We start from the raw sequence: 57,671 nt of genomic DNA on the forward strand, positions 1-57,671 counted from the left end.
TTTATTCCAGAGGCTATTGCGACGCTTCTCCTCTTCGAGTTCGCGCGCTCTTGCTTCCTCTTCCTCACGCAGCTTTCGCTCTTCCTCTTCACGTTTGCGACGCTCAGCTTCGGCTTTCTTCTTCTCCTCAGGTGTTGGAACAATACCCTGTCCCTGTCTTGCAGTAGACGATGGGGTGTAAGGCTGTTCGATAGGTGTTGCTACTGCAACATCATCGTTGTTGAAAAGGTTGTTCTGTGCAGGGTTATATTCAGCACCAGCACAGTTCATATCGCCTTTGGCAAGCAGTCCAAGAATTGTGTTCATGTCACCATTCTTAGCTGTGATATCAGCATTACTTGAAGCGATGGTATGTGTTACGAAGTTTGCTTTGCGAATCTTGTCGATATGTGTGGTATTACGAATACAGCGTTCAATGTTCTTTAAGTTCATACCACCACCAGTGAGAATGATACCGCCAAGCAGTTTGTCGGCATAATCAGATGGTACCTGACACCATACATTCTCAACGATTTCGCCAATACGTGCCTCAACGATTTCAATGAATTTGCGGCTCTCTACCGAACGCTCTGAGTCGATAGAGTATTTCAATGTATTATCGATGTCATTATTTTCAGTGAAAGCAGAACCATACTTAAGCTTCATGGCCTCAGCATCCTTCTCTTCCATTTGTAGGCTGGCAATGTCCTTTGTAATATTGTTACCACCCAATGGAATGACTGCCAAGTGACGGAGAATGTTCTTGTAGTACACAGAAACTGTTGTTGTGTCAGCACCGAAGTCAACCAATACACAACCACCACGCTTTTCAGCTTCGCTCAATACAGCGTCAGCCAAAGCCAAAGGTGCAAGATACATCTCGGCAATAGAGATGCCAGACTTTTCAAAGCAGTTGTTGAGGTTCTCGTAGAAAGCCTTACGCCATAGGATGTTGAGGAAGTTACCCTCAAGACGAGTAGCTTTGATACCTACTGGGTCAAGAGAGAATTGGTTGTCAACCTTATACTCCTGTGTGGCAGCATCGAGAATCTCCTGGTCAGGATAAGTCATATTGCGGTTGGCATCCATTAACTCATTGATCATCTCTGAGGTAATGATGGTATCAGTAGGCAAATCCTTTACGATAACGTTGCGTACGCTTCGTATAGACTGTCCTCCCACGCCTACATAGACCTGAGATATCTCACGCTTCAATTGTTTTCTTAGTTTGTTGATGATGCCAGTGAGGCACTGACCGGTCTTGTCGATGTTATAGACGACACCCTTGCGAATACACTGTGTAGCGTCTTCCTTTACAACGGCAAGCACGGAGATACTGCCGTCAAGATTCTTTCTGCCAGCGATTCCCGTAATCTTTGATGAGCCTAATTCAATGGCTACTATGAACTCTGCCATATTCGTTAAGTATTATGTTCCTTATTTTATATTCTCTAAATTGATAGCTGTTTTTTATTCCGTAAGTCCTGCTGAGGCATCTTCTTGCCGTTTCACTTCCTTACGGGCTTTATCTCTTTCCTCCTCTTCTGTACGTTGTATGTCTTCTACCTGTTCGGACTTAGCCTTCTTAAGCAGTGTGTCTTCTTCTGCTTTTTCAGCCTTTTCATCACGTTTCTTACAGATGATTTGGTTATCGAATTCTATGTCGATGTAAGAGTATTTGTTCCAACCTGCTTGTGAAAGACCATATCGGTAGAACTTCTCTAAGCGTGATAACTTCTTTTTAACGAAGATGTTTATATCATGCTTGCGCTTCCATGGACCATTGTTTTTAGGCAAGTAGCCCATGAAGATGATATGATTACCGACACGTGGTACTAACTCGATGCCTCTGTCTGGTAGGACATTGATTTGCTCTATTTGGTTCAGCCATAGCGGTGATGAGCTAATAGCCTTGGCAAGAGGAGCAATGTAAAGGCGTGCGAAGTTGTTGTCTATATTGCCAGTTGCAATGATTAAGTCGCTCGTGTACTTAGAGTTTGGGAGTATTCCTCCGTTGTCATCAAGATAGTAATCAGCTCCATTGTTACTCTTGATGCGGATAATCGGCATACGTTGAGTAATATGGATGTTGACATGTCCATCTTTGGTTTTGTAACACTGGGCTGTATTGATGAAAGGTCCCACTTTCAATGCTTCCTCAATCTTGCGTGGATTGATATCAGATACCTTCTTATTGAGGGGATAGAGGTGGGCTTTCTCTAATATTTGTTTGATTTCAGTAGCAGTAAGAAAACCTGCATTATTAGAGTCAGATATGTTGATATTCACTTTAGTACATAGCTGTTTGCTCTCATCAGGTTTGTTCCATGAGGTAACAGCCATGATGAGATAAATAGCCAGTACAACGTCCAGCGCAGTGATAATTATCTTTTTCCACTTAATGTGCATATCTTCTCTCTTTTACTTTAAGAGTTTTTGTTTTCTTTCTTCTTACTTCTCGTTGAGTATCTTTGCAATCTCTGGGACATAATTGTCGAGATTACCAGCACCCAATACAACCAGAACATCAAAGTCTCTTGACTTTACAAAGTCGAGAACATCGTCCTTCTGAATCATCTGCTTCTCAATGTTAGGACTGAGATTATCATAGATGAGTTCGCTTGTTACACCTGAGATAGGCTCTTCGCGAGCAGGATAAATCTCTGTCAATACCACTTCATCAAAATGGCTAAGTGCTTCTGCAAACTCCTTATAGAAGTCACGTGTTCGTGTGTAGAGGTGTGGCTGGAAGATTGCAGTAACCTTCTTGTCAGCATAGAGTTCCTTAAGACTCTTTGCACTCTGCAGAATCTCCTTTGGATGATGCGCATAGTCAGAGAGGAACACATGGCGGTCGTTCTTTATCTTGAAGTCGAAACGACGATCAACGCCACCGTATGTCTTCATTCCATTGCGCAGTTCTTCTGCTGTACAACCATTGAGTTGAGCCATTGCCATTGCTGAGATACCATTTTCGATATTGATAGGAATTGGTTGTCCAAGTTCTACATCCTTAATGTTTTCGATAGGAGAAATGAAGTTGAAAGTGATAGTTCCGTTTTCAATTCGTATATTTTCAGCGTGGAAGTCGCCTTCATCACGGCTGTATTCATAGATTCTAACACCTTCTTGTACGTTTGGCTTCATCTCTAATCCTTTGCGGATAATGAGTGCACCTCCCTTTTGAATGAGTTCTGTATAGTGACGGAAACTCTCAAGGTAAGCCTCTTTTGTACCATAAATATCCAAGTGGTCAGGGTCTGTTGAGGTGATAACGCTCATCCAAGGACGCAACCAATGGAAAGAACGGTCGAACTCGTCTGCCTCAATCACAACAAAGTCGCTGTGGTCAGAGAGGATATAATTAGTGCCATAGTTCTTGGAAATACCACCAAGGAAGGCGTTACAGTCCAAATGACTTTGGTGCATAAGGTGTGCACACATACTGGAAGTCGTTGTTTTTCCATGTGTTCCAGCAAAGCAAAGACCCTTATGTGTGCGGGTGAGTGTGCCGAGAACCTGTGCACGTTTCTGAATCTCAAAGCCATTCTCGCGGAAGTAAACCAGCTCAGCATGGTTAGAAGGGATGGCAGGTGTGTAGATTACCAACGTTGATGCTGGTTCTTTGCACGCTGCAGGGATGAGTTGAACATCCTCCTCATAATGAATATCCATTCCTTCTTTCTCCAAAGTGTGGGTAAGTTCGGATGGAGTTTTGTCATAACCTGCTACTATCAATCCTTTATGAAGGAAATAGCGAGCAATAGCACTCATGCCGATGCCACCTGCACCTACGAAGTAAACTGATTTAATATCTTTGAGTTCCATGTGTTATATATTCTTTTTCTTTCTTTTATTTGGGAGTAGAACAGCGTTCTACGATAGTATCTTTCAATCCTATCTGTTGGAAGTTTGTTTTATCCCTTTATGAGTTTGATAACCTCGTCAGCAATAATCTCAGCAGAGTTCTTCAATCCCATCTTCTTTACATTCTCACTAAGACTTGCCAACTTCTCATCATTCGTGATGGTATCGAGCGCAAGTTTTATTAAAGTGTCAGGTGCTTCAACATCCTTTACGCAGAGTGCAGCATCTTTATTAACCAATGCCATCGCATTCTTTGTCTGATGATCTTCTGCCACGTTCGGACTTGGAACCAAGATAACAGGCTTTCCGATAAGCTGGAATTCACTGATAGAACTTGCACCAGCACGGCTGATAACAAGGTCTGCAACCTTATATGCAGCACCCATGTCACTGATAAAGTCCATTATCTTCAAGTTTGGAAGTTCTTTATCCTTCATCGAATCCAAAATCTGCTGATGATAGAACTTACCCGTTTGCCAGATGAATTGAACGTCTGATTGCTCAATGAGGTCAAGGTGTTCAATGACAGATCGATTGATAGTTCTTGCTCCAAGGCTACCACCCACGAGGAGGATTGTCTTCTTGTTAGGGTCAAGACCGAAGCTCTCACGTGACTCTTCAACAGAGAGTGGGGTAGAGAGTACGTTCTGACGAACAGGGTTACCAGTCATGATAATCTTATCAGCAGGGAAGAAACGCTCCATACCTTCGTAAGCAACACAAATCTTCTTCACACGCTTTGACAATAGTTTGTTGGTAACTCCTGCATAAGAATTCTGCTCTTGGATAAGACATGGGATTCCCATCTTTGCACACTCATAGAGCGTTGCACCACTGGCATAACCACCAACACCCACAGCAACCTGTGGTTTGAAGTCTTTAATAATCTGGCGAGCCATACGAAGACTCTTCCAAAGTTTGCAAAGTACTTCAAAGTTCTTTAGCTTATTAGCACGGTCAAAACCTTTGATAGGTAGGCCTTTTATCTCATAACCAGCAGCAGGAACACGTTGCATCTCCATACGTCCATCAGCACCCACAAAGAGAATCTTCGCCTCTGGGTGCTTCGCTTTGATAGCATTGGCAATTGAAACTGCAGGGAAGATATGTCCTCCTGTTCCGCCACCGCTGATGATAATTCTTAATTCCTCGTCCATTTGCATCTTCTTTATAACCTACAAAGGTAATCATTTTTTTTATCTTCTTTCAACTTTCAGCTTCCTTTTTAGGTATCTCTGTAAATTAGGCTGTTACGTGTGAAAGTTTCTCAGAAGGTATCTTATCTTCTTTCTTTTTCTTTGCTGAACGGCTCACACTAAGTATTACGCCAATATAGACGCAATTAATAATAGTAGAGGTACCACCCTTACTGATAAGAGGAAGTGGCTGACCAGTAACCGGAGCTAATCCAACAGCTACTAACATATTGAATAACGCCTGTGTAACCAAGAGGAAGGCGATACCCATAGCAAGAAGAGCTGGGAAAGAGTTTTCGCATCTGTTAGCTATAATACCCGTTCTGAAAAGAAGGATAATATAAAGGAATGCCACAAATATAGCTCCACCAATGCCCATCTCTTCAATGATAATGGCATAGATAAAGTCGGAGAAGGCTTGCGAAAGGAAATCTCGTTCGTTAGAGTTTCCCGGTCCTTTACCAACAACGTCGGATGAAGCGATGGCAATGTTAGCATGTGCCACCTGTGCATCTTTATCTAAGTCATAGTCTTTTGGAGCAACATATTCACTGTTAAAGAACTTCTTAATACGTGCCTTCCACGTGTCAGCACGGTGAAGCATTTTACCGAAGAACCCCGGTGATTCATCTTGCTGTACAGCAACAGTTTGTTCTGTAAGATTCTGCTTGGCAGAAACCTCTTCTTCAGCTTTCTTGTCATCACCTACCAGCATGACCATAGATAGCATGAAAATTCCAAATAAAGCAATGACCCCTATCAAGCGTCCTAATTGTTTGAGGGGGACTCTTCCCACAAACATCATCAGAATTACGGTCAAACCAATGAGCATTGCAGTAGAAAGGTTCTCACCAAGAATCAGTAATATAATACCACCAGATAGCCACATGATATATTTAAAGGCTTTTCGGTCCGCTCCATGTTCGGTCTGCATTGCGCTAAGTATCTGTGATATAGCTAACACCAACGCACCTTTAGCCAATTCGGAAGGTTGGAATTGTATACCTGCAAAGCTAATCCATCGGCTTGCTCCATTCGTACTTTGCCCTGCTGCAAGTACCCATATAAGCATTATTATGGACATGACCAATACGATGGGGGTGACGAGTTTGAAGTAGCGACATTTGATATTTAATACAACCACCATCAAAGCAACTCCTACAAGGAGGATGCTACAATGGTAAATGATAGGGCTCCAGTAGTTTCCTCCTTTGTACGACAGTGAACTTGAGGCTGAATATACCTCAATGATACTGATGATACATAGGAAGAAGAAGACCATCCAAATAACCTTGTCTCCTTTAAATATGTTACTGAGAGATTTATTCTTCATTGTTTTTTGTTCCTTATGGGATTATTAGCCCAATTAGCCTTATTAGCCCAATTAGTCTTATTAGCCTAAGTCCAATTAGCCTAATTAGTCTTATTAGCCCAATAAGCCTTTTCCTACAACGCTCTTACATAGCTCTTGAACTGTTCACCTCGGTCCTCCATATTCTTGAATAGGTCGAAGCTTGCACAGCATGGGCTTAGGAGAACTGTATCACCAGGCTTCGCTAACTCTGCACAAGCAGCAACACAATCCTTCATAGAGTGGGTGTCGCGAACAGGGATACCAAGGTCGTCGAAGTTATCATGAAGCTTTTTGTTGTCAGCACCGAGATAAACAATACCAGCACACTTCTGCTTTACTAAGTCCTTGATACTGCTGTAATCATTTCCTTTATCCTTTCCACCAATAATCAAGATAGTTGGTGTACGCATACTTTCAAGTGCATACCAGCAAGCGTCAACATTGGTAGCTTTTGAGTCGTTGATGTATTGTACACCAGCGACCTTGCATACCTTTTCCAATCTATGCTCAACACCTGGGAAGTCGCTGAGGCTCTTGCGAATATTTTCTTTCTTAATACCGCTGATATCAGAAGCAATACCTGCAGCTAAAGAGTTGTAAATGTTGTGACGTCCAGTAAGCGAAAGGTCTTCCTGCTCCATGTTGAATGGCTCAGGTTGTTCAATCGTATATTGTCCTTCTTCAATGTAACCAATACTGCCATTCTCCTTTAATTCAGAGAAGGGATAGCATACAGCGTGTACATCAAACTTCTCAAGCTCTTTCTTGATGACAGGATCATCGTTCCAGTAGATGAAACTATCCTCCTTTGTCTGGTTCTGAATGATACGCATCTTAGCGTCTGCGTAGTTCTCAAACTTGAAATCATAGCGATCTAAGTGGTCAGGAGTGATGTTGAGAAGGATGGCAATGTTGGCACGAAAGTCATACATATTATCCAACTGGAAGCTGCTCAACTCAATGATATAATATTCATGTGGATCTTCTGCCACCTGCAGAGCAAGACTGTTACCAATGTTACCTGCCAAACCAGCATCGTAACCAGCATCTTTGAAAATGTGATAGATGAGGCTTGTAGTGGTAGTCTTTCCGTTACTACCAGTGATACATATCATTTTAGAATTAGTATATCGACCAGCAAACTCAATTTCGCTGATGATATGTGTTCCTTGTGCAATGAGCTTCTGAACCATTGGTGCTTCGTTAGGAATGCCAGGGCTTTTGATGATTTCATCAGCATTGAGAATCTTCTCCTCTGTATGCTTACCCTCTTCCCATTCGATACCACGTTCATCGAGCATCTTCTTATACTTGTCCTTAATGGCTGACATGTCAGAAACAAAGACATCGAAGCCTTCTTTCTTTGCCAGTACTGCTGCACCGGCACCACTCTCGCCGGCACCAAGTATTACAATTCTTTTCATATATCTTTCCTTTCCTTACTCTTGCTTATGTAATGTTTTTGTTTGCTGGCTACTTACCTCTTTTCGAGTAAACGGTTACTCGCCTCTTGGGAAGTGGTCAGCTGTGTGGTGTTTTGTATGAGCACCAATTGTGCGAACGCCCCGCACATATCGTGCTAACGCCTCGCACGCCTCGTGCTTATCTTATCTTAAGTGTGATGATAGTCATTGCAGCGAGGATGATAGTCACGATGATGAATCGTAAAGTAATCTTACTCTCGTGTACTGCACCATGTGGCTTTTTTAAGAGGTACTTACACTCAGGGTCAAGCTGACTGTCTTGTGTGCGGAAGTTGTCATGAATTGGTGTACGCTTAAAGATACGCTGTTTAACACCTTTACGCTTTCCTAACTTGTAGTACCAAACTTGTACGATAACACTTAAGCTCTCAACAAAGAATACGCCACAGAGAATAGGGAGCATCAACTCTTTGTGAATGATTATTGCACCTACTGCTATGATACCTCCGATGGTAAGACTTCCCGTGTCACCCATGAACACCTGTGCAGGATAAGCGTTGTACCAAAGGAAGCCTATCAGTGCTCCAATGAATGCCATGAAGAATACAACTAACTCTTCCGAGCCAGGTATGTACATAATGTTTAGATAGGCTGCGTATTGTATATGACTACTTACGTAAGCTAATATACCTAAGACGACACCTATGACGGCGGAGTTTCCGGCACACATACCGTCCATTCCGTCATTTAGGTTTGCACCATTAGAGACGGCTGTCACAACGAAGATAGTCATAAGGACAAATAGAATCCAACCACCTGCATTCTTGTATTCGCCTAAAAAGCCCATAATCTCAGAATAATCCAGATTATGTAGCTTGACAAATGGAATGGTTGTTTTCAACGTCTTTTCGGCTTTTGCCTCATGTTTTATGACGATTTCTTTACCGTTCTGATTTGCTACCTCAAGGTTCATATTGGCTTTAACGTCAGGCGAAGCCCAAAGTACCAAACCAACGATAAGTCCGATGGTTATCTGTCCGATAATCTTATATTTACCCTTTAGTCCTTCTTTGTCGTGCTTGAATATCTTAATGAAATCATCCATTCCACCGAGGAAGCCCAACCAAATGGTTGTGACAATCATCAGCAGAAGATAAATGTTACGTAATCTACCTAACAAGACAACTGGAATCAAGAGGGCAACAATAATGATGATACCACCCATTGATGGTACACCAATCTTGTTGACACCAAATGGGTCAATCTCTGCGTCACGCTGAACCTCTGTAATCTGCTTCTTCTTGAGATACTTAATGAATCGTTCTCCGAACCATGCAGAGATAATCAAGGCTAATATCATTGCCAAGATCGAGCGGAAACTGATGTAGCCCCAGAGGTGGGAACCACTGATACCGAACTGGTCAAGCCAACGGAAGATATAGTATAACATGATATTTCGTTTTTATTATGTTTTTATTATGGGGCGATAGAACTTCTATGTATATAGAGTTACTTGATACCAAAGATTTCACGAATAACCTCATGGTCATCGAAATGATGCTTCACACCATTTATCTCTTGGTAGTTCTCATGTCCCTTACCAGCTACAAGGATTACGTCACCCTTCTGTGCCATCATGGCTGCGGTGCGAATTGCTTCCTTACGATCAGTAATCGTGAGTACCTTCTTGCGCTGTGTTGTGTCAAGTCCTGCAAGCATATCGTCGATAATAGCTTGTGGTTCTTCGTCACGTGGGTTGTCACTTGTAAGGATAACTGTGTCGCTTTGTTTAACAGCTTCTTGTGCCATTAAAGGTCGCTTACCCTTGTCACGATGCCCACCAGCTCCGCAGACAGTTATTACACGGCCGCCCTTGTTATCAAGTACGTCATGAATAGCACAGAGGACATTCTCTAAGGCGTCTGGTGTATGTGCGTAGTCAACAACAGCGGTAAAGCCTTCTGGTGACTGGATAGGCTCCAATCGTCCGTTTACACTCTTCAATGTGCTTAATGCAATCAGAATGTCTTCAGGCTTCTTGCCTAACATCATTGCCGTGCCATAGACAGCAAGTAGGTTGCTAATATTAAACTTACCAATGAATTGTACGCCAACTTCTTTGCCGTCAATCTCAAGATACATACCCTCGAAGTGACATTCCAGAATCTTTGCACGGAAGTCGGCCATTCGCTTGATAGAATAGGTCTTGACTGTCGCTTTGGTGTTCTGAACCATTACCATACCATTCTTATCATCGGCATTGGTAATAGCAAAGGCATTCTTTGGCAGTCCGTCGAAGAACATCTTCTTAGCATTGCGATAGTTCTCGAAAGTCTTATGGTAATCAAGGTGATCACGTGTAAGATTGGTAAAGATACCACCAACAAACTCTAAACCACCGATACGGTGCTGCTGGATGGCATGGCTTGAACATTCCATGAAAGCATATTCGCAGCCAGCTTCTACCATCTTAGCAAGAAGACGATTGAGTTCTATTGGGTCAGGAGTGGTATGACTTGCAGGTACTTCCTCATCGTTAATATAATTGCATACGGTAGAGAGTAAGCCTACCTTGTGTCCGAACTCACGGAACATTCTATATAATAAGGTGGCGATAGTTGTCTTACCGTTAGTTCCAGTTACACCAACCAATTTCTGTTTGCGTGATGGTTCTCCATAGAACATAGTGGCAACCTTGCCAGCCTCTTCCTCTGTTGAAGCTACCTGAACGTATGTTACCTTTTCATCTAATACTTCAGGCATATCTTCAAGTAGGATTGCTACGGCTCCTAACTCAATAGCTTTACTAATGAATTTATGACCGTCTACCTGTGTTCCTTTCATTGCGATGAACAGATGGCCATCCTGTATCTTACGACTATCGATGTTTACATCTTTAATCTCAACGTCTATATTGCCTTGGTTGGCAATTACTTTGACGTTTTTGAGTAATTCGCTTAACTTCATATCTTTGTTCTATTCTTGTTCTTTATTATTGAAATCGGATAGGGGTTGTTCTTGTAAGATGAATGCTTATCCCATTTTGAGTTCGCATTTCATACCCCTCTTGACCTTTTCGCCTGGTGCAACACTTTGTTGAATAACGCGACCTCTACCCGTAATGACTACCTTTATGCCGTGTTTCTCCATGAGATAGACGGCATCACGCGCTCCCATTCCATGAACGTTAGGGACGATGTCGGCTTTAGGTGCTTCTGCCTTTTGGAAGGTTAGAGCCTTTCCACTTGTTGTTGTGGTTCCCCAAACAGGACTACCGAATGGGTAGGCACCATTCCAACCGTTGGTAATATTGAACCCAAGAGCATTCAATACATAGTCTGTTGCAAGCAAGTTACCTGTCTTTGCGGTAGGAATTGCAAGGGATGAAGAATCACGTGCATCCGTTACGCTTAGCTTCAGACTCTGTGCCATGATGCCTTCTGCTATGTGATGGAACACAACTCCACTCATTCCTCCTCCCGATGCAGGGAGGCCTGTCTTCTGAATGCAAACAATACAGCTATAACGAGGCTTGTCGGCAGGGAAGAAGCCTGCAAAACTGAGGAGGTAATTGATACCTCCACTCTTATAACCTAAGGCTCCCTTTGACATTTGAGCCGTACCTGTCTTACCCGCAACAAGGAATTTGTCAGAGCCAGCCTTTTTACCCAAACCTTCTGAAACAACCTCTGTAAGAATACGTGTGATATCCTTTATGGTGCTTTCCTTTGCGATACGCTCTTTTAAAACCTTTGGTGGATTGTCATAGATGACCTCACCGTTCTTTACAATTTGCTTTACAAAGCGTGGTTGCATGAGCTTACCACCATTGGCAATCGCGTTATAGAAGGCAAGTGTTGATATCGGTGGAATCTGTGTTTCGTATCCAATACTCATCCATGGAAGAGCTGTTGCGCTCCAATTGTCATACTGTCCACGGCTGTTCTTGTGTGGCATACGGATTCTTGCAGGTGAATATCCAACGATTGGAATGTGGAAATCGGTTGCAAGTCCCAAGTCGTAAATACCCTGAACGAACTTCTCTGGATTCTTATGATAGTGTATATCAATGATACGACTGATACCAATATTTGAACTGTACTTCAATGTCCAAGGCAGTGTCAGCGTACCATATCCACCGCGTGTCCAGTTATGATCTTTCATGTCTCGGCCATACATATTCCATACACCACCTCCTGTCTGAACAGTGTACATGGTGTCAACGAGCCCATCATCAAGGATAGTCATGAGCGAAGCAGTCTTAAATACGGAACCAGGTTCCAACAAGTCGCTTACTGCATGATTCTTAACCTCTCTATATTGACCATCAGTACATTTGTCTAAGTTGACAATAGCCTTCACATCGCCAGTAGCAACCTCCATCACAACAGCAACACCTACGTTACCATTGATTTCTTTCAACTCATCAATCAAGGCACGTTCAGCTAAGTCTTGCATACTGACGTCAATGGTTGTTATGATATCTGCACCATCAATAGGTGGGGTGTCTGTGATGTCAAGGAACTTGTTACGAACCTTACGGCGGTGAATAATACCGTTTGTACCACGTAAGATAGAGTCGTATGAAAGCTCTAAGCCGCAGCGGGCAGTATCTTTTGCACCGAACATATCACCAATCGTGCGCTGAGCAAGTGAACCAAACGGACGACGACGTGCATTGAATTCATCCCAGTGGAAACCACTCTTATATTTAGAAAGGTGGAAAATAGGGAGCGACTGTATTTCTTTGAATGTGTTATAGTCAATACGTTCGTTCCATATAGTCCAGTGCTTACTTTCCTTATGGTATCCTTCCATGAGGTGCTGCTTGAAGTAGGCAGCAGATTTCTCAGGGAAGATGTTGTTCAATCCTTTGCTTATATAATTGATGCTATCAATGAAAGCTGTGTCGTTTCCTGATGCTTTGAGCGCATTAAAGTCCATATATACCTTGAACTCAGGTAAGGAACTTGCCATGAGTTGACCATTGCAGCTAAGGATGTTACCTCTGGTAGGTTTAACAGTAACGCTGTCTTTCTTCTGTGATGCAGCGACCTCCATCCAGTAGGCTTTTCCTGCAGTCATGGTGTAGATAGTTTTTCCAATGACAGCAACAGCGATAAGCGACATGATTATCGCTATAACGCTGTAACGAGGCATTATTTTGCTATTGTCAAACTTACTCATATTCTATTTCTCGGGTATGTCTATAATATAAGGTGGACGGTCAGACATCTTCAGTACACTGTCTTTTCTTGTTTTCAGTATTTCAAGTATATGACTCTCACGTGTCTTCTCGGTGAGTTGACTACTACTTGACAGCGCACGATATTTAGCGTCTTCCAGTTCGTTTTGTAGTTTATCAACCTCGATAAGGTACTTCTGCACACTGTATCGATTTGATATGTAGATGATGGTGAAGATTACGATTGTAATAATCAACCAGATATTATTGCGAAAGAATCTTGCCGAGAGAATATCACCACCCAGAATCTTTCTTAGGGTGAAGTTTGATGATTGTGGTTGCTCGTCTTCGCGTGCTTGTTCCTCAATGGCAGCTTTGATTTTTCTTACTTCTGCCTCTTCTTCTTGTTTTCTCTTTTCTTCTTCTTCCGTCAGTGGCGTTGCAGCTTCATTGTCGACAGGTGGTTGTGGTATCTCTTTTACAGCCTCTGTCTTCATGAGTGGTTCTGTGACGTTTGTGCTTTCTTCTTTGAAAGCAGTCTGATTTTCTGTGAGAGGATGCTCCGTCAACAGTGGATTCTTCTTGTCGTTCTCGTCATTCATTTGCTTTCTTTTCTGCTATTCTTAGTTTTGCACTTCGGCTTCGTGGGTTGCGTTCTTGTTCGTCGTTACTTGCTGTGATAACTTTATTGTTGACTAATCGGAACGGTGTTTCTATTCGACCAAAGAAGTCTTGTTTCACTTTTCCCTCTATATTCCCTGACTTCATAATGTTTTTCACCATTCTGTCTTCTAAGGAGTGATAGGTGATAACGGATAATCTTCCGCCAGGACGAAGTAGTTTGGTTGCTGCCATTAGCATTTCTTTTAAGGCATCCATCTCGTGGTTTACTTCGATGCGAAGTGCTTGAAACATTTTTGCCATGTCTTTCTTTTCGCGTGCTCGCTGAAAGAACGGCTCAATGGTTGTCAGTAAGTCGTTTGTCGTTTTGTATGTCTTCTGCCCTCTTGCCTTAACAATGGCTGAGGCGATACGGCGCGACTGCTTTAGTTCTCCGTAGAGGTAGAGTATGTCTGCCAATCGTTCTTCATCGTAGTTGTTGAGAATATCAGCAGCAGTCAAGCCTGCTCGCTTGTTCATTCTCATATCGAGCGGCGCTTCAAAGCGAAATGAGAAACCACGTGTTTCGTCATCAAAGTGATGGCTACTAACGCCAAGGTCGGCAAGTAGTCCGTCTAAATGCTCTACGCCGTAATACTGCATCCAGTTCTTCAAGTATCTGAAGTTGGAGCGAACGAAGGTGAAACGTTCCAACTGTTCTTCGCTTAAGCCCATGTTGTCAATGTTCTGCTCAGCGTCGGCATCTTGGTCGAAGCTATAAAGGTGACTACCAGATTCTAAGCGAGAAAGAATCTCTCGACTATGACCTCCACCTCCGAAAGTTACATCCACGTAGACTCCGTTAGCATGTAGGTTCAAACCTTCAATGCTTTCGTTGAGGAGTACTGGGATATGATAACATTCTGCGGTCTTAATCATTGCTGTTGATTCTTTTGTGGTTGATTATTCGTTGTTCTGTGATGGGTTGTCGAGCGAGAAGAGCCCTTCCGTTCCCATGGTTTCTTCCATGGCTTTGCTGAATTCTTCAGCCGACATGAATGGCTCGTTGTTCTCACTGTTTGCCCATATCTCAATACAGTCGTCCATTCCTGTAAATCTTATTTGCTGGTCGATATTCGCCATTTTTAGATATCGCTTTGGAATGAGAAAGCGACCATTACCGTCCAAGGTAATCATCTCAACGTCTGTGACATACTGGCGATAAATCATCTGGTCGCGACGACTCCAGCGGCTCAGACGTTTGCGAAGTGCATCCATTCGTTCGTTCCATACCGATTCAGGGTAGAGAACCAGACATGGCTCGAAGATGTCTTTACGCAATACCAACGATTCTTCGCCCGATGCGTTGAGCACCTTGCGGAAGACTGCTGGCAGGAAAGCTCTTCCTTTTGCGTCTGTTTTTGCTTCGATGTTTCCTAAGAATCTCATGTCTATTTTTTATAAAGCTGTATTTGGCCTCAAAGTTACACATTTTTCCCCACATATCCCCACTATGCTCCACAATATTTTGTTAACGACTTCTATTTTTAGAATATTAACACTTTAAGAGGTGCTTCTATCCTTATGTCGACTGTTCAAGGTAGTACACTTGTTTCTTGATGTCTGTTGAGTGGATTAAATGAGTCGTTAGCATGTTTGAAATATCTTTACAGTTATATGGGGTTAAAGTGCATATTTTGGTCTTATAAAGTACTATTTTGAATGCTATTCTAAGTATCAGGGAATCAGGTAGTTGAAGACACGCTTTTCAAAAGGTGCTTAATTGGACTTCAAAAGGGCGTTAGTAAGACTTCAAAAGAGCATCTTTTGCAAGCCGAAAGAGCCTTAATTGAACCGCAATTAAGCATCTTTTGATTTTGAGTTTGTGAAATATTATTACAAAAATAAGTTCTTTGTGTAGCCTTAATAGGCATATTCTGTTTTCTATTTTCTTCTCTTTTTCGTTGTTTTTTGGGAGCCTTATCTCTATTTTAAGGCTTGTTTTTTGGCGTGTTTATGTAGAGTGGGGGATGTAAAAAAGAGTGGGGCGTAATGGGGAGTTGTATTTAATATAAGCAGTCAACCATGTTGTTGGGTCGTTTTTTTTGTGTTTAGACATATATTTTTCGCAAAAAACGTGAGCTATTCCAATTGGTTTCGTTACTTTTGCATTTTGTTAGGAGAGAATTTGAGTACATGAGTATAGAAATAGAGAAAACGATAGATATTGACAAGATACTTGAAGATAAGATGGGGACGAAGGCTAAATTCGTTCCTTCTTTTGCCATCAATTGGCTGAAACGTATTCTTCATGAAGACGAGGTTAACAAGTTTCTTTGGGATAGTCGCGGTTTGACAGGAACAGAGTGGCTTACAGAATGTGTTCGATATCTTGACATGACGCTGCAAATCGAAGGTTTGGAGAATCTCCCTGATAAAGATGATGGTAAGCTCTATACGTTTGTTTCCAATCACCCTCTTGGTGGACAGGATGGTGTGGCATTGGGATCTATTATCGGTAAGCACTATGATGGTAGGTTTCGTTATTTGGTTAATGACTTATTACTCAATCTCCCAGGTTTAAAGCCAGTAAGTATTGGTATCAATAAAACTGGAAAACAGAGTCGTGATTTCCCTCGAATGGTTGAGGCTGGATTCAAAAGTGACAACCATATCTTGATGTTTCCAGCTGGACTGAATAGTCGTAAGATTAATGGGAAGATTCATGACTTAGAGTGGAAGAAAACGTTTATCACCAAGAGTGTGGAGTATCAGCGTGATGTTGTTCCCATCTTCTTTGGTGGGCGCAACTCTGATCGATTCTATCGTATTGCACATTTCAGTGATAAATACGTCAAGAAGGTGAACATAGCTATGTTGTTTCTTGTTGATGAGATGTACAAAAATGTGGGTAAAACGTTCCGCGTTGCGATAGGAAAGCCAATCCCTTGGCAGACATTTGATAAGAGCCGTACATCGATGGAATGGGCGAAATATGTAGAAGATATGGTTTATGAGCTGTAATATCTCAGCCTCATTAAATGATAGAACAAAGGGACAAACCAAGCGATTAGATTTAGAGAAAGAAAAAGATTGATAGAATATATGGAAGAAGAAATCATCCAACCCATAAGCAAGGAACTGCTCAAGAGCGAGTTGACTCCTGAACGGATGCTTCGTATGACTAACAAGAGTTACAATGAGATTTACATTGTGACTGCTAAGACTGCTCCTAATGTTATGAAGGAGATTGGTCGTCTGCGCGAGATAGCTTTCCGTTCGGCAGGGGGAGGTACGGGCAAAGCGATGGATGTCGATGAGTTCGATACGATGGATAATTGTTGCAGACAGCTGATTGTTTGGAACCCTGAAGCAGAGGAGATTATCGGTGGATATCGTTATATCTTTGGTAGCGAGTGGGAAATAGATAAAAACGGACAGCCAAAGGTCGCAACAAGTCACATGTTCCACTTCTCTGATAAGTTCATGAAGGAGTATGCTCCTTATACAGTTGAGCTTGGACGTTCTTTTGTTTCATTGGATTACCAGAACGTTCGTAAGAATTCTAAGAGCATCTTTGCGTTAGATAACCTTTGGGATGGACTTGGAGCATTGACGGTGTTGTATCCTGAATGTAAGTATTTCTTCGGTAAGATGACCATGTATCCTTCTTATATCCGTCGTGGTAGGGATATGATTCTTTACTTCTTGAAAAAGTATTTTGATGATAAGGAAGACCTTATAATACCGATTAAACCATTGAAAATTGATACTCCAACGACAGAGTTGGATGCACTTTTCCAAGGTAATGGCTTCAAAGAAGACTATCGAATCTTAAATCGTGAGATACGTGAGTTGGGTTATAACATTCCTCCTTTGGTGAATGCTTATATGAATCTTTCTCCAACGATGAAACTCTTTGGTACAGCTATCAACTATGGCTTTGGTGATGTTGAGGAAACTGGAATCCTCATTGCGGTTGATGAGATTTTTGAAGAGAAGCGTATTCGTCATATTGAGAGCTTTGTAGATGAGCATCCAGAGGCTCTGAAGATTACAAGTGGTGCTAATAATGTCATCTATAAAGAGAAAGAAGCGCAGTAAGGTCTTTATACAAAGAGATAAAAGAAAAGGCAGGTAATCCCTTGATGTTTGGATTGCCTGCCTTTTTTATATGGCCTTCTTCTCTCTTTGTTCTGTCTAATATAGATGCGAAGAAAGTCTTTATTGTCGATGAAATCGCAATCTTTTATCTAATAAAGAGTAGTTCTCGATACTTAGGAAGTGTCCAAAGTTCGTCGCTGACAACTAACTCTAATTTATCAATCTGATAACGAATTTCTTCCATCTTAGGTGCTATCGTGTCATGATAAGCAATTGCTCTTTCACGTTGACTTTCTATCTTGTTAGCTTGCTTACGTGCATTGACAAGTTCTTCAACGCCAGTCTCGATGATGGTTGTGCGTTCAGCAATCTCACGTATAATCTTAATGTTACGCTCGCTGAGCTGTTTTCCTTCTACATCTCCGAAGATATTGACCATATTCTGCACATTCTTCGCTAACTGACTCTGATAGTGTGTTGCCACAGGGATAATATGGTTCATTGCCAAATCGCCCATTACACGCGCTTCTATTTGTATCTTCTTAGTGTAAGTCTCCCATTTAACTTCGTTACGTGCTTCTAACTCGTTACGTTTCATCACGTTCATCGACTCAAACATCTTGATAGCGTCCTTGTCAAGGTAGCGGTCAAAGCACTTAGGGCAGTTCGATTCACAATCGAGTCCACGCTTCATAGCTTCTTCCTTCCAGCTATCAGAATATCCGTTTCCATCGAAGTGGATAGGCTTACAAGTCTTGATGTCTTCACGTATGATATCAATGATCGCTGATGTCAGGTCTTCTCCTTTCGCAACCAGAGCATCAACGCGCTCGCTGAAGTTCTGTAAAGCTTCTGCAACAGCGGTGTTGAGTACAATCATTGCTGATGCACAGTTGGCTTCAGAACCTACTGCACGAAACTCAAAGCGGTTACCTGTAAAGGCAAATGGAGATGTACGGTTGCGGTCGGTATTATCAATAAGTAGCTCTGGAATCTCTGGGATATCCATTTGCATACCAGTCTTTCCACTAAGGTTGAAGATGTTTTCTTTGTCAGCCTTCTCAATATGTTCAAGAAGATCACTAATCTGTCTTCCGAGGAAAGATGAGATGATGGCAGGTGGTGCCTCGTTAGCTCCAAGACGATGGTCGTTGGTTGCACTCATTACCGATGCTTTCAGAAGTCCGTTGTGCTTGTAGACAGCCATCAAGGTTTCCACTATAAAAACAACGAAACGAAGGTTATCGTTGAGTGTTTTACCTGCTGCATGGAGGAGGATACCATTGTCTGTGCTTAGGCTCCAGTTGTTATGTTTACCAGAACCATTGACTCCATCGAAAGGCTTTTCGTGTAGAAGAACGCGGAAGCTATGCTTGTGTGCAATCTTCTTCATGAGTGACATCAGTAGCATATTATGGTCTACTGCAAGGTTACATTCCTCAAAGATAGGGGCCAACTCAAACTGACCCGGCGCAACCTCATTGTGACGTGTCTTGCAAGGAATACCCAATTCGAGTGCTTGTATCTCAAGATCCTTCATGAAAGCTTGTACACGTTCAGGGATGGTACCGAAGTAATGGTCGTCCATTTGCTGGTTCTTTGCAGAGTCATGTCCCATCAGTGTGCGGCCTGTAAGCATAAGGTCTGGACGTGCAAAGTATAAGTCTTCATCTACAAGGAAGTATTCTTGTTCCCAACCAAGATTGGTATGAACTTGCTTTACATCTTGATAAAAGTATTGGCAAACTTTAGTTGCTGTGACGTTCACAGCATGAAGTGATTTTAATAGTGGTGCTTTGTAGTCAAGTGATTCTCCTGTATAAGATATAAATATTGTAGGAATACAAAGTGTGTCTTCGATGATGAATACAGGACTTGTTGGGTCCCAGGCTGAATAGCCTCGTGCTTCAAAGGTATTGCGGATTCCTCCATTAGGGAAAGAACTGGCGTCAGGTTCCTGCTGAACAAGTAGTTTTCCAGAGAACTCTTCAATCATTCCTCCTTTGCCATCATGCTCGACGAAGGCATCATGTTTCTCTGCTGTACCTTCCGTTAGTGGTTGGAACCAGTGGGTGTAGTGAGTTGCTCCATGCTCCTCCGCCCATTTCTTCATGCCTTGTGCTACTGCATCAGCGATAGAACGGTCTAATCGTGTGCCGTTATCAATCACGTCTATCAGTTTCTGGTACACATCTACAGGGAGATACTTGTACATTTTTGCACGGTTGAAGACGTACTTACCATAAAAATGTTCTGGACGTTCTTTTGGTGTTTTGACTTCTAAGGGGCGCTTCTTAAATGCTTCCTCGATAGCTCCAAATCTTAAATTTGCCATATCTTTTATCTTATAGTGAAAGTTCCGAGTGCAAAATTAAGTATTTCGGATTATTTGGCAAAGTATTTAATGATATTATTCTCTATTATTACTGCCTATTAATTTTTAATCCAAACTGGATATTTTAGCTTGATGGTTATGCTCTTATCAATCCTTTTGTTTATGAGAGCGGAAGTCTTTTAAGCAAATAAAGTTATTTTGTTTTGGGGCTGTACAACTCTTAGCTAACACTAAAATGCACACATCTTAGTCGTATATTATACGGTGTTTAACGCTTCGCACGCATGGTGTTAACGCTTCGCACGCATGGTGTTAGTGCTCCGCACGGTTGGTGTTTACTAAGAACACGGCGTCGGATAGGCTACAATGCAGCGAATAAAGATGGTGGGGAAGAGGTGTTTCGTTCGTATTGTAGGTTATAAGGTAGGGTGATAAAGAATTATTTATGTGTGAAGTATTTATGAAACCATGCGAATCGTTGGCACAAGCTATATGCAAAGAAAAAGTGTACATCTGCTCACGCAGACATACACTCAGCCACTTAACTAAATAACTCAAAAAATTATTTGACTCAAAAAAATCATTAGGCTATCTTCTCACGAGGACCATCCTAATTAGTTTAATTTGACTATTAACTTACTAATAACTATTTAAACGTAATTTGATTGCTACTCAAGAAATATCTTTATTTGACTTTACAAAGATAGTTATTTTCTATAAAAAATATGCTTGTACAAATAATTTATATTTGTTATAAGCATTTTTTTTTATTCTAACTATACTTTGTAATGGTTTTAAACGCTAATTTTTACCCATTTCATCGATTATTCTTCTTCCTTAGAAAAATCCTCCTCTTGAGGGTCTTTGTCATTGCCAAGGGTCTTTCTGTAAACGGTTGGAGCCACTCCAAACCGCTTTTTGAAGGCTTTACTCATAGCTGCAAGGTCGCTATAACCGCACTCGTATGCTATCTCCGAGATATTTTTGTTATTGTCTTTAAGTAACTCTCGGCAATGAATCATACGACACTCGCTTTGCCAAGAGAGGAATGTTTTGCCCGCAAACTCATAGATATAATAGGAAAGGGCTACCGTTTGTATACCAATAGACGCTGCGGTCTTTTCCATTGTAAGCTCTGTGTCTGCCAATGGGAATGGGTCTTGGTGAAGCCACTTGTCTATCTTTTCTTTAATAGAGTTGCCTTTGTTGTAGTTGTTTGACTCCAGAATCATAATATGTTTGTGTAGATTTACGTAGTAACGTGTGATTGTAATAACAGTAATAATAATACCTATCTTTAATAGAGCATGGTAGGTTACAGATGGAACGAGCTGACCAATGGTTATCATTGTCAGGAGTAATCCTACGCTTAAATACATTGTATTTCGCCGTTCAACACCTCTAATATCACCCTTTTCTTCGATGATTTGCTGCTTATATTTACGCTGTTGCTTTGCGATTTCTATAATCATCAAGGCCTTACAGAACAGAATTCCTAAAGAAAAAGCAATACGCATCAATGCTTGTATTGGCATTGTTTGCACAAGTTCAGCTACTAACTGATCGTAATTTTGGAAATGATGAATATCTCCTTTTAGTGCAAATATTACCTGCGGGATAAGTAATGATATGGGAACAAGGTTATAGAATAATAGCGCATACCTATTTTGGTAAAGCTTTCCATTACTGAACGTAGTACAAGTAATGAGGAAAGACTCCCAAAGAAGGTACAAGGTTAATATCGATGGAACGCATAATATTTCCGTTTCATCGTTCTTGCTCCGTAAAAAGTGACAGCAAAGATATAAAAGTAGTAAACTGTAGTCCAGTATAATTATTCTACGTTTAAATGTAAGCGGACCACTTGGTGACTTCCAATACATCGATGCAATGATGGCAAAGCATATAGCCGTAGCAATTATAGCCGCCAATGAGGTTGCATAACTTAGTATCATGATATATTTGTGTTGTTGTCTAATACAAAGATAATAAAATAATCTCAGAAAACCTTGTTCTTTTCTAATTAGTAAGGTTTATGCTGTGATTTTTATGTTGTATGACAACGTAGTAAAGATTGTTTTTATTTTATGATGCCTTCTTTTTTGAGGTTTTTTGATAGTTTAATTATCTTAAAACGCATCATAATACCTCTTTTATCAGATTGTGTAAGGTTATGTCTTGCCTTTAAGTAACCATTGTTTTCATAATCAATCGTATGTCATTATAGGTTATATCAGAAGGGCACAGTTCTTTAATAGGATTCATTCCACTATCCATTCCGACTGCTTTGATTATTCGTTTGATGATGTTGATTTTCTTTTCTTCAATCACATCCTCTATCTTTATCTCTCCATTTAGGATGTAAGGAACGAGATGTCCTTGTATTGTTCCTTGTGTCAATCCTCGCTCTTTGGCAATTTCTTCAATGTTTTTTCCTGTTTTGAAGAGGTTATAAGTTTGTTCAGAAGTACTTATCTTCTTCTCTTTTGGCTTGTCTTTATCATCCTTCCTCTTTCTTCTTTTTCTCTCGGTTCCATCGGAGATACTGTTGATAATGGCCTCTTGCTTTGCTGTAAGGTAGGTAGTAATAGAGAAACCATCTTCCATTATACTCTCTAACAGGTCATGTTTTGCATGATATGTCTGTTTAAGTTCAGTGTAAGCGTTGTCAAAACGTTTAGCACCAATTTTATTGTTCGTCTGTACTTCCTTGGTCAACTCTATCATTCTACTGAAGATTTCGGTCAACTCACTATGGAAGTAAAGTGCTCCTTTCTTTATTCTCTCTTTGAAGTTCTCTTCGTGAAGCTGCTCTGTTGTCATCTTTCTGATAAGATTCTCCCATTTCATCGATACTTGGATGATACGTGACTCTAAGTCAGTAAGAGCCATCTTATGCAGTGCATTTATCTTTGTAAACTTGAAGAAGAATTCTGTTAAAACCCTAAAGAGAGCGGTTTCATAGGCTTTAATCTCGTTGAAATTGAATAATTCAATGAGAAGTTGGCGATGGTATTCTTCTTTTAAGGCAGGTAAGGCGGAGATACTCTTTTCTGCTTCTTCTGTTTGATGAGAGATATATTCACTTACACGATTATCATTTATAATCGCAGTATTACCAATAGGTGATGCCAATACCAATCCTTCTAAGGTCTTACAACGGCTTAACGCTACATACACCTGCCCCGATGCAAAGGATGCTTGGGCGTCTATAATCGCATGTTCAAAGGTAAGTCCTTGGCTTTTATGTATGGTAATAGCCCATGCCAGACGTAGAGGATACTGTTTGAAAGTACCCTGCACCTCTGCTTCAATTTGTTTTGTCTTCTCGTTGAGGGTGTATTTAGTGTTCTCCCATGTCTCAACTTCAACCTCAAATTCTTCATCTTCTCCAGGGCAAAGAACGTATATCTTCTCGTTATCAACATGAGTAATGTGTCCGATACGTCCATTATAGTATCGTCCATTGTTATCATTACGAATGAACATTACCTGTGCACCCGTCTTTAGAGTAAGGTTAAAGTCTGTCGGATAGTTGTATTCAGGGAAGTTACCATCCGTTTCTGCGCTAAAAGTATAGGCTTTTGTGGGAAGTCTACGAAGTTGGTCTTCGTTATAACTTTCCGCCATCCTATTGTGTGTAGTTAATCGGATGTAATCGCTTCCCTCCTTTGGCTGGAAGGTTGGGTCATATCGTTCATTGAGTCGTTGTAGGTCATCAGCAGATACTTTCCCCTCTCTTATATTATTAAGTAAGGTGATAAAGGTTTCGTCTTGCTGTCGATAGACGTGCGTTAGCTCAATAGTTACGTAGCTAATGCTGCGTAAAGCTTTTGAGCCAAAGAAGTATGGAGTGTCATAATGCTGTCTCAAAAGTTCCTCTTCTTCGGGAGTTACAACGGGAGTCAGTTGTTGCAAGTCGCCAATCATCAGCAGTTGTACACCTCCAAAGGGTTTGTCTGGTTCACGAAAACGACGGAGAACGGAGTCGATTGCATCGAGAACGTCAGCTCGTACCATACTAATTTCGTCAATGATGAGCAAGTCGAGAGTACGCATAATCTTGCGTTTCTCTTTGCTATAGTCAAATCGATTCTTGATATTAGTGTTTGGTACGAAAGGCGAGAGGGGCAACTGGAAGAAAGAATGGATTGTCATACCGCCAGCATTAATAGCAGCCACGCCAGTAGGAGCAACAATAATGTTTCTTTTATTGCTGCGCTCCTTAAGTGTGCGAAGGAAGGTGGTTTTACCTGTTCCAGCCTTTCCTGTGAGAAAAATACTTATTCCTGTGTGCTCAACAAAGTCCCACGCATTGCGTAATTCTTGGTTTTTCTCCATTCTTTTGTGCATTTTTGCTTGCGGCTGGCAAAGTTAGTTTAAATATTTGAGAAAAGCAAGTGAAGTTTCATTGATTTATATCAATCGACTTGATGCAGAGTAATAAAAAGGTGTATTACTAACATTATCGGTGATATATGTTGTTCGATGTTTTATTTATGGCTAACTTTGCACTCGTATTTAAAGGATAACATATTTATAAACAAGGGACAGTGGTTCCCCATTTAATTTAAAACGATTATGATTTCAGTAGTATTATCAGCTGTTGTAGTAGCAGCATTAGTAGCAAAGGCAGTCAACTTAAATAAGCATATAGCTGCCTAATTTCAAAAGTAATTTAGAAATTTGAGAGTAGTAACAAGTTCCCAGCTTCGTTTATAACGAGGTTGGGATTTTTGTTTGTACTGGTTTTTATTCTTCTGTTTTGTTCGTTCGTAGACTGTTTATTTTGTTTTTTATGTCCATTATTTACGTTTGTTTGTGGTGAAATAAATTTACAAAAAGAGTGTAGGATGTGTCTGTTTTTTATTAAGAATAGCCTTTATTATTTACCTTTGTAACTATCTTATAATCAGACTGGTATAAAAGCGTTTTTTAAGAGGTGCTTAGTTGGACTTTAAAAGGGCGTTAGTTAGACCTCAAAAGGGCATCTTTTGCAAGCCAATTAAGCCTTAGTTAGCGTCTAATTGAGCCTCTTTAATTTTTGCGTCTTTGAATTTTTATTACAAAAGAGATAAGGGATATATGTTTTGGCTCTACCCTTTATGCCTGTTATTAAAGCGCGAAAATAATTTTATTTCTGATTTACTCCATACCCAAAGAGAGCAAAATCAGCTTTTAGAGGGTCATTAGGAAATATCTCTAAAAGTTTATCTGTAAGTTTTCGAGCAACTGACATAGAAGCAGTTTTGCTTGTAATAAGCCCTAATTGAAGGGATTGTTGTATGACGTGGGTATCAAGAGGGATGATGAGCGAACGTTGATCGATAAGGTCTGACCATATTCCAAGGTCTACTGGAGAGTCGGTTCGAACCATCCAGCGTAGGAACATACACACACGTTTACAGCTTGATGTTGTACTTTTAGGTACAATTCCGATTGCTTCATGCTTTAAGAAATAGTCGCAAATAGCTTCAATAGCGATAATTGCATCCATCTGTGGCTTCTCTTTATTGAGCTTGGCATAGCAGCGAATGTAGTTTTCCATGTCTCCATACTCTTCATACATCGTTTGTAGTGCATAGAAGAGGTCGTGCATCATAGTATTGGTATATAGGCGATAGAAGCATTGATCATCATTAGGAATTTCCAATGTGTACCTTCCTGTTCTAATCCATTCGTAGGGTTCGCTACGTGAGCAGTCGAGCAGATATTGTATGCGTGGTAAGAAAACTTGTCGTGAACCATAACTCAGACAAGAAGCAATGAACGCAATGGTTTCTTGATTTCTTTTGCCAATTACTTGGTGCATAAACCACGATGGGTCGCCATTGAGAAAGGAAGGGGTCTCGTATTTGTTGGCAAGAGTTAGGAGTCTGTTCTGCAATGACTTCGCTGCTGTACTTTTACAAGAAGACCTCACCATCCCTCCCTCTCCAAGTGAAGAGGGGAGTGATTGGTGAGGTTTCTTCGTTTTTCGTAGACTTTTGTTGTCTGTATTTTTAGTCTTTGTCTTCTTACTGCTTGCGTCTTGCGTCTTTGGCATAGCTATTTTGCCTTTCTTTTATCATAGCTCTTTCAGTAGAGAGCGTTTTTTATTCTTTAATTATTGTCGTTCTCTTATTATATGAGTGTGTTTTCGACTTTCTTTTACTATGCCTTTATGCAGCAAGACTTAATCTTCAGCGAGAATCTGAGCAGCGTGATCCTTTGTCTTAATCTGCTTTGGACCGAGGATGCGCTCAATAATACCATCTTCGTTGATGATGAAAGTAGTACGGAAAGTACCCATGTAGGTACGGCCATACATCTTCTTCTCACCATAAACGCCGAATGTCTCAACGAGTTTTAAGTCGGTATCGGCAATGAGTGGGAAAGGAAGTTCGTTCTTCTCGATAAACTTCTTGTGTGACTTCTCGTCCTGTATGCTTGCTCCGATAATAACATAACCTTTATCTCTCAGCTCCTTGTAGTTATCACGGAGGTTACAAGCCTGTGCTGTGCAGCCTGAAGTTGAATCCTTTGGATAGAAGTAAAGAACAATCTTTTGTCCTTTATAATCACTCAACTTAATTTCTTTTCCATCCTGATCAGTGCCCAAAATCTCTGGTGCTTTATCTCCTACGTTCATATTCTTTCTGTTTTTAATTGATGATTTATCTGAATGCAAAGATATAGAAAAGAAATGAAAAGATTACAGTTATAGGTGATAAAGATTCTATAAAATGGCTTTTCAATAGTTTATGGGGTGGGGAATAAGACGAATTTAACACAATGGAAGGAATGTCTTGTACAGCTATAAAGAGGTGTGGGATCTCATCTCACGATGAAATCCCACTGGTAACTAAAAATATCCCATTAAAAATAGGATTTTGGTAGTTATTTTTATTTATGCTAATCTGAAAAGATTTTATATGTATGTTCTGTTTTTATTACATTCAGTTAGTCGGGGTTTAGATAAGACTTACGATGATTTGCTTTAATTCTATTTGTTTCATTTGGAACTATGGCTTAATCCCATATCCCTTTTAGAATGATAGAATGTTGCTTTATAAACTTGTCTCTTGCTATTTAATGTCTTGAACTTATATTCTTATTATGACGCTCCCGCGATACTGTTTGTGCTGAGTAATGCATATATCTTGCGCTGTTATGCAAAACTTTTTACTATTTTATCTACGATTAAAATTGTTGTTGGATGCAAATATACAATATTTTATTGAATTAATAGATAAATAATACTATTTCTTATCAAGAATATGGAATTTAAGAAAATTATTATGTTTTCCCATATACTTGTTAATTTATTACAAAAAGCCTTGTTGTTACACTTGCAGATGATGCTAATGTGTCTGATTTTTAGGTTCTAAAGCTATTTTTCTTTATTAAGTATTTATGCTGATTTTATGCTGAAATCGCTGTTTTCTATGCTTGTTCTAATACAATAAATAAGCGTTGTTGTGTTTCTGTTTTTCTCTTCTTTTCCTTTATTCTGCACTTTGTAAGGACGTTTTTAGTTATTTATTCCTTCTGTATCAGCTGTTGCTTTTAAGCGAAAAAAGTCTTTGATTTTTGTTTAACAAAAATCTATTGCCTTCATAGAAGGTTTACCTTAAAAAATAAGTACAGAGCAGAAGAAAAGGAGTGTATCCTTTTTTCTGGATACACTCCCTTTATATTAGATTGTTAATCCCCATTGATTATCATCATTGGGTTGTAACGATATGGAGTTAATAAGCCATATCAAAAGATATGTGCATAGTAAAAAGTTCTCTTACCAGATGTGTGCTCGGTTCTGCTGAGGAACAAAGAGTTTGTCACCTTCTTTGATATCGAATGCTTTATACCAGTTATCAATCATAGGAAGGGCAGCATTCACACGGCTGATACTTGGTGAGTGAACGTCAGAGTTGACAATGTAAGCAACGAACTGAGGAGCTACATTGCTTGCCCAAACACGTCCCCAAGCGAGGAAGAAGCGCTGAGCAGGTGTGAAACCATCCATATCGCTCAATGGTTTTGCTTTCATACTGTTTTCAAGTGCACGAAAGGCAATGTTCAAACCTCCGTTATCACCGATGTTTTCACCGAGTGTCTTCTCACCGTTAACATACAAGCCAGGGATTACTTCCTGCTTGTTGAACCAGTCTACGAGAACCTTTGTACGAGCGTCATAGTTCTTCTTATCCTCTTCTGTCCACCAATTCTTCATGTTACCATCTTTATCAAACTGGCAACCTTGATCATCAAAGCCGTGGCTCATCTCATGACCAATAACAGCACCAATAGCACCATAATTAGCAGCATCATCTACTGATGGGTCGAAGAATGGAGGTTGGAGAATAGCTGCAGGGAAGTTAATACTATTGGTTGTTGGGTCATAGTAAGCATTGACAGTCTGTGGTGTCATGTGCCATTCCTTCTTGTCAACAGGCTTACCCCAGCGTTTAGCAATACGATACTTCATAGCTGCTTCCTGTACAGCCTTCACATTATCAATCAATGACTTGTTATCATCAATAACGAAGACACTATCCATATTCTGCCATTTATCAGGATAACCAATCTTGATGTCGAATGCCTGTAGCTTCTCCAAAGCCTTCTGCTTTGTAGCAGCAGTCATCCATGTGTTCTCTTCAATACGCTGTGCAAAAGCATCTTGAAGATTCTTTACCAACGTAATCATACGATGCTTGCTGCTCTCAGGGAAGTATTTCTGTACGTAGAGTTTACCTACAGCCTCACCCATAATACCCTGTACGAAAGACAAAGCACGCTTCCAACGTGGCTGTTGTTCCTGAACACCGTATGCCACCTTGGTATATTCGAAGTTACGATCTGAGAAGTTGTCTGACAACATACCTGCAGAAGATGTGATAACAGCAAGTTCCATGTAGGCTTTCAATGCGTCTAATGGAGCAGTTGCAAGAATCTTCTCTACCTCATGCACAGGCTCTGGTTGTCCAACATCAACCTTTCCGCCGTTGTTTGGATAGCCAGCAGCTTTCAAAAGATAGTTCCAATCGACGCCAGGATAGTCCTTCAAGAGTTGCTCCCAAGTCATTGGGTGATAGTTCGCTTGTGGGTCGCGTGACTTTACTTGATCATAGCTAACCTTTGCTATCTGGTTCTCAATCGAGAAAGCAGCCTCCATCTTCTTCTTTGCAGTTGCAGCATCGTTACCAACCATCTTGAACAAATCATTGTTTAGGCTCTTATATGCTGCTATAACAGCCTTCTGTTGGTCGTTAGGCTTTGTGTAATATTCAGGATCAAGACCAAGACCGCCTTGTGAGATACCAATGATATAACGGTCAGAGTTCATCGCATCTACTGTCATACCAAAGCCAACAGGGAAGGTACCATAACCCTTCACATCGAGGTCATACATCAGTTTGATGAGTTCCTTACGATTCTTTGCAGCCCTAACCTTAGCTAACACAGGCTTAATAGGGGTATATCCCTCACGGTTGCGGCGTACGCTATCCATGTAAAGGTTGTAGATAGAAGCAATCTTCTGTGCTACAGTGCCTTTCGTTTGTGGCTTCTTTGCATAATCCTCAACCATTTCACGGATGCGTTTCTTGTTTAGTTCTTCCAAATCAACAAAGGCTCCGTTCATTGGATGCTCCTTGTCAAGTGGATGGTTCTTCAACCAATTGCCTGCAGCATACTCATAGAAGTTCTCACCAGGCTTCATGTTGAAGTCCATGTTGTTGCGGTCTACACCCGACTTCAGTCCCTGCGCCATAGCTGTTGTAGCTATGAATGAGGCTGCAAAAAGTAGGAATTTTGCTTTCATGTGCTTATTATTTTATGTGTTAAATATATACTTTTCTGCCATTTAATTTTACTCCTTTTCATCTTAAAAGATGATGTTAAGAAGTCATTTTTTCTTTGATATTATCTTATTACAAAGGTAAATAAAAAAGACTAATGTTATTCTATTAGTCGTTTTTTTTGATGAAGAACTACGTTAATGGCTTGATTTTTTTGTTCTTTTAACATGCGCTACCAGTAGTTTTTAAAGTCTTTAAACTTGTAAAAGAACTACTTTGTGGGTTATTACTATCTGTTGCTGAAATAGTACCTTTTTGTGTGTGAAGCTGTTTTAACCGCATATTGGTTAGTTTGTTTTTAGTTCTATAACTCGTTTCTATCGATAAGTTGAACCTATTTTGATAAGTTATTGTAATGTGTTTAGCACTCCGCACCATTGGTGCGGAGCCCCAACACCATTGGTGCGAACCATCAGCACGATGTGTGCGGAGTACTCGCACATGGGTTGAAGATGGAAAGAATGGTGTTTAAAGGCTATTATAATAAAGATAGTAAGAGGTTAATAGCTAACTAATATGTGGAAAAGCTTCACAAGAAAGTCCTGTTTATAAGCATTTCTTAATGGTATGTATAATAGAGATTGCACTACGGATAGTGCAGGTTTTAAGGTATAATGCACTGCGAATAGTGCATTTAATAACACAAATTGCACTGTCGACAGTGCAATTTATTAGTATTTTTGCACTATGGTTAGTGCATTTTTTGTATCTTTGTAGCAAAAAGAAGAGCTATGGATATTAGTTTAATACAATTTATGAAGGAAAGGATAGAGCACACTTCTACCACTTTTCATCGTTATTTATATAATCGTATAGATTGGGGAAGACAGATGTTAGGACTGGTTGGTCCACGTGGTGTCGGTAAGACAACGATGTTTCTACAATATATAAAGGAGCATCAGTCTGAGCAGAATATGCTTTATGTATCAGCTGATTATGTTTATTTCTCATCTCATACACTTATTGATTTAGCTGATGAGTTCAGTAGAGAAGGAGGAGAATATCTCTTTATTGATGAGATTCATAAGTACTCAGGTTGGGCACAAGAACTAAAGCAAATATATGATACTCATGTTGATTTGAAAGTTGCTTTTACTGGTTCGTCGGTTCTTGATATAATACAAGGAGAGGCAGACCTTAGCCGTCGTGCTCCAGTTTATCATTTGCAGGGGCTTTCTTTCAGAGAGTATCTGGAGATGTTTAAGGGCATTGTTGTCCCAACTTATAGCTTAGAAGATATTCTTCATCATCGCGTGGAACTCCCAAAAGGCCTGGAGCGTCCATTACCTTTGTTTAAAGAATATTTGCGTCATGGGTATTATCCATTTGGAGATGACGTCGAGTTTATAATGCTATTAAACCAAAGTGTCAATCTTACAATGGAGGTTGATATTCCACAGTTTGCAAATATGACGCTTTCAACAAGTCGTAAGCTAAAGAAGTTGCTTGCTATAGTTTCTCGTAGTGTACCTTTTAAGCCTGTTATGGATTCTTTAGCAACAATGGTGGGAGTGAGCAGGAATGTCCTTCCTGATTACTTCTTATATATGGAAAAGGCTGGAATTATTAGTCAGCTGCGAGATGCAACTGGTGGTATCAGAGGATTAGGTAAGGTGGATAAGGTTTATCTCGATAACCCTAATTTAGCTTATATCTTATCAGGTAGTGAAGCTAATATTGGGAATATAAGAGAAACTGTCTTCTATAATCAGTTGAGAGTACATAATGATATTATTGTTTCTCGTATCTCAGACTTTGAAATTAATGGTGTAACCTTTGAGGTTGGAGGAAAGAGTAAGGGGCAAAAACAGATAGTTGAAGCTAAAAAAGGTTATGTAGTAAAAGATGATATCGAGATTGGTACAAGTAATATCATACCTCTTTGGATGTTTGGATTGAATTATTAAGAACCGCATCTCTCCTATATATAATAGGTAAGAAACACAAATATTATATCAATATTATCGCCCTCATCAGTCCAAGATAAAAATGAAATTTGGACGGATGAGGGCGATTGTTGTTATGTTAATGTCTGATGTTGAGGCTTACTCCTGTTCTTGTTTTTCCTCATTGAAGAGTGCATCTTTAAGTTTTTGATAGAGGAATGAGAGGATAAGGAGAATGGCTCCAAGGCTGATGAAGACAATAATCTTACCAAGAGCAGGCATTGCCCATACGTCATTGAGAATAAGTTTACCAATGATAATACCGAATTCTGCTAAGCTCACAATACGAATCTCCTTACTGTGGTAACGCATACCGATACACATCAAGATGAAGGCTGCAATACCTAACGACAGTGAGAAGGCTGTACTGAAGTTTACTTCATTGAATGTAATCAGCAAAAGTCGTGTCAAGGTGAGCCACGTCAGTGTTGATACGATAGCGTATTCTGTATGTAAGCTTCGTGGGTTAGAGGTAACAAGGAGTTGACCACGCATACAATATGCCATATAAGCGATTGTTACAAGTGCCATTAACCACCTCAGTAAGAGTCCAGTTGGAGCAGTGTCATTCCATACAGTCATGGCAAATAAGATTCCAGCAAGATAGAGGCTAATCTCGTATGCTAACTTGTTTTTACTTATTTCGAAGCGTTTGCGCAGGATAAGTGCTCCTCCTAAGAGCATTATGTTTGCTGTAAGTAGAGAAGCATACTCTGATATTGGTTGCTCAAGATGGAAGTGGAAGTTGTCTCTGAAGGCAAGGAATAGAATGCAGAAACCCAAAGCATAGGCTATAGCATTGCATGGAGTGTAAGCGATTAGACGTCTCATATCACTGAATAGATCCTTGTTATATTGCATAATGACAGCTACAATAAAGTAGGCTATACTAACAAATGTAGTCACAAAGAAGGCACCATTGACGAACAAACTATCTCCTGTATCATGGATGAAGGTGTCAGTTGTTCTGTAGTATGCCAATGCTCCCATCGTTAGGAACAATAATATTGCAGATGCCCATTCGTAGATTCTGTTTTTCTCCTTTGTGAAGAGCCACAAAAGAAGTACAGCCTCAGCTGCCCATACCAAAAGAACATTGGCTGTACTGAACAGAATTGGAATACCCATAGAGGCGAATGTGACCGCAAGTCCTAACATAAGGTTGCGCAGTGTGTCTTGTCCTTCGACGCGGAATCGTAAATAAAGGTGTATTGCCAAATTGACACCAGCAATGAAGAAAGCTAAGTAAGCTGTCGTGTCAGATGATGCCTCGAAGTGTTGTAAGAGAGAATCGCCATAAATAAGATACATGAAGCTATTAGCTGTGATGATGCCCAATAGTCCAAGTCTGGTATTTTCACTATACTGTGTGCGCAGAATAAAGACAACAGGTAATAGGAAGATGACGTAGAATAGTGTTGCAAAAGCAAATAGGGTAGGATAAATTGTAACAGCTTCACTATCAGTGAATGATCCTATTGCAGTCGTTCCCCATAATATTATATAGGTGAAAGCGAAGGAAACCATAGGTAGTATCGCCCATTTCTTATACATTGCAAGGCAGAACATACCAATGTTCAGAATGCCGATATAAATCTGTAGGCTAATGATACTACTTGAGTCCGTACTAATAATGAAAGGTGCAATAAAGCCGCCAACGAGTGCTGTGACTGCTAATTCCTTCCTATCGTATAGGACGGAGACTGCCGACATGAAGATAGTTGTGGCGCATAGGATAACAAATGCCATCGTGTGAGAGAACAAGTCATAGTAATGGAAGGCGATGGCTGTAATCAAATAGTAGATACCAAAGGCACCACCTGCTAACAGTGAACTGAAAGTATGGTAGCGTTTGTGTAATCGTTCAGCGAGTACTAACATACCTGCACCGACAGCATAGCCCATCAACGTACGTGCTGTCTCATTGATCCAGTTCTGGTCAATAGCATATTTTACGAAGAAACCGATACCAATAATAAAGATGAGAATACCAATCTTGCCAAAGAGATTCTCACCGATATATTTCTCAAAGTTGGTCTCAGAAGTGGCATATTCTTCTATTTTCTCCTCTTTCTCCATAGCCATTGCAGGCTCTTCCTGCTCTTCTTCTACAGGTTCTTCAATGGTGTCAGGAGTCTCCTCCTCAACTTCTGGAGTCTTATCTTCCGTTTTCTCAATAGGAATTTCAATGGTAGAAGGTCTGATATCCTCATTGTGTACAATAGGAATTTCTATAGTTTCTGGTGTCTCTTGTAGCTCTGGCTGTTCGTTTTCACCCGTAGTCTCTGTTTCTTCAGCCTTTTCGGTTGTTGGCATATCGTCCTTTATTGGCTGTTGCCACCAGTTAGGGTTAGGAGTAACAGTTTCAGACTGAACTTCCTTCGGAGTTTCTGTAATCTTCTCCTGAGATTGCTCAACATTCTCTTTTGGCTTTGTTTCTGTTGCTAATTCAGCATGTTTCTGATTTTCACGCTGCATCTTTTCAATGATAAGTTTCAGTGTGGAAATCTCAAAACTGACGTTGTTTAGCGTATTACTTATGTTGTTAAGCTTGGATATAAGATAAAAGAAGCCCAATAGTGATACCGCAAATAAGGCGAGAAAAAAAAAGGATAGAAATTCATATTCCATATTCTAAGGATTTAGTTTTGGATGTAAAGATAATGATAATGTATGATAATGACGAATGTTAACCAACAATAATACTTATTTCTTTTGTTTTTAAGGGTGGAAGACGTTGTTCTTTAAGGTTGCTTTTGACATCGTTAAGTAATTCTTTTCATGAAAGAAAAGAATTATTTTCACGAACATAAATATTTTTCTTCATGAAAAGAAATATTTTTTTTCATGAAAATAATTCCCTCCTGATTAGCTCAAAGAAGTGTAAGCGGTGGTAAATAGCTTTCTTTTAAGTGGTTGGGTTGAGGCTTAGTGGTTATGTGTTCCAACCTTAAACTTAATGTTATAAGCGTATTAAGATAGCTTTATCTTGATGTAAGAAGCTTAGCTTTCTGTTTCCTTCATAGCGTCTATTAAACGACTGAACATTTCTTTTAACCCATATTCAGCCTTCCAACCTAATTGGTTGATACGCTTTGTGTCAAGTCGTAACTTTGTTGTTGGTGGATAACCCATTCCTTCTTGCAACTGTATGACAACTTTTACGTGCTTAGGATTGAAGTTTTCTGCTACGAATTCTGCCATGTTACGGATAGAAATATAGGTATCGCTGTTGGCTACATTATATGCCTCACCATTCTCTCCACGTAGCAATAGATAGAGCATCGCACTGACCGCATCTATTGTGTAGCAATAGCTGTGACAGCCTTCACCCTTGGTATGTAGAATGATGTCGTTGTTATTAATGACACTTCGTGCAAACTGGGCAAAGACACGATTGTCGTTTTTACCGACTCCTGCACCGAATGTCTGTGCCAGTCGTGCTACTTTTACAGGTACTCCATATTCGACAGCATAATTATGGCACAAACCTTCAGCCGCTCTCTTTGCCAAAGGATAACAGCTTCGTGTAGCCATTGGATCAATATATCCCTGCTTTTGCTCGGTAAGCGACTCCTTGTCGTCAGTAACAGAGCCATAAACCTCCATCGTTGAAGCAAAAACAAGTGATTCTACTTTTGCCTCCTGCGCATAGGTAAGGATGTTCTGCATACCAAAATATATCGTATTCATCGTTTCAACGGGCCTCTCGATAAACCCCTTTGAGACTGTCGGAGCAGCAAAATGAACGATGTAATCGATGTTTTTTGAAGGTTTGAAAGGTGCCATTGAGGAAAAGTCATAAGCATAATAGCTTAAAGCTTCGCCTTCTTTGCCAAACATCTCTGTTGCCTTTTCGATGTTTCTTACAACTGCAATGACGTGCAGATTGATACCTTTCTCTGTTGATAAAGCCAAAAGGCAACGTACCATACAGGAGCCTAATAGACCTGTTGCACCTGTTACGGCAATGGTTTTGTTTCTCAGTTCTTCTGTTAATGCAAACTTTTCAACAAAGTTCTTGATATCTTCTTTTAGTATCTTACTGCTCATCATCTCAAAGTTATATAAACGACGGTCCTTTAATTATTTTCTTTTCTGTAATAGGAAGGCTTCATCCTATTGGATGAAAGAAGGAAACTTATAAACCAAATATTTGCTGATCTTCGTGTACCTTCACCATGGCACGCAATACAAAGAAGTCCGTTGGGGTTGTAATCTTAATGTTTTCCATTGGTCCAATGATGGTCCCAAGTTTATAACCATAATGGCTCATCATCGTACAAGAGTCGATGAAATCGGACTTTTCTTCCTCTAAGGAGCGTCTATGTGCACTGATAATATCCGATAAGCGGAAACTTTGTGGAGCACGGGCAATGAGTGAGTCTGCACGTGATGGAATCTCTAATGAGCCATCTGCTTGCTTCACAATAAGTGTTTCTGTTGCAGGAATGCAGGTGATACAACTTCCAACCTCTTCTACTTTCTTGATGTTATCCGTAATCGTTTCCTCTGTGATAAGCGGTCGAACGCCATCATGGATGAGGACAGTTGTGTTCTCATTGTTAATATTCTGACTTTGAGCATATTCCTCTGCCGCACATAGTCCTTTGTAGATAGACTCCTGTCCTGACTTTCCTCCCGGCACAATCTTTACTACTTTGTTAATTTCAAACTTGCGAAGTTGCTTTTCAAGGAATGGAATCCAACTCTCAATACACGCTACAACGATAGCATCTATGTTCGGATGATTGTCGAACAACTCCAAAGTATAGATGATAATAGGTTTCCCATTAAGGTCAAGAAACTGCTTAGGACGCGACTTTGTGTGCATTCTTAGTCCTGATCCGCCTGCAAAGATTACTGCTATGTTCATAATTTCAATTTGGGATTTAAAGGGGTTGAAAGGATTCCTCTTACTACTTAAAGACGACATCTACCTTATGTCTGTCACGCTTATCCCTTGGAGGTAGGTTCATATAGTTCCCGTAGGCGATGCGACAGAACTCATCAACGTCTGCAGGACCTTCAAAAGTATAGCCCTCAAAAACGATATCTTTGTGTGGTATCATACAGCGACGTGGATGCTGTTCATAGAACCAAGCACCGTATGAGTGCATCCAGAGATCTTGTTTCCCAAAGATTTTGCCGAAAAAGCGGAACGTAGGAAAGATGATGTTGTGCAAAAGGTTATAGCTCGTCTGTGCTAAATGGGGGTGCTGACCTGCTAATTTTGCATTCACATTCACCGATAGTTTTGCAGCAAAACGTTGTAACCAAGGAATCATATTACCTTCGTATGGAAAGATGTCAACATGTAGACCTCTGTATTTCTGTGCTTCGTGTATTCTTCGGTCAACACTGCCTTGGCTTTCGTGGCTACGGTTTTCACTTTTCAAATCGCGTAAACATGCCCACTCTTTATAGAAGCCAGGGTCTGTATCATTGTCTTGTAACACATATTGTGGGTGAGGGTGTGCTTTCAGATAGTCGCATAAGCGTTTGAAATCCTTATGACTAACTACCATATCTATGTCATCATCCCAAGGAATAAAGCCCCCATGGCGTACAGCTCCTAACACATTACCGCCATCAAGACGGCAGGGAATGCCTATCTTTTTAGCAGTCTCCTGCAGGTAGATAGCCATATCAAGCAGTCTCAACTGTGCTTTTCTGAGCACAGAACCGTCTGGGTTATATTCCTGTCGGAGACTTTCTTTTGTCTCTCCTGTATTGAAAGTTTCAATCATTTTCCGTTAATATACTTGTTGCAAAGATAATAAAAGATTATGACTTCACCTTCTGTCTTTCCGATAATTATGCTGTTTATATATTTTTGTTATTGATGTTTCATAGCTTAGGGAAGTATATATAGTGGTAGATGGATAGTTGGTGGACAACAAATATGGTTCTTTCGTTAGATGTGTGGTTACTTTTCGCATAGCTTTACTGGGAAACCGAAATCACTTATTAAACAAGAACATAGCTAAGACTACCAACTTTCAATACTATTATCATTCTTCGATACTGAAAATGTCTTCATTTTAATATTTCGAAAATCTCGCGGGCAAGATCTTGAAAAACTTACATAATTTTAAATAAAACCTTTATGAATAATGGCATAAATATGTGTAAAAAGACGGTTTGTAACTAAAGGTAAATCAATTAGATATAAAGTTGTGAAGGGGGAGGTGCTCAATTGGACTTCAAAAGGGCATCTTTTGCAAGTCAATTAGGCGTCTTTTTGAAGCCCAAAGAGTATGTGTTTGTTTTGAGAAGCATGAAAATAGTTTACGAACAACAATGATATGAGGATAAGATGTTTAAAGAAGATGTACAGACGTAGTGTCTATTTGCATTTAGCTACGGTTTATCCCCCTTTGTAAGACTATCTAATAGGGCATAGTCATGCCATGTAAGTATATTAGTCTTTATTCTATTCCCAGTCTGTGCATTTAACGGAAGAATCATAAATATGTTTTTTGACTTTCCAAACAAATCTTTTTGGAAATAAAAAGAGGCTGTATCGTGAGTTGTTATACTCTTGATACAGCCTCTAAGGTTAATTTGAAGGAATAAAGCTTATTGCTTAATCATTATCTGCCCAGTTAGGATAGTCCTCTGTAGCCTCTTCCTCGAAGAGTATCTGTGGTTTACTCTCAGCGTGATCGCCCTGATCAGAGGCTTCAAGCAATAGAGACTCAATCTCTAACTGATACTTTGTAGCAAGTGGCTGAATATAAGTTTTCTTCATTTCTTTTCTTTTTACTTTACAGTTATCTTCTTTCCATTAATAATATACAAGCCAGTTGGAACAGAGAATGTACGAGTTTCTCCAGACTTTACAACGGTTCTTGTGATGTTCTGTCCTGCAGCATTGTATATCTTCAGATCAGTGTCCTTATTAGCTGTTGCAATAATGGTGTTATAGGTCGTTGTGATAGCTAATGTTGGTTCATTGGCGATGTCTGAAATACCAGTAGTTTCAGTGTTGTTCTCATCGAAACTTATATTGAACATGCTGAACATCTTAGCACCAGCAGAGCTACTGAACTCATAAGCTGCACGGAATGGCCAGAGGTAGAGAACTTCCTTACGAAGGTTGCGCAATGCAACGAACTTATTGTAAGAGAAGTAGAATACATTTGGTTTATCAGCCTTGTTCATGCGTAAACCTGAATAGGTATGGTAGCTCTTGAAGTTAGCTGTTGCGCCATTAAGTATGTTGTTAATCATTCCATCCTCAATGAAATTATCATTTGATGCGGTCTTTTCAATGAGGGCAGCCTTCTCACGTACAGTGAAGAGGATGTTGTTTGAAGCATTTGCACGTGGGAGTCGTACCATGTAAGACTTATTTGCTTCAGTTGCAGCGTTGAGCTTCTCGAACTGAGCAGTAGCCTGATAGTCTGTTCCCTGATTCTGCGGAGTGCTGGTATAGGTCAAACCATTCTCCTTCATCTTACCAACTGTAAACTCAAAGAAGCCACGATTATCATCCTTGTGGTCACCATTAGCGTCAACAGTGAGCTTGAATGGAAGTACGATAGAAGCATAAGTATCTGCACCATAACCATTGTAAGTCATCTTACGCTCGTAGGTAGCAAACTTGTCGTCAGCCAACTTGATATCGTATGGTGCAAAGAATGGATTCTTATCAATGAGCTTGAACTCTACTGGTGATGTAAAGTCTGATGTACTTCCTTCCTTTGCAACAGCAACGTTGTTAGCTGTAGCCTGCGCAGCAGAACGATAAGGGAGGTAAACGATAGCATTCTTTGCCAATGCATCACGGAATGTATTCATGCTCATGATACCTGTTGAAGCATCGTTTGTACTACCAATAACGCTAAACAGCTGAGAGTTGTCTACGTAGAGTACTTGATCAAGTGATGTAGGTGCATTAGTTCCACCAAGTGCTGCAGTCATTGCATTTTTAATCTGGCTCAGTGTTAGATAACCATAGTTGTTACCTGCTTCGGTGTCAAAGCCAGCAGCTGTTGTGGTAATCTTCGCACCATACATAGCCTCCTCATTGTCCTGATCTGTGTCAGTCTTATAGTAGTTGGTCTTGTCGTAGATTTTAACCCATTCAACCTTTGGGGTGTACTCGCCAGGAATCAACTTGATGGTTGTAGTGTAGTAAGCGAAAGCCTCGTGCTGTTCCTTATGAGTTGGTGCAATGTTATAACGAGTCTCATCCTTTGTGAAGAGGTAGAGCGTCTTTGTATCGTTCATTAGCACGATAGAATTCTGTGGGTCGAAGTTACCACCCTGTGAACTATAAGCAGCGGCACTAAATGGAGTTTCAGTGAGATACAGTGTAGCTTGCGTGTTTTTGTTACGATCAAGTTCTGCAGAGTTATTGAAGATGAATGCTTTATTACCAGCTACCTTAACATCAATCTTATCTAAGTAACTATGATTTGGATCATAATCACTTGCATACAAATCTTTGCCGTTTACAGGAGTATAAGCAGAACCTACGAAACTATAACGAGCCTTACCATCGTGTGAATCACAGTTCAGATAAGTGTCGTCAGCAAAGAGTGACTTCAAGTTACGGAATGTAAATGTACCCTGTGCTGGTGTAGAGAAACCTGCAGGTACCTTATATTCAAACAGGTCACCACCCATCTTAAAGTCGACAGCATTTGTAAAGGTACGAGTCATTTCCTCACCCTGCGCACCTGTGCAGACGATATCGGCTGTACTGATATAAGGGTTCAATGGCTCCATCTTTACATCTACATTTACCAAGGCTGTACCAGGTGTGTTTGCAATCTCAAACTTAACAGCATCGTTGTTAAGACCATCAATGGTAATAGAACCATTTGAAGCAGATGAAGTAACTGACACTTCCTGATAAACAGTTTTACCCGTCTTGTCATACACCTTTATAGTGTAGTCCTGTGGTGTGTAGCTTGCACCGGCAGACTCACGCTTTCCGTAGAAAGTTGATCGGTCATAGTAAGAAAGAACGGCATAATTTCCATAAGCCTGTAAGTAGTATCTTGTTCTATAGAGTGAGTTGTAAAGTTTTCCCTCACTATCGAAGTACCAGTTTCTATAAGCACTTGTTTTATATTGTGTAGTAGTAGCGTAAAAAGTACCAGTTGGTAAACCAGTACTAGTACTCATAGTAAGGTAATGGTAATGTCCAGATGCATCTTTGGTGTAAACGTAACCTTCAGAATCTTGCTCCCATGTCGTACCTTGTGTACTCCATGTAGGATATTGTGTGCTGTTAAAGGTTAGATATTTGTTGTTATTTCCCTTAATCTTAAATCCTTTTGTTCCATAGTTCTCATTCTTACCTAATGAGAAGTTAAAGGTAGCACCAGTGATACGATAACCAATAGGAACGACCTTTGTAGGACCATCTTTATAGTTGTTTTCAACCTTTGTAGGACCTTCGATGTAGTAAATACCACTCTTCAAAGCATTCCAAATCTTTCCGTCGTTCTGAACAACAGAAATCTTCTCATTAGTACCATCTTTCTTCTTCCATGTTCCATTTTCAACAGCAGACTCATGGAAGAGCTTTACCTTAGCCTCCATTTGCTTAATGTTCTCTGGTACATAAGCTAAGAAAGTTTTACCAGCCTTTGTTACCTTCTTAATTTCTCCGACATCAATTTTTTGAGTTTCAAAACCATTCTCAACTAAGTTGGTATTGGTTTCAGAAACGTTTGAAGGAGTCATAGAGACAGTGAACTCTACGTCTGGAGCATATTCTACTTCGATAGACTCGTATTCAAAACCTGTGAGGACATTATGTCCCTTACCGATATAATTATGGTTTCCAATAAAGGTAAAATACAAAACAGATCCAAGGCTGGTTGTTCCATCACCTCGAGTGAGTGTGTATGTCTTTGACTGTCCGCTTGCATCATGAGTTAGTTTTACAGGACTTCCTTCCCATTTTGTAGCATTCTCATCATGTGTTTGGATAGAATTTGGATTGTTATTCGACTTGATATAATCTTCTTTGATTTCACCAAAGTACCAAGGGAGGTTTCGTCCCCATGTTAGGTGTCCATCAAATGCTCCATTAAGAATATCATAATCAGCTCTTCCATAGCTACCTTGCAGGTTGTTCTTGATTTTAATCGTGTACTTTGTAATACGGAATCCCTTAGGCACAGCTAAGGCTGCATAAGAGTTGTACACACCAGTAATGTGTACCATACGGTTATGATTCTCATAGAAACGAATGTTACCAGTATGGTTACGCATCATACCATCAGCAGAAAATTTTGGGTTATCTGTTGTGGTGTAAGTAAGTGGCGCCTGATTGTGAATAAACATAGACCCGTATCCACTTTGAGATCCTGCCTCTAAACTACTCTCAGAGCGTACAGAGATAATGTTACCTGTTTGTGGGCTAATAGTAACCTTTACGGCCTTACTATCTGTTTGTGCTGAGATTCCAATATTACATAATAGTAATAATGAAATTAAAGCATAAAACTTAAGCCCATTCCGGGAGAAAAAGTTTTTTCTTTTCATCAAATTACGTTATTTATAAAATTAAAATTACTTAACAATATAGTCGTTGATACTATATGCATCGTTTTTTAGCTGCACAAATGTACGTATTAATTCGTTTTTAATACGAATAATGGCGCCTTTGTTTGCTATTATTAACTAAATATTTGCTGATTTTATATATATTAACCGTTAATAAATAAGTATTGGGATTATTCTTTTTCACTACGTCTATAAGACGTAAAACCGCAGGTTTGGTTTTTTCTTTACAAAATATAGTTTTCTTGTAAATCACTTTATGTTAGCTTATAAAGAGTTTTATAGTTAGGTTTTTATGTGATTTAGTTTGCTTTCAAATTAAGAAAAACCGCGTAAATATGCGGGTTGAAAGCGTATGAATAAAGTTTAATAAGAGAGTAATTTATAGTTGCTTTCTTTAATTTTCAAACCTTTTAAGATTTTTATTTTGTAAAAATTATAAAATTAGTATTGCGATGTAAGGGAGTTGCGAAGTATAAGAGGGATTTTATACGATAGTTTTGTAATTTGCTTATAGAACTCATATCATATAGAAAGTTGTATTTTGAGTTCATTATTTGGGCTAATATACATATCTTTGCGGAGGTAATTAGGTGCTTACTTGATTGCTGTTAGTGTTGGTGCTTGCCCTCCGCACGAGTGGTGTTTATGCTTCGCACCAATGGTGTTTGCCCTCCGCACCACATGTGCGGAGTAATTACACACCAATTAAAAACGGTAAGTGAGGTTGTAACTGATTGTATAAAACATAGAAAGAGATTACGCTTATATAGGAAATGTTGAGTGGAAAGCATAAGATTTATTGGATGGTCAGAAAACTACTCAGTTGCTTGTTGTGGCTTGAGGTAGTGTGGTTGGTACTCAATTGCGTATCACCTTGGAGGTTATGGAGTGATGCGGATATCATAGTTGTCTGCACTTTACCTTGGATATTGCTTTTCTTTCTTATCCGCTATATCAAGCGGAGGTGGAAGGAAGAGGGTAATGCCGCTATAGGTTGTTTGTATACCATGTTATGGGTGAGCATTCCTTTCATTATCATTGCGCAACTACTCTTTGGTTGGTTGTGGAACTTAAAAAATGATTCAACCAAGATAACGTTTGAAGACGATAAGTATCGGGTAACGATTCTTAATGCACTATTCGCAACACAGGTGGATAAGATACAGATCATGGAACGCTGTGGCCCATTCTATCATGAAGTCTATTTCAGTGAACTTCATGATATTGATACGAATAAGTTAAAAAGTACAGCAGCTATTGAAGACTTTCTTAAGGAGCAAGAGAGAAAAAAATAGCTATCGGATAGGTTCTTTGCTATCCCAAAGTATGTGGGATTTGGCTTTTCCAAAGAAAAGCGTTACATTTGCATGTTAGATAGGTTTTGCCTAATATTGTGGGAAGGAGGAAATAATATCTTCCTTTTCTCCATCTGCGATAACAAGTACTTTCATGAAGGGAACCTTATTTGTCAGAAGGCAACTGACCTCTTTTTAAGATAGAATATATTTTGAGAAGGATATAAGAAACAGTGTATCATAGAGATACAAAAGCTAATGGAAAAAGAAACACTCAAGGAGAAAACAGCCAAAGGACTCTTTTGGGGTGCATTGAACAATGGTACAATGCAGCTCTTGAATATTGTCATTGGAATCTTTTTGGCACGTCTGCTCACACCAGCTGACTATGGATTGGTAGGAATGTTAGCTGTGTTTACAGCGATTGCAGGGGCATTGCAGGAAAGTGGGTTTACTGCAGCACTTGCTAATATGGAGCGTCCAACGGATAATGATTATAACTCTGTCTTTTGGTTTAGTGCTATAATGGGTTGGATTTCATATACAACCCTCTTCTTTTCAGCCCCTTTGATTGCAGCTTTCTTTCATCATCCAGAGCTTATCAGTCTATCCCGTTTCGTCTTTGTATCATTGCTTTTCTCCTCATTAGGTACGGCTCCTGCAGCTTATCTTTTCAAAAATATGATGGTCAAAGAGACTGCTCTGCTGCGTATCACCTGCCTTTTTATCTCGGGTGTGGTAGGAATTATCTTAGCTTTAAAGGGTTATGCTTATTGGAGTTTGGCTTGGCAGCAAGTGCTTTATATCAGTCTTACGAGTCTGTGGCGTTTCTTTATCATTCCTTGGCGACCCTCTTTTCGCATTGACTTTACCCCTGTAAAGAAGATGTTTTCCTTTAGTTATAAGATTCTTGTGACGACGATTGTCAATACGATTAGTCAGAATATTCTAACCTTTATCTTCGGTCGTTTATATTCTGCAAAGGTAGTGGGAAACTTCTCTCAAGCCTTCAAGTGGGATACAATGGCAAGCACCTTTGTGTCTGGAACGGTGTCGCAGGTAGCGCAACCAGTGCTTGTCGAGGTGAACAAAGACCCAGAAAGGCAGGTGAATGTGTTCCGTAAGATGCTTCGTTTTACGGCATTCTTAGTCTTTCCTGCTATGTTTGGATTGGCGATGATATCGCACGAATTTATCATTCTTCTTATATCAGATAAATGGATAGAGAGTATTCCTTTGCTACGAATCCTCTGTATTAGCGGTGCTTTTTTACCATTCTACACGATGTATCAAAATCTTATCCTTAGTCGTGGTAAGTCTGTTGTTTATATGTGGTGTACGATAGCTTTAATCATTGTACAGATAGTCTTTGTGATTGGTTGCTATCAGCAGGGAGTTTTGTTTATGGTAAGTGCTTATACTATTGTAACCGTCTTATGGCTCTTTGTATGGCAGTTCTTTGCCGGAAGAGAGACGGGTTTGCGCCTTTTTGATGTTCTGAAAGATATTAGTCCTTACCTTTTAGCATCGGTAGCAGTAATGGTCATCACTTATTTTGCAACCTCTTTCATTCATAATCTCCTCTTACTATTGATTGTCAGAATCCTTATGGCAGCTGTGCTTTACTTCTTTATCATGAAGTGGGCAGGCTCGCAGTTACTCGTGGAGTGTATGAACTATCTGCGTCGTCGTAAATGATAGTAAGAAACGAGAACTTGGTATATTAAGGAATAAGTTGTAAATTTGCATAAAAAAGAGAAGATGAACCCATTTGTTCAAGGCGTAATACTTACCGCGTCCTCCCTAAGGTTGATTCCACATATCCTACTATATAAGTTGAATAGTGGGAAGATTGATGACGACCTGCTACAAGTGCAGGACCGTAAACGTGGGGTATGTAACTTCGTGAAGGTAATGACGCGCGAGCGTACCTTCCGTAATCTTTTCTATTATAGAATAGGTGAATATATGGCAACACCTATTAAATGGCTGTGTCCTGGCGAACGAACATTGAACATCTGGTGCCCCTCTATTGGCAAAGGTGCTCATTTTGAACATAACTATGCTACCTATCTAAATGCCGAAAGCATCGGTAAGAACTTCTATTGTCTTCAGTTAGTAACCTTAGGAACAGGACATCATGAGGGGCAAGAAGGTCGCCCTGTGATAGGTGATAATGTGAAGATAATGACAGGAGCAACGGTTTTTGGACCTATCCGAATTGGTAATAATGTGACGATAGGGGCTGGTGCTGTTGTCTTTAAGGACGTGCCTGATGGCTGTACTGTGGTCGGTAATCCTGCAAGAATAGTAAAACAAGCATAGTTGGAGCTTAAAATATAATGATGATGGAATATCCAAAGATAACAGTTGTAACACCTTCCTATAACCAAGGACAGTTCATAGAGGCAACGATACAATCGGTCATCGGACAGCAATATCCTAACTTGGAGTATCTTGTTTGTGATGGTGGATCTACCGATGAAACCGTGGAAATATTGAAGAAGTACTCTGATAAGATTACATGGTGGTGCAGTGAGAAGGACAAGGGACAGAGCGATGCTATCAATAAGGGTATGCGTAGGGCAACAGGTGACATCGTCTGCTGGATTAATAGTGATGATGTACTATTGCCCGGAACATTACATACTGTAGCAAAGTTCTATCATGATCATCCCGATACAGACTTTGCCAATGGCTATACGGTTGAGATTGACAAAGAAGGAAAGATTATCAACTTCACGCATATCGTAATGAATCACTTCTTCTTCCGCCATGGTTGTTATAATATCTCGCAGCCGGGAATGTTCTGGAAGCGTGAGATATTCGATAAAATCGGCTATATTGATGAGTCTTTCCATGCTAAGATGGATGTGGAATGGCTGATAAGAGTATATGAAGCGGGTCTGAAAGTAAGACGTATTAACCGCAACCTTGGTGCTATTCGTATCTATCCTGATACTAAGACAGCACAAGGAGGAAACATTTGGACACGTGATACAGATGCACTTCGTGAGATGTATCATGGTAAGTATTTACCTGAAAATGGAAAATTATACCGTCCTTTCTTCAAACTCTATAAGATATTAGATGGTTGTATGTACCGTAATGCCATAAGAAAATGGCAATATTGTGGTAAACCTGTTACAGCTTACAAAGAGAATCTTTAGTTTACACTTGCTTTTGAGTTCACCAAGAGTGATTAAGAATACAAAAAAGACTTCCTTAATGGTTAGGGAAGTCGTTTTTGTTTATGTTGGGATGATATCTTTTAATGCGGTGCAACAAATCCTCGTAGCATGAAAGGAATGATGAGGCTGAGGTTATATATCATTAAAGCAAGGCTCAGTGTGGCGATAAGTAGTCTTGCACCTATCAGCACACGTCTTTGTCTGATGCACTTAAATAAGTAAGTAATTGCTATCGGAATAACGAACAACCAGTGTGCACCCATAATATAAACCTCGATGATACCGAAGCCAAGAATGATGTGAAGGGCGATGTCTGTGGCAAACCAAGCCATACATAACTGTAGGAACTTTTCCTTTCTTCCCACGATGATTCCGCCTAAAAACAATATTATTATCATGGCTTCAGCTATGTAATTGAGTACACTGCTGTATCTGACAATGATGGGGCGCGACTTGTTTACATCCTCCAACACATGTTCTTGGTGAAGTTGTATGCTTTCTCCAAAGAGATTTTCTATGATAGCATCAGTTCTCGAACTTGATAAGTCGGTCCATTCAAAGAATCTGTTGTTTGCCACTTGCGTTCCAGTACGGCTCTTCATGAATTCATGTTGCTTCTCATACTTGGCTGCAAACTTCTGGTCTTTCTTTAATTTCTTTTCCTTTACTCTTGCTTGTAGTTTGGCATCTGGCTCAACGAAAGTTGTTTGTTGATACGAATAGATAGCGAAAAGTGCGCCAAGAGGAAGGATAAAGGCTAAGAAGAAGTGCTTAATACGGAAGGTACGCTTGCCGTTAACAAATAAATTAGCTAAGCCAATCTTTGCGATATTGGTAAAAGTAATACCCGTTGCAAAGAAGGATAAAAGCATTGTTTGCCATGCTTTCATGCGCCCATCTTCCCATTTCATCGCTCTTCCAGCAATGTACAGTGTCATGGTTAGGAAGAAAAGCGAGAAGATGAAATGGTCAGGTACAAACGATGTCAGTAGGATAGAAGCAAAAGAGAAGAAGAAAATCGTCAGTAAGAGGGCGTCTTTCTTCCTTAATTCTTGCACTTCTGTAAAGATTCGATAGATAAAAAGACAACTATAGGTAGCGGTCAATACATTGAAAAAAGCCACGATGAATATCGCATAATTTGTATGCGTAAGGTCCATTAGCCAGTGGTTGAGGAGATAGAAGGGGTAGAAAAACGTTGGTAGTAAGGGATGTCGATAGAGCTGATAATAAATCTTCCATCGTGATATGGTCATATAAGAGAGGTTATCATAGCCTGATACCGTGTAATGGTCAAAGAATAATCCCCAGAAACCAAGGTTCCCTCCTCTGGTAAATAAGCCGTAGTTATAGGCTATCATCAACCAGTTTAGGGCTACGAAAGCAAGGAATGACACCAAGCATAGAAGCCTTTCACCACGTTTAATAGCAAAGATATTACGCATGACTCCCTCCTATAAGTTTAGTAGATAGTTAGCAGTTAGTCCTCCGTTGTATACCCAGAGGAAGATGGTAATCACTAATAGCAGACCTCGCAACATTTGGCGATATCTGTGTGATAGTCCTTTCATAAGATAACCATAGGCTATCGGAATGATGAATGCCCATCCTGAAGCCATGATGTAAACCTCAGTTATACCAAAGCCAAGAATGAGATGCAAGGTTATATCGCAGGCAAACCACGCTAACAACATTTGGAAGAAGCGTTTCCGACAACCGAAGATAATGCCTAAGACAAATAGTACGACCATTATCGCTTCTATCACGTAGTTTGTTATCCAATTATAGGCGACGAAAACAGGACGGTCCCATGCTACATCTTTTAGTAGGTAACGCTGGTGTAGCTGGATAGACTCACCAAAGAAGTTCTCTACCAATGTCCTTGTACGTGGTGTTGAGGTGTCAAGCCAGTCAAGCATCGATTCCTTTGACATGGTCTGACCTAAATGAGTCTTCTGCCAAGCATTACGCTTTTTATAGAAATCTTCCACCCCCTTTGGGTCTTTTTGGCGTTTTACTTTCTCAATATTGCTAATAACAGCCTTCTGAGGAACTTCCAAAAGGTAGTATTGTGATTGCTGAATTCCAATCAATAAGAGGCATGGAAGGATGACTCCAATGCTGATATATTTCCATGTAAAGAACTTCTTTTGGTTCGTAAATAATCCTGCAAGGAATATTTTAGCACCGTTGGAAGTAGCCAGCCCGGCAGTGAAAAAGGTTAGAAGGAGTGACTGCCAAGCCGTTAAAAGTTCTCCTTTCTTCATCTTTTTGCCGCAAATATACAATGTCATCAAAAGGAACATCATTGATACAATGAAGTGATCGGGTACCATTGACGGTATGAGAATGTGTCCGAAAGAGAGAAGGAGTACGGTAAGGAGTGTTGAGTCAAATCTCCTCAATTCCATCACTTCACGGAAGATGCGATAGGCGAATACGGCTGCATAGAAGGCTGAGAATACGATAATGGCTGCCATGAAATACACGGCAAAGTTATGTCCGAAGACTTCTATGAGCCAGTGGTTTAATAAGTAAAGCGGATAAAGGAAGGTGAGATACAATGGATGGCGCGAAGTTATAAAGTGAATACGCATCCCTGAAATGGTAATCCATGACCAGTTATCATAGCCTGACATACGGAAATTCTTGGTAAAGATGCTCCAAAAACCGCCATGTGCACCCATTGTGTAGACGTGATAATGGCTGGTGATGAGCAATATGTTGAATGTGAGGAATACAGCCAGCATAATAAATACCAGCCAGCATTCCTCTTTCTTCACCTTGAATATGTTGAGTATGTGCATTGAATAGCTTTGATTAATCACTGCAAAGGTACAAATTAAAGCAGATTAAACAAAGGAAAAAAGGAGAAGAACGTGTATCGTAAAATGCTCTCAGTTTGGAATGACAAGTTCTTTTTATGTAAAAAGAAGCTGATGAAGGGGCTTTTTAGGTTTTTCCGTTAAATCTATAGATTGAATATAGTATAAAGATTTTATGCTTACATGCTATGATTATCTAAAAGCTAATGATTTTAGAAGGGGGCAAGTTACAAGATAAAAGGTAGAAAAGGGCAATAAAGACAATGTCTATTGACTACAATATCTTTCCGCTTCAACAACCATTTTATTCACGTTTCAATTAAGTTTTGTAAACTATTTTTATACAACTCAAAACCAATACATGCTCTTTTAGCTTTGAAAAGACGCCTAATAAGCTTGCAAAAGATGCCCTTTTGAAGTGTTACTAACGCCCTTTTGAAGTCTTATTAAGCACCTTTTCTTGCACGACTTTGTAACCAATTGATTTACTGCTGGTTGCAACCTTGCTTTTTATGCTTAATATTCTGCTTTATTTTAGGTGTTTTAAATGAATTAATGTAATGATTTTTCAGCATCCTATCTACACATTCTTGAAGTGTTAAAAGAAATGGTTATCAGTGTCGGAGGGTGAATAAAATAGACAGTCAAGACTATCTTGGTTGTCTATTCGTTTAATCTATTATCTTTGGTTTAGCATTAATGCTATACGAAAAAGTGTCTATGTGTTTAACGGAAACCCTTATTAAGGTCTAAAACCTTACTTTTTATGTAAGAAAAAGCGCACTAAAAGGAAGTTGATTGGTACACAGATAGCAAACATAGGAATCAATGCTATCTGCTTGCTGAACCCTAACCAGAGGAAGAATTGTAGGCAGGCACTCTGTAAAAGATAATTGATGATATGCGAAAAGATAAAGCCTGCGCCTCGTTTTGTCGTGGACTTTACGCGAAAGGTGTAACGTGTAGATGCAATATAGTTGAATGTAAAGCTAACAAGGTAGGCTATAGTATTTGCAATGAGTGGCTGTAGCCAGCATATTAACAGCAGATATGTACCGTATTGTATGGCTGCAGCTGATGATCCAACGATGATAAAACGTACGATTTCACCGAGCTTTTCCTTGTTCTTTATCTCATTCTTCAGCATCCTATTTCTTGTTTCTGAAAGGTTTGTAAAAGCCTTTGTCTGCGAAGGCAAGTAATTCTTTATCGCCTCTACTATCTCCGAAGGCAATTAAGTAGTAGGCTTCACGATGTGGATAAAGTGCCGTAAGGCGGTTGACCTTTTCCTCTCCATAGCAGTTTTTGGTGGTAAATTGTCCTGTTAGGCGACCTTCTTTTATTTCAATCTGAGTTCCTAACACCTGTGTCTTTTTGTCGATTTCATCGAAAAAAGGTCGTACCCAGTTGTCGATACTTGCACTGATGATGAGTACAGTAGTATGTTCCTTGTCAATAGTCTGTCTTACTTTCTCTATTCCAGCAGGGCGAAGTAGATGTCTGTTTTGTTTAGCAAAGCGTGTGCAAAGTGCGTTGAAATCGTCAATCTTCATCCCTTTGAAGAAGTAAGAAAATATCTTCTGCTTTACCTTCCAGTTAGGGAAAAGATGAAGTTTCATCAGTATGAGAAGGGGCGAAAAGAGTAGAAAACCACGGAACATTTGTCCGCTTCCTTTTGCAAAGTGGATAAATTCAAGGAGAGTGTCCTTAGTAGTCAATGTGCCATCGAAGTCGAAAGCATATATCTTTCTCATGTCCTATTGGATATTCTTAAGTACGTAGATAATGAAGAGGAATGCCAAACCGAAGGCTAAAACGATGAGTTGCATAAAACGGTCGTGTAGCATCACCTTTGTAGGGTCACCACTCTTCTTGTCAACCACAGAAATCTGGACATAGCGGAGCAGTCCTAAGAGAACGAATACACTGGTCAAATAAAGGTGATCTGTGTGGAAATTCTGAATGGTTTCAGGACTCATGGTGTACATAATATAGCACACAAGGGTAACACTCGCTGTTATCGTAATGGCTTGATTGATGAAGGTGAGATTATAACGAATAGTATTCTGGCGAGGTGCATGTCCTGTTTCGTTCATTCTTACAACATCGTCACGTCGTTTTGCAAATGATAAGAAGAGCATTAAAAGGAAGGTCATTAGCACAATCCACTTACTCAACTGTATGTTTGTGGCATGTCCTCCAGCAAGAATACGAAGTACAAAACCGAAGGCAACGATACATACGTCAATGATTGCATATCGTTTTAGGCGGAGGCAATAAGCAATGTTTAGAAGCCAATAAAAGAGTATCACGCTGGCTGTTTCTACTTGGTGGGCTGGTAATAAAAAGGTCGAACTCATCGAGAGAATGAACATCAATCCCATCAAGATATAGCCTTGTACAATACTGACAGCACCCGATGCCATCGGACGGTGACATTTTATAGGATGCTGGCGGTCGTCATTGATGTCTACAATGTCATTTAGGCAGTAGATAGATGAGGCAGTTAGGCTAAATGCCATTGCTGTTATCAGAGCCGAATAGACCGCATCCCATTGTAGTAATGCTCCTCCAAAGAAGACAGGGAGAAGAACAATGAGATTCTTTATCCACTGATGTGGACGTATAAGTTGTATGAGGTATTTCATTTTATCCTTTTCTCTATAGGGGTTATTATTTGTTCGATTGCTGTATGCAAAAGCCATGCAAGTGGCAAGGTGATGGCTGTAGCGGCAAAGAAGGTAGGCCAGTAAGCCCAATTGTTGCGCTCAAGATAATCCAATACGAAGTGGGCATGAATCAGATAAAGCTCTAAACTTAAAGTGCCGAACAGTGTAAGCGTCTTGTTGATATACTTTGGCATATAGCTAAAGACATAGGTCAAAAGGATTATTGCTGTAATTGTAAGCGGGATATAGAGCATACGTTCAAGGAAAAGTGGGAACTGTCCGTGTTTTACTTGTTCAAGGAAGATACACGAAGCAAGTGTTATGAGGAAGATTACTCCTAACATCCATATAGATGAGGCACCTATAGTTTCCTTTCGTTTCACTGCTGCTGCGATATTTATTCCAAGGAAGAATATGGGGATTCGGCTCCAGAATATTTCCAAGTGACCTACTGTTTCGTGGATAGGGGTAACATATTGCACGATAATACACCACATGATCATCACTATGGGTAGCCATCGATACGTGGGATGCTTGATGATGAGGCGCATATAAAACGGACTGACAAGATAAAAGAACATGATTGCAGGGATATACCAAAAGGTAAGTTCATCATGTAGCCAGAAGTCCCAGTTGATTGTTATATCCCCGATGAGATCGATGATATTTGTACTTTGTCCGTGATGTCCTGTGAGTTCAAGCTTGAGATAGTCTGGGATATAATACAAACAGGCTATAAGGAACCATGTTGGATAGATACGCAGGAAGCGGCGGAGATAGAATTGTCGTAGCGAAGGGTTCTTTGTCCAAGCAAACCATAAGCCCATACCGCTCAAGAAAAGGAAGAAGTCTACACCGATGTTACCCATCCTCTTCAATCCAAAGAAGGCATCCTCGCGTGGTAAACCCACATGGAAGAGGATGACGAAGAGTATGGCTACTCCCATCAATTCACCGCGATAACGGCTTATGTTGGCTAATTCGATGTCTTTTATTTTCATTCTTTTTGCGATGAAATCGTATATTTCTTATAGCTTTTATTTTAACTTTGGATTTGGAATCTTCTTCATCAACTCCTTGAATAGCCATGCTAAACAGAGAGATACAATGGTATAAAGTAGGAGTCCTGTCCAATAGTCACCTGCTTTTGAGATAGGTATAAATATCTTTCTTGTGATAGGATGACAAACAAAAAGGGCTGCTGAAATGCTACCAACCCATGAAAGAATATTCATGAAGGATAGGCTTTTGCAGCCGATAGCTACTTCTAAACGACTTATCAACTTCACAAATGTAATGGAAGCGATGCAAATAGCGAGGGGCACAAAGTACCAAGTTAGATAGCTGAAACTCATCAGCAGAATTGCAATCATGGAGAGAATGAAGGCTACAAAGTTGGTAGCTGTACTCCAAGGGCGTACATATCTCGCATAAAGTAAACCTGCCCCAAAAGGTAGCATTCCACCGATAAAGTTATATCTCCAGCGGTTCAAAGCGTCACTCTCTGGGTCGCAAGCTAATTGAACAGCAAGGCAGAGAACTATTAAACCTACATTCCACAACCAATGTCGGCGGTAGAGTAGTAGGCGATAGACAATGTATAGCTGCAACATGAGGCCAAAGAACCAATAAGGTCCCGGCCAAATAACGTCGTCAGGGTGGGGAAGTAGGTTGTTGAAAAGCCCCATTTGACCAATAATATCCATTACCTTGTATAGGTGTGGACCTTTTGTGATATTATCTACCATTGTGAATGCAACGAAGCCGACAATCATCATGCGGAAAAGTTTCAGCCAATGATATTTGATGAAACCGAAAAGCGGAAGTGTGGGTTGTGCCTCTTGATTGTTTGTACGACCCGTTGGCAGTTTTTGTTCGTACTTCATTGTCAAGCCGTAAGCTGAAAGGAAGAGGAAGATAGGTACGCCATAATGCCCGAAGAACGAAAGGATATGGAAGAAGAAAAGTTCATCCCATGAACCTTGTAACACTTGATAAAGGTTATCTACATTGCGTTGGATATACTGATATTCGTTCTCCTTTACCACTGGTCGCAACCAATGGCAGTAGTTGTGTAGGAAAATACCTATGATGGCAAGTCCTCTCAATGCATTACATTCCGTCCGAGTGAGTTTCTCGACGTCGTTCCCTGTCGATGAAAAGGACGAAAGTTTGCTATCTTCAGAGCTAAATATCTTATTAAACATTGTCTTTGTTATGTTGTAATCTAAGCTTCTCTCTTGGTTGTTTCTGTCCAAATTCCTATGTAAAGGTTCGTCTTGCAGATTGATTTCTACTTCTTTTTGAAGAGCGACTCTTGGTCAGAAGGTGGGGATAGTTTATCGTAATCGGTTGTATTCTTTAGTATTCTCGGTCTATTTTCGTTGTATTGTGGACTAAGAATATTATACTCAGCATGATAGTCTTTTGTATGAATACCACCTAAATAAAGTAGCATGTGTGGTAGTGCATCCGTCATAAAACGACGGTTCTTAGCTCCGATGATTTCTTTGAAAATGTCTGGATGCTTGGCAGCATACTTGTAAGTGCAGAATATCCAGAAAGGTATTTCAAACTCATAACGTGCCAAGTCGTAGTCGATAGCTGCAGAGTGGTTACGACAGATGAACCCACGATTACCCTCATAGCATTCTTCTCCATGATCAGGCATATAGATAATGATAGCCTCCTTGTCCTCAAAACGACTGATAATTGCATCGACAATAGAGTCATTATATAGGATAGCATTGTCGTAGTCAGCCAATACCTTTCGCTGTTTTCCATTAAGATCGGCACGCTTCTTTGTGTAGTCTTCTGCCTTAAAGTGGCGACGATCGCTTGGGAAACGCTGATTGTATTTGACATGTTGACCGAGAAGGTGGAAGATAATGAGGTTGTGATCGATATTGTGTTGCTGTTGATTTTTATCGTAATCATCGAGCAAACCGCGATCAAATCGGTATAATTGTTGATTGCGAGAATCGAACATTGCTTCGGAAAGTTCCGGATGATTAAGGAAGAATCCACCACTGAAATCATATACAGCCTGCTTAGCCTTTGGCAAGAACTGATTGGTGATAAAGGTTACATGATAGCCTGCCTTGCGGAAAAGTGAAGGAAAGAGTGGATAATCACACCAGTCACCTTCCTGTCCAACAACGTGTAGAGAAAAGACATTCTTAAACACGAAGCTGGTCAGGTTCCATGGTGCTACGACATCATTGAAGGGTACAAGCAATCCCGACTTCTCACGTTTAATCTGCCGAGGGGTTGTTGGCATGAAGTAACCATACTGTTGTGAATGGAGCTTTCCGTAGCTTTCACCGATGATAAGGACAATATTTGGCGATTTGAACGAACAACTATCTACACTCATCTTGTCTTTTGCTTCGATAAGACGGTCGATTTGTTGCGATGCTAACTGATTGGAAAAGACACTAAATGCAAGTCGATAAACGGGTAGATAGAACTGTGCACAATCTGCGGTTGTCAGTTCATGTTCTACAGAACCGATAGTGTCTAAAGAGAACATTTGCACCATTTCTTTCTTATTGTGGGCAGATGATTCAACCGCCCAACCAAGAAATACGAGGCAAATACCGCCAAGGATGTGGTGGCTATGGTCAATGATTTGTTTCGCCACTGTGATTTTGTAGCTGATTGCTGGTGGGAGTTTTATCCTCTTCCAAAATGCTGTTAGAATATGGATCAACATAACGAGTAGTAGTAGTCCTATGCTTGAAAGGATAAGGTCGGACGTAAAATAGCTACTGAAAAACTCGCTTGCCTCACGTTCATCGGTCTCTCCGACAAGCAGGAGCATTGATGGATTTAACGTTGATTGGAATTTAACCCAACAGAATAGGTCGGTAAGGCTTGTGCAGTATGCGATGATATACAAAAAAGCACGAATCCATCGGCGAACCTTTAGAGGAATTAGTGTGAGAATGATGCATATAACGTATAGGTCGAGAAACAACTCTAACCATAGATTGCTGTATACGGTAGCGTTGGGGTTGTTGGTAGGCAACTCCGCGTATGATACTAATATACCGATAAGGTACATGAAGAAAAAGAATGAGGCGTTGTCCTTAATTGGCTGATAAGCCTTATTCAGTAAGCTGACTGCATGTTTAATAAATTTCATGTAGACGTATGTATTTACTTGCAAAGTTAACACTATTTTTAGTATAAGTCAAAGCTTAGGGATAAAATAATGGTTCTTCCGTTAAAAGTGTGGTCATTTTTCGTATAGCTTCAACGAAAGAATCGGAGTTAGTCTTTATGAAAAAACATAGTCAAAACTGTCTTGGCAGTCTATTTTACTCATCTTCCAATACAGAAAAACTTTCATGTAAGCACTTCGAAAATTTGTAGATAAGGTGTTGAAAAATTATGACATAACTTCATGTAAAACATCTACAAATAAAGAAAATAATACGTTTGAAAAGTGAGCTTGTAACCATCAGTAAATCAGTTTGTTATAAAGTTGTGCAACAAAAGGTGCTTAATAAGACTTCAAAAGGGCGTTAGTAAGACTTCAAAAGGGCATCTTTTGCAATCTTATTGGGCGTCTTTTCAAAGCTAAAAGAGCATGTGTTGGTTTTGAGATGAACGAAAATAATTTACAAGTGTCGCTTTATATGGGAATCAGCTGTTTGTAGAAGAAGGATAGACATGACAATGGGTAGACATCGTATTTATTTGCCATTTCTGCATTTTAGCTTGTAGTTTATCACCCTTTGTAAGTCTATCTAATTTTGGATAGTTATTCCATGCAAGTGTATAAGCCTTTATATATACAATCTATGCTTTTAACGGAAGATCCTTAAAATATAATGTTGGCAAGTAAGTATTCTTTAGTTAGAGGTTTATAAAGGTATTAGGTAGCTAATAAAGTTCCAATACATCCTTTTCAATCACTTTGGGGACTAAGCCGCTGATGTCCTCTCCGTGTTCAACTCGATGACGGATGTCGGTGCTACTGATGTCGATGAGTGGTGTCTGAAGTAGACTAACGTTTGTAGGCAAGGAGGTTATATCAACCTCTTGTCCGCGTCGAGGGTAAACAACGATGTTGTAATTAGCAAGAATATCATCAGCATGATACCATTGGTCAAAGGCTTCCCAGTTGTCGCCACCAACGAGAAGTGTGAAGCGATAAGTAGGGAAATCTTTACAGAGATGCTGTAAGGTGTTCCATGTATAGGAAGGTTTCGGAAGTTGGAATTCATAGTCCGAAGCCTTAAAGTGTGGGTTATCAGCAGTCGCCTTACGTACTAATTCCAAGCGGAGATGGTCAGCTAAAAGCTGCTGGTTAACCTTGAAT

The 57,671-nt window shown here is 40.1% G+C and carries 40 protein-coding genes (2 of these 40 only partly in view); 7 read left to right on the forward strand and 33 right to left on the reverse strand.

The window, feature by feature from the left end; genetic code table 11:
* The 12 genes from ftsA to mraZ all read right to left on the reverse strand — a co-directional run.
* Positions 1–1,395: the 5' portion of a cell division protein FtsA gene (ftsA, locus tag PMEL_RS01050; protein ID WP_120173590.1), read on the reverse strand. 57 nt of this gene lie to the left of the window's left edge; only the first 1,395 of its 1,452 coding nucleotides appear in the window; its start codon is at positions 1,393–1,395; its stop codon lies off the left edge, out of view.
* A 54-nt stretch (positions 1,396–1,449) separates the two neighbouring features.
* Positions 1,450–2,388 (reverse strand): cell division protein FtsQ/DivIB, encoded by a 939-nt coding sequence (locus PMEL_RS01055; RefSeq protein WP_120173591.1) that lies wholly within the window; start codon positions 2,386–2,388, stop codon positions 1,450–1,452.
* A 42-nt stretch (positions 2,389–2,430) separates the two neighbouring features.
* Complete coding sequence (gene murC, locus PMEL_RS01060) at positions 2,431–3,807, reverse strand: UDP-N-acetylmuramate--L-alanine ligase (protein WP_120173592.1); 1,377 nt, start codon at positions 3,805–3,807, stop codon at positions 2,431–2,433.
* An 89-nt stretch (positions 3,808–3,896) separates the two neighbouring features.
* The gene (murG, locus tag PMEL_RS01065; protein ID WP_120173593.1) at positions 3,897–5,003 is read right to left on the reverse strand and encodes an undecaprenyldiphospho-muramoylpentapeptide beta-N-acetylglucosaminyltransferase; all 1,107 of its coding nucleotides are present in this window, start codon (positions 5,001–5,003) and stop codon (positions 3,897–3,899) included.
* An 85-nt stretch (positions 5,004–5,088) separates the two neighbouring features.
* Positions 5,089–6,375 carry an FtsW/RodA/SpoVE family cell cycle protein gene (locus PMEL_RS01070; RefSeq protein ID WP_120173594.1) on the reverse strand — a complete coding sequence of 429 codons (1,287 nt, stop codon included), beginning with the start codon at positions 6,373–6,375 and terminating at the stop codon, positions 5,089–5,091.
* A 113-nt stretch (positions 6,376–6,488) separates the two neighbouring features.
* On the reverse strand, positions 6,489–7,820 hold the full coding sequence (gene murD, locus PMEL_RS01075; protein ID WP_120173595.1) for a UDP-N-acetylmuramoyl-L-alanine--D-glutamate ligase: 1,332 nt from the start codon (positions 7,818–7,820) through the stop codon (positions 6,489–6,491).
* A gap of 178 nt (positions 7,821–7,998) precedes the next feature.
* The gene (locus tag PMEL_RS01080) at positions 7,999–9,270 is read right to left on the reverse strand and encodes a phospho-N-acetylmuramoyl-pentapeptide-transferase (protein WP_120173596.1); all 1,272 of its coding nucleotides are present in this window, start codon (positions 9,268–9,270) and stop codon (positions 7,999–8,001) included.
* Between the two features lie 59 nt (positions 9,271–9,329).
* The gene (locus PMEL_RS01085; protein WP_120173597.1) at positions 9,330–10,787 is read right to left on the reverse strand and encodes a UDP-N-acetylmuramoyl-L-alanyl-D-glutamate--2,6-diaminopimelate ligase; all 1,458 of its coding nucleotides are present in this window, start codon (positions 10,785–10,787) and stop codon (positions 9,330–9,332) included.
* A 66-nt stretch (positions 10,788–10,853) separates the two neighbouring features.
* Positions 10,854–13,007 (reverse strand): penicillin-binding protein, encoded by a 2,154-nt coding sequence (locus PMEL_RS01090; protein WP_120173598.1) that lies wholly within the window; start codon positions 13,005–13,007, stop codon positions 10,854–10,856.
* 3 nt (positions 13,008–13,010) lie between these two features.
* On the reverse strand, positions 13,011–13,607 hold the full coding sequence (locus tag PMEL_RS01095) for an FtsL-like putative cell division protein (RefSeq protein ID WP_120173599.1): 597 nt from the start codon (positions 13,605–13,607) through the stop codon (positions 13,011–13,013).
* A complete protein-coding gene (rsmH, locus tag PMEL_RS01100) occupies positions 13,600–14,544 on the reverse strand; it encodes a 16S rRNA (cytosine(1402)-N(4))-methyltransferase RsmH (protein WP_120173600.1) in 945 nt (314 codons plus the stop codon). The genes PMEL_RS01095 and rsmH overlap by 8 nt, the downstream gene beginning before the upstream one ends.
* A 24-nt stretch (positions 14,545–14,568) precedes the next feature.
* Positions 14,569–15,054, reverse strand: a complete 486-nt coding sequence (gene mraZ, locus PMEL_RS01105) for a division/cell wall cluster transcriptional repressor MraZ (protein ID WP_120173601.1) — start codon at positions 15,052–15,054, stop codon at positions 14,569–14,571.
* 747 nt (positions 15,055–15,801) lie between these two features.
* Between mraZ and PMEL_RS01110 the strand changes: the two genes are divergently transcribed.
* Together PMEL_RS01110 and PMEL_RS01115 are read left to right on the forward strand one after the other, a co-directional pair.
* A complete protein-coding gene (locus tag PMEL_RS01110; RefSeq protein WP_120173602.1) occupies positions 15,802–16,629 on the forward strand; it encodes a glycerol acyltransferase in 828 nt (275 codons plus the stop codon).
* Between the two features lie 81 nt (positions 16,630–16,710).
* Positions 16,711–17,709: a GNAT family N-acetyltransferase gene (locus PMEL_RS01115; protein WP_120173603.1), complete on the forward strand. Its 999-nt coding sequence runs from the start codon at positions 16,711–16,713 to the stop codon at positions 17,707–17,709.
* 145 nt (positions 17,710–17,854) lie between these two features.
* On the opposite strand, the gene PMEL_RS01120 is transcribed toward PMEL_RS01115, so the two are convergent.
* From PMEL_RS01120 to PMEL_RS01145, 6 genes are all read right to left on the reverse strand, one after another.
* On the reverse strand, positions 17,855–20,044 hold the full coding sequence (locus tag PMEL_RS01120) for a glutamine synthetase III (RefSeq protein WP_120173604.1): 2,190 nt from the start codon (positions 20,042–20,044) through the stop codon (positions 17,855–17,857).
* An 824-nt stretch (positions 20,045–20,868) separates the two neighbouring features.
* Complete coding sequence (locus PMEL_RS12305; protein WP_231999390.1) at positions 20,869–21,579, reverse strand: helix-turn-helix domain-containing protein; 711 nt, start codon at positions 21,577–21,579, stop codon at positions 20,869–20,871.
* Between the two features lie 649 nt (positions 21,580–22,228).
* Entirely contained in the window at positions 22,229–24,385 is a 2,157-nt protein-coding gene (locus PMEL_RS01130) for a helix-turn-helix domain-containing protein (protein WP_120173606.1), read from the reverse strand.
* 793 nt (positions 24,386–25,178) lie between these two features.
* Positions 25,179–25,970, reverse strand: a complete 792-nt coding sequence (locus PMEL_RS01135; protein WP_120174596.1) for a TIGR02757 family protein — start codon at positions 25,968–25,970, stop codon at positions 25,179–25,181.
* Positions 25,971–26,219: 249 nt separating this feature from the next.
* Positions 26,220–26,675: a thioredoxin-dependent thiol peroxidase gene (gene bcp, locus PMEL_RS01140; RefSeq protein WP_013264261.1), complete on the reverse strand. Its 456-nt coding sequence runs from the start codon at positions 26,673–26,675 to the stop codon at positions 26,220–26,222.
* Between the two features lie 1,143 nt (positions 26,676–27,818).
* Positions 27,819–29,846 (reverse strand): M13 family metallopeptidase, encoded by a 2,028-nt coding sequence (locus tag PMEL_RS01145; RefSeq protein ID WP_120173607.1) that lies wholly within the window; start codon positions 29,844–29,846, stop codon positions 27,819–27,821.
* Between the two features lie 768 nt (positions 29,847–30,614).
* On the opposite strand from PMEL_RS01145, the gene PMEL_RS01150 reads away from it, so the two are divergent.
* A complete protein-coding gene (locus PMEL_RS01150) occupies positions 30,615–31,790 on the forward strand; it encodes an ATP-binding protein (protein ID WP_120173608.1) in 1,176 nt (391 codons plus the stop codon).
* A gap of 138 nt (positions 31,791–31,928) precedes the next feature.
* Here PMEL_RS01150 and PMEL_RS01155 read toward each other — a convergent pair whose 3' ends face one another.
* The 6 genes from PMEL_RS01155 to PMEL_RS01175 form a co-directional block, all read right to left on the reverse strand.
* A complete protein-coding gene (locus PMEL_RS01155) occupies positions 31,929–34,307 on the reverse strand; it encodes a DUF2339 domain-containing protein (RefSeq protein ID WP_231999391.1) in 2,379 nt (792 codons plus the stop codon).
* Positions 34,308–34,832: 525 nt separating this feature from the next.
* Positions 34,833–35,882, reverse strand: a complete 1,050-nt coding sequence (locus PMEL_RS01160) for an NAD-dependent epimerase/dehydratase family protein (RefSeq protein ID WP_120174597.1) — start codon at positions 35,880–35,882, stop codon at positions 34,833–34,835.
* Positions 35,883–35,970: 88 nt separating this feature from the next.
* A complete protein-coding gene (locus PMEL_RS01165; protein WP_120173610.1) occupies positions 35,971–36,705 on the reverse strand; it encodes a 2-C-methyl-D-erythritol 4-phosphate cytidylyltransferase in 735 nt (244 codons plus the stop codon).
* Between the two features lie 43 nt (positions 36,706–36,748).
* Positions 36,749–37,579: a phosphorylcholine transferase LicD gene (locus PMEL_RS01170; RefSeq protein ID WP_120173611.1), complete on the reverse strand. Its 831-nt coding sequence runs from the start codon at positions 37,577–37,579 to the stop codon at positions 36,749–36,751.
* A gap of 839 nt (positions 37,580–38,418) precedes the next feature.
* Positions 38,419–38,583, reverse strand: a complete 165-nt coding sequence (locus PMEL_RS12160; protein WP_172586729.1) for a hypothetical protein — start codon at positions 38,581–38,583, stop codon at positions 38,419–38,421.
* An 11-nt stretch (positions 38,584–38,594) separates the two neighbouring features.
* Positions 38,595–42,140: a T9SS type A sorting domain-containing protein gene (locus tag PMEL_RS01175; protein ID WP_231999392.1), complete on the reverse strand. Its 3,546-nt coding sequence runs from the start codon at positions 42,138–42,140 to the stop codon at positions 38,595–38,597.
* A 995-nt stretch (positions 42,141–43,135) separates the two neighbouring features.
* Between PMEL_RS01175 and PMEL_RS01180 the strand changes: the two genes are divergently transcribed.
* The 4 genes from PMEL_RS01180 to PMEL_RS01195 all read left to right on the forward strand — a co-directional run bounded on the left by PMEL_RS01180 (position 43,136) and on the right by PMEL_RS01195 (position 46,827).
* Positions 43,136–43,657, forward strand: coding sequence for a hypothetical protein (locus tag PMEL_RS01180; RefSeq protein WP_120173613.1), 522 nt, complete (start codon positions 43,136–43,138; stop codon positions 43,655–43,657).
* A 258-nt stretch (positions 43,658–43,915) separates the two neighbouring features.
* Entirely contained in the window at positions 43,916–45,355 is a 1,440-nt protein-coding gene (locus PMEL_RS01185) for a lipopolysaccharide biosynthesis protein (RefSeq protein ID WP_120173614.1), read from the forward strand.
* Between the two features lie 63 nt (positions 45,356–45,418).
* Positions 45,419–45,982 (forward strand): serine acetyltransferase, encoded by a 564-nt coding sequence (locus PMEL_RS01190; protein WP_120173615.1) that lies wholly within the window; start codon positions 45,419–45,421, stop codon positions 45,980–45,982.
* 17 nt (positions 45,983–45,999) lie between these two features.
* Positions 46,000–46,827, forward strand: coding sequence for a glycosyltransferase family 2 protein (locus PMEL_RS01195; RefSeq protein WP_231999393.1), 828 nt, complete (start codon positions 46,000–46,002; stop codon positions 46,825–46,827).
* A gap of 101 nt (positions 46,828–46,928) precedes the next feature.
* On the opposite strand, the gene PMEL_RS01200 is transcribed toward PMEL_RS01195, so the two are convergent.
* The 9 genes from PMEL_RS01200 to nadD all read right to left on the reverse strand — a co-directional run.
* On the reverse strand, positions 46,929–48,293 hold the full coding sequence (locus PMEL_RS01200; protein ID WP_120173616.1) for a DUF6080 domain-containing protein: 1,365 nt from the start codon (positions 48,291–48,293) through the stop codon (positions 46,929–46,931).
* A 9-nt stretch (positions 48,294–48,302) separates the two neighbouring features.
* Positions 48,303–49,655, reverse strand: coding sequence for a DUF6080 domain-containing protein (locus PMEL_RS01205; protein WP_120173617.1), 1,353 nt, complete (start codon positions 49,653–49,655; stop codon positions 48,303–48,305).
* 775 nt (positions 49,656–50,430) lie between these two features.
* A complete protein-coding gene (locus PMEL_RS01210; protein WP_172586730.1) occupies positions 50,431–50,820 on the reverse strand; it encodes a GtrA family protein in 390 nt (129 codons plus the stop codon).
* Between the two features lies 1 nt (position 50,821).
* Entirely contained in the window at positions 50,822–51,427 is a 606-nt protein-coding gene (locus PMEL_RS01215; RefSeq protein WP_120173618.1) for an HAD family hydrolase, read from the reverse strand.
* A 3-nt stretch (positions 51,428–51,430) separates the two neighbouring features.
* Complete coding sequence (locus PMEL_RS01220; protein WP_120174600.1) at positions 51,431–52,321, reverse strand: decaprenyl-phosphate phosphoribosyltransferase; 891 nt, start codon at positions 52,319–52,321, stop codon at positions 51,431–51,433.
* The gene (locus tag PMEL_RS01225) at positions 52,318–53,343 is read right to left on the reverse strand and encodes an acyltransferase family protein (RefSeq protein ID WP_120173619.1); all 1,026 of its coding nucleotides are present in this window, start codon (positions 53,341–53,343) and stop codon (positions 52,318–52,320) included. The genes PMEL_RS01220 and PMEL_RS01225 overlap by 4 nt, the downstream gene beginning before the upstream one ends.
* A 36-nt stretch (positions 53,344–53,379) precedes the next feature.
* Positions 53,380–54,549, reverse strand: coding sequence for an acyltransferase family protein (locus PMEL_RS01230; protein WP_120174601.1), 1,170 nt, complete (start codon positions 54,547–54,549; stop codon positions 53,380–53,382).
* Positions 54,550–54,635: 86 nt separating this feature from the next.
* Positions 54,636–56,489 carry a sulfatase-like hydrolase/transferase gene (locus PMEL_RS01235; protein ID WP_120173620.1) on the reverse strand — a complete coding sequence of 618 codons (1,854 nt, stop codon included), beginning with the start codon at positions 56,487–56,489 and terminating at the stop codon, positions 54,636–54,638.
* 743 nt (positions 56,490–57,232) lie between these two features.
* Positions 57,233–57,671, reverse strand: partial view of a nicotinate (nicotinamide) nucleotide adenylyltransferase gene (gene nadD, locus PMEL_RS01245; RefSeq protein ID WP_120173621.1) — the 3' portion only. It continues 209 nt past the right edge of the window; the window shows 439 of its 648 coding nt (coding positions 210–648); the start codon falls outside the window, past its right edge; the stop codon is at positions 57,233–57,235.

The organism is Prevotella melaninogenica, assembly GCF_003609775.1.
Taxonomy (GTDB): Bacteria; Bacteroidota; Bacteroidia; order Bacteroidales; family Bacteroidaceae; genus Prevotella; species Prevotella melaninogenica_A.

Excerpts from the sequence above, each read along its gene's own strand:
- PMEL_RS01055 (WP_120173591.1), bottom strand. The coding sequence starts at position 2,388 with ATGCACATTAAGTGGAAAAAGATAATTATCACTGCGCTGGACGTTGTA.
- murC (WP_120173592.1), bottom strand. The coding sequence starts at position 3,807 with ATGGAACTCAAAGATATTAAATCAGTTTACTTCGTAGGTGCAGGTGGC.
- murG (WP_120173593.1), bottom strand. The coding sequence starts at position 5,003 with ATGGACGAGGAATTAAGAATTATCATCAGCGGTGGCGGAACAGGAGGA.
- PMEL_RS01070 (WP_120173594.1), bottom strand. The coding sequence starts at position 6,375 with ATGAAGAATAAATCTCTCAGTAACATATTTAAAGGAGACAAGGTTATT.
- murD (WP_120173595.1), bottom strand. The coding sequence starts at position 7,820 with ATGAAAAGAATTGTAATACTTGGTGCCGGCGAGAGTGGTGCCGGTGCA.
- PMEL_RS01080 (WP_120173596.1), bottom strand. The coding sequence starts at position 9,270 with ATGTTATACTATATCTTCCGTTGGCTTGACCAGTTCGGTATCAGTGGT.
- PMEL_RS01085 (WP_120173597.1), bottom strand. The coding sequence starts at position 10,787 with ATGAAGTTAAGCGAATTACTCAAAAACGTCAAAGTAATTGCCAACCAA.
- PMEL_RS01090 (WP_120173598.1), bottom strand. The coding sequence starts at position 13,007 with ATGAGTAAGTTTGACAATAGCAAAATAATGCCTCGTTACAGCGTTATA.
- PMEL_RS01095 (WP_120173599.1), bottom strand. The coding sequence starts at position 13,607 with ATGAATGACGAGAACGACAAGAAGAATCCACTGTTGACGGAGCATCCT.
- rsmH (WP_120173600.1), bottom strand. The coding sequence starts at position 14,544 with ATGATTAAGACCGCAGAATGTTATCATATCCCAGTACTCCTCAACGAA.
- mraZ (WP_120173601.1), bottom strand. The coding sequence starts at position 15,054 with ATGAGATTCTTAGGAAACATCGAAGCAAAAACAGACGCAAAAGGAAGA.
- PMEL_RS01110 (WP_120173602.1), top strand. The coding sequence starts at position 15,802 with ATGAGTATAGAAATAGAGAAAACGATAGATATTGACAAGATACTTGAA.
- PMEL_RS01115 (WP_120173603.1), top strand. The coding sequence starts at position 16,711 with ATGGAAGAAGAAATCATCCAACCCATAAGCAAGGAACTGCTCAAGAGC.
- PMEL_RS01120 (WP_120173604.1), bottom strand. The coding sequence starts at position 20,044 with ATGGCAAATTTAAGATTTGGAGCTATCGAGGAAGCATTTAAGAAGCGC.
- PMEL_RS12305 (WP_231999390.1), bottom strand. The coding sequence starts at position 21,579 with ATGCCAATACAAGCATTGATGCGTATTGCTTTTTCTTTAGGAATTCTG.
- PMEL_RS01130 (WP_120173606.1), bottom strand. The coding sequence starts at position 24,385 with ATGGAGAAAAACCAAGAATTACGCAATGCGTGGGACTTTGTTGAGCAC.
- PMEL_RS01135 (WP_120174596.1), bottom strand. The coding sequence starts at position 25,970 with ATGGTGAGGTCTTCTTGTAAAAGTACAGCAGCGAAGTCATTGCAGAAC.
- bcp (WP_013264261.1), bottom strand. The coding sequence starts at position 26,675 with ATGAACGTAGGAGATAAAGCACCAGAGATTTTGGGCACTGATCAGGAT.
- PMEL_RS01145 (WP_120173607.1), bottom strand. The coding sequence starts at position 29,846 with ATGAAAGCAAAATTCCTACTTTTTGCAGCCTCATTCATAGCTACAACA.
- PMEL_RS01150 (WP_120173608.1), top strand. The coding sequence starts at position 30,615 with ATGGATATTAGTTTAATACAATTTATGAAGGAAAGGATAGAGCACACT.
- PMEL_RS01155 (WP_231999391.1), bottom strand. The coding sequence starts at position 34,307 with ATGCAGCGTGAAAATCAGAAACATGCTGAATTAGCAACAGAAACAAAG.
- PMEL_RS01160 (WP_120174597.1), bottom strand. The coding sequence starts at position 35,882 with ATGAGCAGTAAGATACTAAAAGAAGATATCAAGAACTTTGTTGAAAAG.
- PMEL_RS01165 (WP_120173610.1), bottom strand. The coding sequence starts at position 36,705 with ATGAACATAGCAGTAATCTTTGCAGGCGGATCAGGACTAAGAATGCAC.
- PMEL_RS01170 (WP_120173611.1), bottom strand. The coding sequence starts at position 37,579 with ATGATTGAAACTTTCAATACAGGAGAGACAAAAGAAAGTCTCCGACAG.
- PMEL_RS12160 (WP_172586729.1), bottom strand. The coding sequence starts at position 38,583 with ATGAAGAAAACTTATATTCAGCCACTTGCTACAAAGTATCAGTTAGAG.
- PMEL_RS01175 (WP_231999392.1), bottom strand. The coding sequence starts at position 42,140 with ATGTTTATTCACAATCAGGCGCCACTTACTTACACCACAACAGATAAC.
- PMEL_RS01180 (WP_120173613.1), top strand. The coding sequence starts at position 43,136 with ATGTTGAGTGGAAAGCATAAGATTTATTGGATGGTCAGAAAACTACTC.
- PMEL_RS01185 (WP_120173614.1), top strand. The coding sequence starts at position 43,916 with ATGGAAAAAGAAACACTCAAGGAGAAAACAGCCAAAGGACTCTTTTGG.
- PMEL_RS01190 (WP_120173615.1), top strand. The coding sequence starts at position 45,419 with ATGAACCCATTTGTTCAAGGCGTAATACTTACCGCGTCCTCCCTAAGG.
- PMEL_RS01195 (WP_231999393.1), top strand. The coding sequence starts at position 46,000 with ATGATGATGGAATATCCAAAGATAACAGTTGTAACACCTTCCTATAAC.
- PMEL_RS01200 (WP_120173616.1), bottom strand. The coding sequence starts at position 48,293 with ATGCGTAATATCTTTGCTATTAAACGTGGTGAAAGGCTTCTATGCTTG.
- PMEL_RS01205 (WP_120173617.1), bottom strand. The coding sequence starts at position 49,655 with ATGCACATACTCAACATATTCAAGGTGAAGAAAGAGGAATGCTGGCTG.
- PMEL_RS01210 (WP_172586730.1), bottom strand. The coding sequence starts at position 50,820 with ATGCTGAAGAATGAGATAAAGAACAAGGAAAAGCTCGGTGAAATCGTA.
- PMEL_RS01215 (WP_120173618.1), bottom strand. The coding sequence starts at position 51,427 with ATGAGAAAGATATATGCTTTCGACTTCGATGGCACATTGACTACTAAG.
- PMEL_RS01220 (WP_120174600.1), bottom strand. The coding sequence starts at position 52,321 with ATGAAATACCTCATACAACTTATACGTCCACATCAGTGGATAAAGAAT.
- PMEL_RS01225 (WP_120173619.1), bottom strand. The coding sequence starts at position 53,343 with ATGAAAATAAAAGACATCGAATTAGCCAACATAAGCCGTTATCGCGGT.
- PMEL_RS01230 (WP_120174601.1), bottom strand. The coding sequence starts at position 54,549 with ATGTTTAATAAGATATTTAGCTCTGAAGATAGCAAACTTTCGTCCTTT.
- PMEL_RS01235 (WP_120173620.1), bottom strand. The coding sequence starts at position 56,489 with ATGAAATTTATTAAACATGCAGTCAGCTTACTGAATAAGGCTTATCAG.